Consider the following 55,689-nt stretch of genomic DNA (forward strand, 5'->3'; position numbering starts at 1 on the left):
CGAGCGCCTTGCGCATCGCCGCCGGCGCACGGCCGTCCCGCAAGGTCACCACGCCATAATGCAGCCGCAGCAGATCGAGCATCCGCCCCTCGTAGTCGTCCCAGTCGAGCGCGCGCAGCACGCCGTCATCATCGGTCACCAGCAGCGCAGTGCCGATCGGGGTCTTGAGGCGGTCGAGGTTGAAGGTCTGCGCGGTCTTGCGGTCGGCCATTGTAACGTCCAGGGACGAACGGATCGGTCGGGATACAATTCACTGCCCGCGTGGTAGCGTCCACCCGAATTCCGGTGGGAGCGTTTTCGAGCGAAGTGGACGCCGGTTCGCGTGAAGAAAACGCCTCAAACAAGATCTCTGGGGGGGGCCGAATATGCTTGTGCTTGCCAATTTTCTGATCGCGGTGGTGGCCGCGCTGCACCTCTATTTCCTCGTGCTCGAGATGTTCCTGTGGACCAGGCCGCTCGGCCTGAAGACCTTTCGCAACTCGCTCGAGAAGGCAACCGACTCGGCCGTGCTCGCCGCCAATCAGGGGCTCTATAACGGCTTCCTCGCCGCCGGGCTGATCTGGGGCCTGGTGCACGGCAATCCCGCCTTCGCATTCCAGATCAAGACATTCTTCCTGCTCTGCGTGATCGTCGCCGGCGCCTATGGCGCCGCCACCGTGAGCCGGCGCATCCTCTATGTGCAGGCGGCGCCCGCGGCGCTGGCGCTGATCCTGCTGTGGCTGGTCTGACGCGACACTGCGCGCCAGGGCATCGTCTTGCAATGGCCATAGCGTTCCTCCATCATCCCCGACAACGGTGACATCCGCCGGCTTGAGTCTCGCGGACAAGATCACCGGCAACATGGGAGGTCACGGACATGAGGAGCGTGCAATTGCTCGCTGCGACAGCGCTTGCCATCGCGTTGTCGGTTACATCGGCCGCCGCACAGAAGAAATACGACATCGGCGCCACCGACACCGAGATCAAGATCGGCCAGACCGTGCCGTTCTCGGGCCCCGCATCCGCCTATGCCGGCATCGGCAAGACCCAGGCGGCCTATATGAAGATGATCAACGATCAGGGCGGCATCAACGGCCGCAAGCTGAACCTGATCCAGTATGACGACGCCTATTCGCCGCCGAAGGCGGTGGAGCAGGTGCGCAAGCTCGTCGAGGGCGACGAGGTGCTGTTCACCTTCCAGATCATCGGCACGCCGTCGAACGCCGCCGTGCAGAAATATCTCAATGCCAGGAAGGTGCCGCAACTGCTCGCCTCGACCGGGGCGTCGCGCTTCTCCGATCCGCAGAACGCGCCGTGGACGATCGCGTTCAACCCGAACTACCAGTCCGAAGGGCGCATCTACGCCAAATACATCCTGGCCAACCACCCCAACGCCAAGATCGGCATCTTCTACCAGAACGACGATCTCGGCCGCGACTACATCGCCGGCCTGAAGAGCGGGCTCGGCGACAAGGCCGCCAGCATGATCGTTGCCGAAGTCTCCTATGAGCTGACCGATCCGACGGTGGATTCCCAGATCGTCAAGCTGAAGGCCGCCAGCGTCGACCTGCTCTACGACGCATCGACGCCGAAATTCGCCGCGCAGGCGATCCGCAAGGTCGCGGACCTCGACTGGCACCCGGTGCACATCCTCGACATCAATGCGAGCCCGGTGTCGGCGACGTTGAAGCCGGCCGGACTCGACATCTCCAAGGGCATCATCTCGACCAATTACGGCAAGGACCCCGCCGACCCGCAGTGGAAGGACGATCCCGGCGTGAAGGCCTATTTCGCCTTCATGGACAAATATTACCCGGAGGGCGACAAGCTCAACACCGTCAACACCTACGGCTACTCGACCGCCGAGCTCCTGATCCAGGTGCTCAAGCAGTGCGGCGACGACCTCACCCGCGAGAACCTGATGAAGCAGGTGACCAGCCTGAAGAAGTTCGTACCTTCTCTGGCGCTGCCGGGCATGTCGATCACGACCGGACCGAACGACTATCGCATCAACAAGCAGATGCAGATGATGAAGTTCAACGGCGAGCGCTGGGAGCTGTTCGGCCCGATCATCGAGGACACCGGACCGGCGGGCTAGGCAAAACGGCGCAAACATCCTTCCGGTTCAACCAGTCAAACACCTTGTCCGGTGTCATTACCCGCGCACGTGTCGTCCCGGCGAAAGCCGGGACCCATACTCCGCGGCGGTGTTGCGAACGGGACTCGTCGTTCAGCATCCCTCAACAATGACCATTCGTGGTTCTGGGTCCCGGCCTTCGCCGGGACGACACTGAGTGTGCTGGCACAGCTGCGGCGGCCCATTTTCGCACCGCCCCCTACTTTCGTTGACTGAAATCGCTCGCCTTTTCGGCATTGCTCGTCTTGCGTCGCAGCAAGCGTTCCGCCAGTATCCGGCGCAAGCGATGGCGACCGCGGGACCTTGAACCCGCGGGAAAGATCATCGGCCAAACCATCAGTCACGTGAGGGAAACAGCATTATGAGGAACGGGATTTTCCACCTGGTCACGGGAACGGCGCTCGCGATCGCGCTGTCTGCAACGTCGGCCTTCGCGCAGAAGAAATACGATCCCGGCGCGACCGATACCGAAATCAAGATCGGCCAGACCGTCCCCTTCTCCGGACCGGCCTCCGCCTATGCCTCGATCGGCAAGACCCAGGCGGCCTATTTCAAGATGATCAACGACCAGGGCGGCATCAACGGCCGCAAGGTCAATCTGATCCAGTATGACGACGCCTATTCGCCGCCCAAGGCCGTCGAGCAGGTGCGCAAGCTGGTCGAGAGCGACGAGGTGCTGCTGACCTTCCAGATCGTCGGCACGCCGTCGAACGCCGCGGTGCAGAAATATCTCAACGCCAAGAAGGTGCCGCAGCTGTTCGCCGCCACCGGCGCCTCGAAGTTCACCGACCCGAAGAACTTCCCCTGGACGATGGGCTTCAATCCGAACTACTTCGTCGAAGGCCGCATCTACGGCCAGTACATCCTCAAGGAGTATCCGAACGCCAAGGTCGGCGTGCTCTATCAGAACGACGACCTCGGCAAGGATTACCTGAACGGCCTCAAGGCCGGGCTCGGCGACAAGGCCGCGACCATGGTGGTTTCGGAGGCGTCCTACGAGGTGTCCGATCCGACCATCGATTCGCAGGTCCTCAAGATCAAGGATTCCGGCGCGGACCTGTTCTTCTCGGCGACGACGCCGAAGCAGGCGGCCCAGGCGATCAAGAAGATCTACGAGATGGGCTGGAAGCCGGTCCAGATCGTCGACATCAACGCCACCTCGGTCGGCGCGGTCATGAAGCCGGCGGGTCTCGACGCCGCCAAGGGCGTGATCAGCGTCAACTACGGCAAGGACCCGCTCGATCCGACCTGGAAGGACGATGCCGGCCTGAAGCGCTATTTCGACTTCATGGCCAAATACTATCCCGACGGCGATAAGGATTCGAACTTCAACACCTATGGCTACGCCACCGCGCAGATGCTCGTCACCGTGCTGAAGGCATGTGGCGACGACCTGACCCGCGAGAACGTGATGAAGCAGGCGGCATCGATGAAGGGTGTGACGACCGACATCGCGTTGCCGGGCATCAAGGCCAACACCTCGGCGACCGACTACCGCGTCAACAAGCAGCTGCAGATGATGAAGTTCAACGGCGAACGCTGGGAGCTATTCGGCCCGATCCTCGAGGACGCTGGCCCGACCGGCTAAAGCGCGATGAGATTGATTCGAATCGTCATCGCGCTTTAGCTCTTTGTTTGAGCATGATCTTTTCGGAAAACCGCTTCGCACTTTTCCGGATCATGCTCTAGCGGTTAGCGTTCGATGTCTGAAGAACAATCGGCGGCCTCCGGGCCGCCGATTTTTGTTTGCGGCCGTACCTTTTCACCGTCACCTTGAGGAGGCCGCGCAGCGGCCGTCTCGAAGGGTCGACGGCCCGACCGCGGCCGTGCATGCTTCGAGGCTGGCTCCGCTCGCACCTCAGCATGACGGGGATGGAGATCGTTGCGCTCAATCGCTGCTGCGCGCCTACTGCGGTATCTCCCCAAAGTTCTTGCCGACCGGCAGCACCGCATGCCGGATCAGCCGGGAATCCTCGACGCCAGCCTGGCGGTGCTTCACCGCCTCGCGATAGACGGGATCGCGGATCATCTCGACGAAGGCGGCGACGCTCGGATATTCGGCGATGAAGCAGTGATCCCAGCGCTCCTCTTGCGGGCCGATCAGCATCAGCTCGAAGCGGCCCTGCCAGACGATGCGGCCGCCGAGCCGCTCGAACACCGGGCCGCTCTCGCGGCCATACGCCGCATAGGCTTCCGCGCCGGTGGCCTTGCGGCCGTCGGGATAGGCAGCCCATTCGCGCAACCGCACCAGATTGAGCATGTGGATCGGGCCCGGCCGGTTGTTGTCCCGGAATTGCGCGAACACGTCTTTGGTCGGATCGATATGGCCCATGCGGTGCTCCTTTGTTTTTTGGTTCCCCAGAGCGCGATCGCTCGATCGCGCTCTACCATCCTCGTTTGAGCATGATCTTTTCGGAAAACCGGTGCCCACTTTTCCGGATCATGCTCCCTATTTAGCAACGCGCCGCCCCACCTCCTAATCCCGCGTTAAGCTTTGCGTAACCGCCCCTTAAACCGGGAACGTTAGCGTGCGGCCCTGTAAGGGTGAGCGTTGCGGATGGCGTGGGGACGTAAAAAAGGCGGTGGACGCAAGGAGCCGCTGTTCGGGCTTCCGGCCGCGCTTGCCGACCTCAGGTTGTCGCCGTCCGATCGCGTTCCCGGCGGCGGCGACGACGACAAGCCCGCCAGATCGAAGCCCAAGAACAGCGAAAAGAACCCCGATAAGGGCAGCGATTCCGGCAGCGAGAGACCGCGCCCGTCGCGCAGTGGCAGCAAGCGGCGCGGCAAGTCGCGCGGCTTCGGCATCGGCCGGCTGTTCTACTGGACCGCGGTGCTCTGCCTGTGGGCCGGCATTGCGGTGATCGGTGTCGTGGTGTGGGTCGGCGCGCATCTGCCACCGATCCAATCGCTGGAAATTCCCAAGCGCCCGCCGACCATCCAGATCGTCGGCATCGACGGCAGCGTGCTGGCACAGCGCGGCGAAATGGCCGGCGCCAACATCGCGCTGAAGGATCTGCCGCCTTATCTGCCGAAGGCCTTCATCGCGATCGAGGACCGCCGCTTCTATTCGCATTTCGGCGTCGACCCGGTCGGCATTTTACGAGCAGCCGTCACCAACGTCCTGCATCGAGGTGTCTCGCAGGGCGGCTCGACCTTGACGCAGCAGCTCGCCAAGAACCTGTTCCTGACCCAGGAACGCACCATGCAGCGCAAGCTGCAGGAGGCCGAGCTCGCGCTGTGGCTGGAGCGCAAGCATTCCAAGAGCGAGATCCTCGAGCTCTACCTCAACCGGGTCTATTTCGGCTCCGGCGCCTACGGCGTCGAAGCGGCAGCGCAGCGTTATTTCGGCAAGTCGGCGAAGAACGTCACGCTGCCGGAGGCCGCGATGCTGGCCGGTCTCGTCAAGTCGCCATCGCGGCTGGCGCCGAACCGCAACCCCGAAGGCGCCGAGCAGCGCGCGCAGGTCGTGCTCGCGGCGATGGCCGACGCCAAGTTCATCACCGACGCGCAGGCAAAAGCATCGATCGGCCAGCCCTCGATCGCAGTGAAGCCGGCCGGCGCCGGCACCGTCAACTATGTCGCCGACTGGATCGGTGAAGTGCTTGACGATCTGGTCGGCCAGATCGACCAGGACATCGTGGTGCAGACCACGATCGATCCGAAGCTGCAAGCCGTCGCGGAAGCCGCCGTGATCGACGAGCTCGCCGCCAAGAGCGTGAAGTTCAACGTCAGCCAGGGCGCGCTGGTCGCAATGACGCCGGACGGCGCGGTGCGCGCCATGGTCGGCGGCCGGAACTATTCCGAGAGCCAGTACAACCGCGCGGTCACCGCGAAGCGGCAACCGGGCTCGTCGTTCAAGCCGTTCGTCTATCTCACCGCAGTCGAAGCCGGGTTGACGCCGGACACGATCCGCACCGACGCGCCGCTCGACATCAAGGGCTGGAAGCCGGAGAACTACACCCACGAATATTTCGGCTCGGTGACGCTGACCCAGGCGCTGGCGATGTCGCTCAACACGGTTGCGGTGCGGCTCGGCGTCGAGGTCGGCGCCAAGAACGTGGTGCGCACCGCGCACCGGCTCGGCATCTCATCCAAGCTCGAGCCCAACGTCTCGATCGCGCTCGGCACCTCGGAAGTGTCCGTGCTCGAATTGGTCGGCGCCTATGCGCCGTTCGCCAATGGCGGCTACGCCGTATCGCCGCATGTGGTGACCAGGATCAAGACCAGCTCGGGCAAGCTGCTCTACGACCGCCCCACCGATCCGCCCAACCAGGTGATCGAGCCGCGCTATGACGCGATGATGAACAGCATGATGCGCGAGACGCTGATCTCGGGCACCGCGCGCAAGGCCGAGATCCCCGGCTGGACCGCCGCCGGCAAGACCGGCACCAGCCAGGATTATCGCGATGCCTGGTTCATCGGCTACACCGCCAAGCTCGTCACCGGCGTCTGGCTCGGAAATGACGACAATTCGCCGACCAAGAAGGCGACCGGCGGCGGCCTGCCGGTCGAAGTGTGGAGCCGCTTCATGAAGGCGGCGCATCAGGGCGTGCCGGTCGCGGCGATCCCGAACTCGCAAGGAAGCTGGGCGCCGGCGAACCTGATGCAGATCTCGTCGCAGATCACGGCGCCTTCAGGACCGGCGGCGCCGATGCAGATCCAGCCGCCGATACAGGCGCCGCAACCGGCGCCGGTCCCATCCGGCGGCTATTATCGCCAGCCACCGCCGACACCGGCCCGCGCATCACCGCCACCCAACCCGAACGCGCGGCCGGAAGCGGCGGCGGGGCTGGATGGCTGGCTGGCTGATCGGTTGTTTCGGTAGGGCGTTAGACGCACGGTCTCACCACAACGCCACTGTCATCCCCCGCGAAAGCGGGGGATCCAGTACGCCGCGGCCTCTCGATTGAAAACTGGCGCCTCTGGAATACTGGATCGCCCGCTTTCGCGGGCGATGACAGCAGAGGTGACGGGGATAGTGTGGGACGGGTAGAGCGACGCGAGCGCCGCCTATTCCTGGATCCCGTAGCGGTGCAGGTCGTTGCCGTGGGTGTCGAGCCAGTTCTTGGCGCGCGTGACCGACGCGCAGACCTTGTCGACCACCCGCCAGAACCGCGCCGAATGGTTCATCTCGACGAGATGCGCGACCTCGTGTGCTGCGAGGTAATCGAGCACGAAGGGCGGCGCCAGGATCAGCCGCCACGAGAACGACAGCGAACCGGCCGAGGTGCAGGAGCCCCAACGGCTCGACTGGTCGCGGATCGAGATCCGCCGCACCCGCACGCCGAGTTCCGCGGCGTGCAGGGCCGCCGCCTTCTGCAGATCCTTGCGCGCCTCGCGCTTGAGGAAATCATGCACCCGGCGATCCATGTGCTCGACGCCGCCGGCGACGCAAAGGATCTTCTCGCCGCTGTCGCGGGTCTCGGTCCACACCGTGCCGCGCTCACCCGAGCGATGCACCAGCCGATGCGGCACGCCGCGCAACGGCACCACGGTGCCGGGCTGGAACGGTGCGGCCTTCGGCAAACGGCCAAGACGCGCGGCGATCCAGCCGCCATGGATATTGGCGAACTCCTTCGCCTCGACGATGGTCCCGCGCGGCGGCATGGTCAGGATCGCTTCGCGGTCGGTCGGATGTATCCTGAGCGTATAGCGCCGCGCGCGCCGGTGCCGGCGCAACCTGACGGTGAAGAACTGGGAGCCGTGTCTGACCAGTACGGTCGCGGGTTCGGCAGGCCGCCGATAGAGGAGCGCGCGAGTAGCCATGTCTGAAAGTCCGGGGAGCAGGAGTTCGCCCGAACTTTGCCATATCCGCCGCCAGGGAAAGCGCTCGGCGCAAAAACAAATCATTTGCCCAATATACAGGGGTCAGCCGTTTATTGACCTCTACCGGCAGGGGTCGGAACCGGGATTTTTTCGATGAATCGGAGTCGCGAAAAAGGCCCAAGAGATGAAATTAAATTCATTACTTGAGCCTCGACTGATTTGAGATTCTTTTATTTAAATCAGTGACTTACCCGGACGCGATAATCGCGGCCGGGGTGATACCTATTCGGCCGCGGCGACCAGGGAAAGTCGCGTATTGGCCGCCGAAACCATGAAATCGGAGATCCGCGGCACGATTTCGGAGCGGAAACGCGAGCCGTTGAACACGCCATAGTGCCCGACGCCCTTCTGCACGTAGTGCACGCGACGATGGTTCGGAATGGCAGTGCAGAGCGCGTGCGTCGCCTCGGTCTGACCGAGACCGGAGATGTCGTCCTTCTCGCCCTCGACCGTCATCAGCGCGACGCGGCGAATCTTCGACGGATCGACCGGCTTGCCGCGATGGGTCATCTCGCCCTTCGGCAGCGCGTGCTTGACGAACACGAGGTCGACGGTCTGCAGGTAATACTCGGCGGTGAGGTCCATCACCGCGAGATATTCGTCATAGAATTCGCGGTGCTTGTCGACCAGATCGCCGTCGCCTTTGACCAGATTGGCGAACAGCGCCTTGTGCGCGTCCATGTGCCGATCCAGATTCATGCTGATGAAGCCGTTGAGCTGCAGGAAGCCCGGATAGACGTCGCGCATCACGCCCGGATGCGGGAACGGCACCTTGGTGATGACATTGTTGCGGAACCAATCGATGCCGCGCTCCGCCGCCAGATCATTGACAGCGGTCGGATTGCGCCTTGTATCGATCGGGCCGCCCATCAGCGTCATCGACAGCGGCACGAACGGGTCGTTGTTGGCTTCCATCACGGAAACGGCTGCCACAACAGGCACCGAAGGCTGGCACACCGCGATGATGTGCATGTTGCCGCCGAGCGCGTGCAGCATCTCGATCACGTAGTCGACGTAATCGTCGAGATCGAACCGCCCTTCGGCGAGCGGCACCATGCGCGCATCGGTCCAGTCGGTGATGTAGACCTCATGGGTCGGCAGGAACGCCTCGACCGTGCCGCGCAGCAGCGTCGCATAGTGGCCGGACATCGGCGCCACGATCAGCACACGCGGGTGCGGCGAGCGCAGCGGGCGCGTCAGCTTGCGGTCGAAATGCAGCAGGCGGCAGAACGGCTTTTCCCAGACCGTGCGAACCTCGACCGCCGTGCGGATGCCGTTGACCTCGGTCGTCGGCAGGTTCCAATCCGGCTTGCCGTAGCGGCGCGTGGTGCGCTCGAACAGTTCGCAGCCGGCGGCGATCGATTTGCCGAGTTCGGTGTGGGTCCACGGATTGAGCGGGTTCTGAAACAGGATCTTGGTGGCGTCGGTTACCGCGCGCACCGGATTGAGCGACGCATGCGCCATCTCGTACATCCAGTACAGCGGCGTCGTGAGTGCCGGACTGCCTTCCGCCGCCAGTGGCGGTGCACCAAATTCACCGATGGGCATAGTATTCTCAGACCCCTGTTTGCGCCGCAGCATACTGACCAATGCGTAACATTGCGTCAATGCGCCGCAAACCGAATCTGGGGTCGATGTCGGGCTAAAACACCGGGAATCCACGTGAAAGTGACATTTATTCACCACCCGCGAGCAGCGACCCGTTGCGCTTGGCGCTCTGTAAAAGGGCAAGGAAGATCGCAAAAGAGGCAGCGAACAGGATGGCGTTGATGACCAGCGCCCACGCCATCAGGTCGGCACGGAAGACGTGATCGATCAGGAGCGACCGCATGCCTTCGAACACGTAAGTCGGCGGCAGCGTCCAGGCGACCACTTGCAGCCAGGCCGGCAGCACCTCGACCGGATAGTAGATGCAGGCCAGCGGCATCACCGCGAACATCAGCGTCCAGACGATGCTCTCGGCCCCTAACCCGTTGCGCAGCACGAGACCCGAGGCGAATACGCCGACCGACCAGCTGGTGAAGATCAGGTTGCAGAAGAAGGCGATCAGCGGCAGCCCGATGGCGTAGAAATTGAAGCCGAAGAAGAACAGCGCCAGCAGCGTCATCGGGATCACGCCGATCGCGAGCCGGATCAGGCTCATGATCATCAGCGAGAGCAGGAATTCGATCGGCTTCAGCGGGCTCATCATCAGGTTGCCGAGATTGCGCGCCCACATCTCCTCCAGGAACGAGATCGAGAAGCCGAGCTGGCCGCGGAACAGGATATCCCACAGGATCACCGCGCCGATCAGCGTGCCGCCCGCTTTGGCGAAGAAGCCCGAGGTCTGCGAGATGTAGTTCTGCAGGAAGCCCCAGGTGATGATCTGCAATGCCGGCCAGTAGATCAGCTCCAGGAGCCGCGGCCATGACGACATCAGGAGATACCAATAGCGCAGCACCATCGCATTGATGCGCTGCAGTGAAATGCCGTGCCGGCGATAACTGAGGATTTCGCTCATGGTGCATCCTCCGGCGCGCCCTCCCGCACCCGGCCGCGCGCGACGTCGAGGAACACCTCTTCCAGCGTGTCGCGGTTGTAGCGCGCCATGATCCGCTCCGGACTGTCGTCGTCCTGGATCTTGCCGCGCTTCATGATGATGACGCGGTCACAGAGCCGTTCGACCTCCAGCATGTTGTGCGACGCCAGCAGGATGGTTGCGTTATGGGTCTTGCGATAGGTCTCGAGATGCTGCCGCACCCAATCGGCAGTGTCCGGGTCGAGCGAGGCGGTCGGCTCGTCGAGCAGCAGCAGGTCAGGCTCGTTGATCAAGGCCTTCGCCAGCGCGACGCGGGTCTTCTGCCCGGCCGAGAGCTTGCCGTTGGAGCGGTCCAAAAATTCTTTGAGATCGAGATCAACGGCGAGCTGGTCGATCCGCTCGCGCAGCTGCTCCACGGCGTAGAGGCGGCCGAAGATGGTCAGGTTCTGCCGCACCGTGAGCCGCATCGGCATGTCGACATAGGGGCTTTCGAAATTCATCCGGCCGAGCACGTCATAGCGCTGCTCGGGGATCTTGGCGCCCAGCACGCTGACGCTGCCCGAAGTCGGCAGCACAAGGCCCATGATCATCGCGATCGTCGTGGTCTTGCCGGCGCCGTTGCCGCCGAGCAGGCCGGTGATGCTGCCGCGCGCGATGCGGAAGGAGATATCGTCGACCGCGCGGGTGGTCTTGTAGACCTTGACCAGCTGCGCAACGTCGATCGCGGCCGATCCGTCCCGACCGGCCAGCGGCGGCTGATTGGGCGCGTGTCCCTGACCCGTTCCGCTCTGCTGCATATGGCCGTCATTGGGCCATTGCGACAATAAGCGCAAGGCTTGCCCGCCATCCTTGCGCTAAGTCGCGAATTTGTGCGCCGCCCACGGCACAGCTAAAGTCCCGAGATGATGACCGACGTCGCTTCCGATTTCCGCCAACCCCGCCGCTATGTCCGCCTCGATACGATCCTGCGGCTGCGCTGGCTCGCCGCGCTCGGCCAGCTCGTGGCGATCTTCATCGTGGCGCAGGGACTGGAATTCGACGTTCCGATCGTGCCCTGCGTCATCATCGTGACGTTCTCGGCGCTGCTCAATCTGGCGCTGCAGATCGCATTCAACCCGATGCAACGGCTGGAGCCGGCCTATGCCGCGGCCCTGCTCGCCTTCAACATCGTCGAACTTGGGGGCCTGTTGTACTTCACCGGCGGGTTGCAGAACCCGTTCTCGTTCCTGTTCCTGGCGCCGGTGCTGATCTCGGCCACGGTGCTGCCGATCCGCCTGACGATCGCGCTTGGCTGCCTTGCGGTCGCCTGCGCCTCGGCGCTGTTCTTCTATCATCTGCCGTTGCCCTGGGACGGCGACGATCCCTTGGTGCTGCCGCCGATCTATCTGATCGGCGTCTGGCTTTCGATCCTGCTCGCGATCGGTGTCACCAGCCTTTACGCATTCCAGGTGACCGAGGAGGCGCGCCAGCTCTCCGATGCGCTCGCCGCGACCGAGCTGGTGCTGACGCGTGAACAGCATCTGACCCAGCTCGACGGCCTTGCCGCTGCCGCCGCGCACGAACTCGGCACGCCGCTGTCGACGATCTTCCTGATCTCGCGCGAGCTCGAGAAGACGGTGCACGACCCGGCCATCGCCGGCGACCTCAAGACCGTGCGCGAGCAGGCGCAGCGCTGCCGCGACATCCTGGGCAAGATTGCGCAATTGTCATCCAGCGGCGCGCCGTTCGACAACATGAAGCTGTCGACCCTGATCGAGGAGGCAGTGGCGCCGCATCGCGATTTCGGCATCAACATCAAGGTGCGGCTTGCTGTCGCAGCAACGCGCGAACCGGTCGCCGCGCGCAATCCCGCGATCCTCTACGGCGTCGGAAACATTCTCGAAAATGCGGTCGATTTCGCGCACCAGACCGTCGAGGTGAACGCGTGGTGGAACGCCGAAACCATCGAAATCGTCGTCTCCGACGACGGCCCGGGCATCGCGCCCGACATGCTGAAGCGGATCGGCGAGCCGTATCTGTCGCGCCGCCGGGGCGCGGACGAGGCCCAAAATGCGCGCGGCGGCCTGGGCTTGGGGGTTTTCATCGCAAGGACGCTGCTGGAACGCACCGGGGCCAAGGTGTCGTTTACCAATCGCCCGTTCCCTGATCACGGCGCCGTGGTGCAGATCGTCTGGCCGCGCGAGCGGTTCGAGGAAGCGGCGGGAGACACGGAGACGTCATCTTAAGAACGGTTCTCAATCTCGCCTCTGGCATACCGGATGCATTGCTCTTTCTAGACTTGCACGCGACTTTCGGCTGCCTTGGCAGCGCCCCAGTGCAACCCCATATTTAGCGGGTCTATCACAGGGAAAAATGGATCGTGAACGCAATCGCTGAACTGAATGACCATGCTGACAAATCGCTCCTCATCGTCGAGGACGACAAGCCGTTCCTGGAACGTTTGTCGCGCGCGATGGAGACGCGAGGCTTCTCAGTGAAGTCGTGCGATACAGTGTCCGACGGCATCGCCGAGATCGGCCGCGCCGCCCCCGCTTTCGCGGTCGTCGACCTCCGCCTCGGCGACGGCAACGGCCTCGACGTCGTCTCGGCGTTGAAGCGCAAGCGCCCCGAGGCGCGCGCGATCGTGCTGACCGGCTACGGCAACATCGCGACCGCCGTCACCGCGGTGAAGATGGGCGCCGTCGACTATCTCTCGAAGCCCGCCGATGCCGACGACGTCGTTGCCGCGCTGCTGGCGACCGGCACCGAGAAGTCCGAGCTGCCGGCCAATCCGATGTCGGCGGACCGCGTGCGCTGGGAACACATCCAGCGCATCTACGAGATGTGCAACCGCAACGTCTCGGAGACCGCGCGCCGCCTCAACATGCACCGCCGCACCCTGCAGCGCATCCTCGCCAAGCGCGCGCCGCGCTAAGCGAAGTGACAGATTGTTTTGCGATGGCCGGGCTCGTCCCGGCCATTTGCTTTTGTAGGACGCTTCGTAGCGCTGCGTGGGATGGGTGGAGCGAAGCGATACCCGTGGCTCAAGCACCGTCACCCTCAGGGAGCGCGCCCTTGCGCGCGTCTCGAAGGGTCGACGGCCACCGGCCGGGCCGTTCATCCTTCGAGACGCCGCTTCGCGGCTCCTCCAGCGACAAAGGCGAAGCCTTTGCGCGGGGATGACGGATTACTGAGTCTAAAACTCATGCCCCTGTGGGTCGACCAGCCGGTTGATCCGCTGTGCCGCGGCCATCGCAAAGCGCACCGTCATTGCCTTGCGGGTTGCCGCCGGCAGGCGATGCTCCGGCGCCTCGCAATGCAGATGTGCGCCATACGCATCGGCGATGATCAGGCCGGTCCCGGCCGGGAAAATCTCGCACGGCAGATCCTGCGTGAAGGCGAAGAACAGCCGGTCGCAATGCATCCGGTAGTCCTGCCATTTCTGGTCGGCGCGCAGATCCTCGACCGATGACTTGATCTCCACGATCCAGATCTCGCCGCGCTCATTCAGCGCAACCAGATCGGCCCTTCGGCCCGACGGCAGCGGTAATTCGCTGATGCAGGAAAATCCCAGCGATCGCAGAAGTCGCGCCGTGCCGCGCGCGATCGCAAGCGCGGTCTCCGACTGGCGGAGGTCGGGCGCGGGCACGAGCGCGATCTGGCGGGCGGGCGATTCCATCCGCAGAGAGTAGCCGATTCCTCGATCGGCGGCAGCGCCGGAATCGGCCGCAAATTCGCAGCGAAGCCGCCTTGGTTTCGGCCTCAAGCTACCGCGAAGCCGATGGAACCTCGGCTCCGAGGGACGAAAACACTGAAGGAGAGACCCATGCGGTCACGCATCACACTTCGCTCGTTCGTCTTCGCTCTCGTAACCCTTCCGCTGTCAGCTGGGCTGTCCTCGGCCATCGCCAAGCCCGTGGTCGAGGTCGCCTTCGTGCTCGACACCACAGGCTCGATGGGCGGGTTGATCGAGGGCGCCAAGCGCAAGATCTGGTCGATCGCGACCGCGATCGTCGATTCCAACCCCGACGCCGACATCAGGATGGGCCTGGTCGCCTATCGCGATATCGGCGACGACTATGTGACGAGGAAGGTCGAGCTGACCCGCGACATCCAGGATCTCTACGCCAACCTGCTGGAGTTGAAGGCGCGCGGCGGCGGCGACTGGCCGGAGAGCGTCAACGAGGCGCTCGATGTTGCCGTCAACAAGATGCAGTGGACGCAAGGCGCCGACGGCACGCGCATCGTGTTCCTGGTCGGCGACGCCCCGCCGCATATGGACTATGCCCAGGACACCAAATATCCGGTCACGCTCGCGGTCGCCAAGCAGCGCGGCATCATCGTCAACGCCGTGCTCGCCGGCAACGCACAGGATACCGAGCGGGTGTGGCGCGATATCGCGCAGAACGGCAACGGCGAGTTCATCCCGATCCCGCAGGACGGCGGCCAGATCGTCACCATCGAGACGCCGTTCGACGAGGACATCATCATCCTGCAACGCGAGATCAACGGCACCGTCATCCCCTACGGGCCGCGCGCGCAGCAGAAGCGCACGGAATCCAAGACGCAGCAGCTCGCGAGCGTCGCCGCGGCCTCTCCGGCGCGCGCCTCCGAGATGGCGAGCTTCATCAACAAGCGCGCCAAGGTGACGTCGGAGGCGGTCACCGGCGACGGCGACCTCGTCGCCGACGTCGCTGCCGGCCGCAACGACATTGCCAAGGTCAAGGACGAGGATTTACCCGACAACCTCCGCGCCATGAAGCCTGAGGCGCGCACCGCCGAAATCGACAAGCAGATCGCCCAGCGCAAGACGCTGAACGAAAAGCTCGCTGCGCTGGTCGCCAAGCGCGACAAATACGTCGCCGAACACCGCAAGAATACGCCGAAGGCGTCGTCGTTCGATCGCGTGGTCGAGGATACGCTGAAGGCGCAGATCAAGCGCTAGGGAGGACTGGCCGCGCTCTATCGCTTCCCTTCCCCGCAAGCGGGAGAGGGAGCCCGGGCGATGTGCTCACATCACTCGGTCACGCCATCCACCGGTGGTCCCAGGATCACGCCTTCATTGGCCCGCAGGTCGAGCACGCCTTCGACCTTCTCGCCTTGCCGGTCCATGAAAGTCGACAGCAGCACCTCGTTGCTGAAGCCGATCGCGCTGGAGGAGACCGACGCGGGGGCTGCGCCGAAGTTCAGCGCGATCACGGCGACGCCTTCGGCGGCGCGGCGCCGGAACAGCAGGACATCGCCATGCGCGGCCACCGGCTCATAGCTGCCATGGACGAGCTGCGGCAGCTTTCGCCGCAACGCGATCAACGCCTTGTAGAGGTCGAGGATCGAGCCCCGCGCCGCCTCCAGGCGCGCGACATTGTCGCTTGCATAATCCTGCGCGAGCGGCAGCCACGGCGTCGCGGTCGAGAACCCGGCATGGCGTTCGGCGCTCCATTGCATCGGCGTGCGGCAGCCGTCGCGACCGACGCCGAGACCAGGCACGTTCTTCTCGAAGGGATCGCGCACCTGATCCGGCGCGATCGCGACCTGATGCATGCCGATCTCGTCGCCATAATAGAGCGTCGGCGTGCCGCGCAGCGTCAGCAGCAGCATCGCCGCCACCGGCACCTGCGCCGGCCCCACCCGGCTCGCCACCCGCGGCCGGTCGTGATTGCCGAGCACCCAGTTCGGCCATGCCCCGGGCGGCAACGCCTTTTCGTAATCGGCGACGATCTGCTCGACCGCGCGCGCGCTCCACAAGGTCGACAGCAGCGCGAAATTGAACGGCATCTGCGCGCCGCGCAGATCGTTGCCGTAATAGGCGACCAGCCGGTGCAGCGGCAGGTAGATCTCGCCGATCAGCACGCGGTTGTCGAACTCCTCGGTGACGCGGCGCATTTCGGTGATGACGGCATGGACTTCGAGCTGATCGGTCGAGTATTGCGTCAGCACCTTCTCATGCGGCGGCCGGCCCTCGCGGTAATGCGGGTTCGGCGGGTTGTCGCGGAATTCGGCATCCTTGATCAAGTGCCAGATCACGTCGACACGGAAGCCATCGACGCCCTTGCGCAGCCAGAAGCGCATCACGTCGTAGATTGCGTCCCTGACCTCGCGGTTGCGCCAGTTGAGATCAGGCTGCTGCGCCAGGAAGGCGTGATAGTAATACTGGCCCGAGGCCTCGTCATAGGCCCAGGCGCTGCCGCCGAATTCCGACAGCCAGTTGTTGGGTGGACCGCCATCCGGCGCTCCATCGCGCCAGATGTACCAGTCGCGTTTCGGGTTATCGCGCGAGCTCTTCGCCTCGATGAACCAGGGATGCTGGTCGGAAGTGTGGTTCGGCACCAGATCGAGGATCAGCTTGAGGCCGCTGTCGTGCGCGGCCGCGACCAGCGCGTCGAAATCCTCCATCGAGCCGAACAGCGGATCGATGCCGGTGTAATCGGAGATGTCGTAGCCGAAATCGGCCATCGGCGAGGTAAAGATCGGCGACAGCCAGACCGCGTCGACGCCAAGCCGAGTCAGATGAGGCAACCGCGCGATGATCCCCCGGAGATCACCGACGCCATCGCCATTGCTGTCCTGAAACGAGCGTGGATAGACCTGATAGAAGATGCCGCGCCGCCACCAGTCGCGCTCGTCCTGATCCATCCGATTCCCCCTCGCTCGTCGCCCCGTGTCCCCGGGGTCGTCCGCGTTCAGGGATGACGCACAATTCGGGACAGAAAGATGGCGCTGGCGCGTCAGTGGCGGGCCATCGCCAGCTGATAGATGGTAATCAGCACCTCGAACAGGATCAGGAAGACGATGATCAACTCCAGCCGCAGCGAGCGGCTGGTGTCGATGATATCGGTCAGCACCTGCGCGGTCTCGGCCACGACCGCGAGCTTGCGGTTGAGCGATTCCGCGCGCTCCTTCAATTCATACTCGTCCTCGAGCCTCGCATAGAGCCGCTCGAGCTGCGGCTTGTCCCAGAGGATGTCGGGCTTCTCCGACACCTCGACCGGCCCGGCCACGCGATGCCGCACCGACAGCGCGTTGCCGATGTGCTTGAGGATCGCAACACGGCCACCAAGCACCCGGCCGCCCTTGGCGAGCTCGCGCGCGAACGGTTCGGTGGAGTCGAAGACGGCCCGGACCTCGCGTTCATGCCGCGCCAGCACCACGCTCTTGGCCAGCGCCTCGCCGACCAGGATCAGCCGTTCCGGCGACAGGCTTTGCAGATAGATCGGACCGCCGGGCGGAATCTGATCTTCCTTCTCGGCGGCAACCTCGATAATCGCGATCTCCTCCTCGCGGCGCGTGAACAGGCCGGTCATGCGCGACTGCAGGCTGCGCAGGAATTCATCCTCCTCCAGCGCATTGAGGCCGATCAGGACGACGACGCCGTAGCGGAACAGGATCGCCACACCATTTTCATTGACGCGAAACGCCAGCGGCGTCGTGGCCAGCACGTCGCCGCGCTCGAGGCCGGACGTGTTGATGCGGTCCGCGACGAAGAAGGCGCGGGCGGTGGTCCGGGGTCCGCCGAGCGGTGAGTTGGGAGCCTGGGTCATGAAATTCCGGACTACGAGGACTTGACGCATGATCGAGAGCACCCGCCGACCGGCCTGCTCACGAACTTGTTCTGCTGCGGGCGACCTTATCACGGTCCGTTTTGGGATCACACGCCATGGCGGGCGCATTTGGCGTGCGTGTTGACGTCATTTCCCGGAAGCCTATGGTGCCGCCATGACCGAGACAACCGACACCAAACCGAAGGCCGGCGCGATCATCGTGCCGGTGACGCTGTTCGAACAGAACTGCACCATCATCTGGCACGAGCCGACCAAGAAGGCCGTGGTGATCGACCCCGGCGGCGACGTGCCGAAGATTCAGGCGGCGATCAAGCAGACCGGCGTGACGGTCGAGAAGATCTGGCTGACCCACGGCCATATCGACCATGTCGGCGGTGCCGCCGACCTGCGCGATGCGCTGCAGGTCAAGATCGAGGGCCCGCATATCGCGGACAAATATCTGCTCGACAACGTCGTCTCGAGCGGCGAGCGCTTCGGCATGACCGGGGTGCGCAATTTCGGCCCCGACCGCTGGCTCGACGAGGGCGATCAGGTCTCGATCGGCGACCTCACCTTCGACATCCTGCACTGTCCCGGCCATTCGCCGGGCAGCGTGGTGTTCTTCAACAAGGAGCTGCGCTTCGCCCATGTCGGCGACGTCTTGTTCGCCGGCTCGGTCGGGCGTACCGACCTGCCCGGCGGCAGTCACCCGACGCTGATCCAGTCGATCAAGCAGAAGCTGCTGCCGCTCGGCGACGATGTCGGCTTCATCTGCGGCCACGGCGCGGGATCGAGCATCGGCCAGGAACGGATGACGAATCCGTTCCTGACCGGCGAGATGTAGGCGCGCGCTTAGCTTCCTGTTTGAGCATGACCTCCGCGCAAACGCGTTTCGCGTTTGTCGCGAGGGAAAAGCCGCTTCGCACTTTTCCGGATCATGCTTTGACCTCAGGGCTGCTTCATCAGCCCTGCGGCGGTCAACGCCCGCGTGATGACGCCGCCGACATCGACACCCTTGCTTCGCGGCTTGCCCTGCTGCCTGGCTTGCTTCTTTCCCGGACGGCCGCTGCTGCGGACGGCCACAGGCTCGGGCTTGCCCGCAGGCACGGGGATGGTCATCGAGATCGTGTCGGCGTTCTCGCGCGGCACCCCGGTCGGCGCGATCTGCGGCTGCCGGACCTGGTCGGTCAGGCCGAAGAAGCTCGCGATGTGATAGGACGAGGAGATCCCGGCTTCGATCAGGAACGCGCCCTCGACGCCGTAACGCTCGTCATTGCCGGCCAGCCCGAGCGGCGTGCCGTGCGCCATGTCGGTGATCGAGTAGGATTCGACCAACGTCTCGCCGTCGGCATTCCACCACACCTCGCGCGGATGGCCGTCGACATCGGCTCTCGACATCGCCGCAAGCGGCAGGCCGTGCAGGTCGAGCCACTGCCGAACGATCGCATCGGCATTGCCCGGATGCACGGTGCGGTCGGCGCTGCCGTGCCACACCGATATCCTCGGCCAATCGCCCTTGTGCTTGGACGCTGCGCGCACGCGGTCGCCGAGCTCCGGCGCCGACAACGCGCTTCCCTGCATCATGCCGCCGAGCGCCTCGCGCAGATTGCCGGCAACGCCGAACGGCAGCCCGGCGATGACGGCGCCGGCCGCAAACACATCCGGATAGGTCGCGAGCATGACGGTCGTCATCGCGCCACCGGCGGACAGGCCCGTCACGAAGATCCGGCGCGGATCGATCTTGTGCGCACCGGCGAGGTGCCCGACCATCTCCCTGATCGATGCGGCTTCGCCCTGGCCGCGCGCGATGTCTTCCGGATCGAACCAGTTGAAGCAGGTGTTGCCGTTGTTGGCGGACTGCTGCTCGGGCATCAACAGTGCGAAGCCATAGTGCCTCGCCAATGTCGACCAGCCGGCGCCGAGATCGTATGACGCGGCGGTCTGGCCGCAGCCATGCAGCACGACGACGAGCGCGGGCGATCGCGCCAGCTGCTCCGGCACGTATGAGAACATCTTCAGCGCACCGGGATTGGCGCCGAATTCGGTCGTCTCGACGAGCGGCGTCGGCACGGCCGGCGCGAGCGCGCCGAGGCCATTGAACGCGTTCATCTTGGGCAGATGACGCAGAAATTCGATGTTGTTGACCAGCGACAACAGCAACTCCTGAGGTGATTTATTCTTGTGTGTCACCCGATCAGATAATTGCTGCACTGCGAAATAAAAAGCCCGTGTGCTGTCTTTCCCCGCGGAATAGTGAGATTCGGCGTTAAAGCGTGACCGGAACCGGGCCGCGTGCGGATCGCTCGAAATAGTTGCCGTAGCACCTTGTTCGAGCATGAACTTTTCGGAAACAGCGCACCATCGCCTCCGGATTCATGCGCTGGCCCGGCGCATCCATGACAGAAATGCGGCTGAAATGGATATCGACAGCACAAACAATGCGCATGCCGCAAACAACGCCAGATGCGCTGATGTCGCGCCCTCGATAGCGAAGAAGACCGCGCCGATCGCGGCGACGCCGGCCGCATTGCCGATCTGCGTCGTGGTGCCGTACATGCCCGAGCCGGCTCCGGCACTTGCCGGCTTCACGCTCGACAGCACCGCGCTCGACAGCGGCGCCATTACCAGGCCCTGGCCGTAGCCGAAGATGACAAGCACCAGCGCGAGCAGCAGCGCCGATGGCGCTGCGATCGCCTGAACCGTCGCGACCAGCACGCCGAGACCGACGATCTGCAGCGCGCAGCCCTCGATCAGCACCAGGGTGCCGCGATGCCTGGCGCGCATGCCGCTGTGCCGCGAGGCAATCACGAAGGTCAGCGCCAGCGGCACGAATACCAGCCCTGCCTGCAACGGTGGAATCTGCAAGCCCTTCTGCATGAACATGGTCATGACCAGATAGAAGGACAGATTCGCGAAGAAGAAGAAGAACACCGCGACCATGCCGCGCGTAAAAGTGCGGTCCGACAGCAGCGAAAGATCGATCAGCGGCATGCCGCCGCGGCGCGCGACGCTCCGCTCGATCCGCACGAACGCCGCGATCACGGCAATACCCGCGGCCATCACCAGCCAGACCCACGCCGTCCAGCCGAGATCGTGACCGAACAGCAGCGGGCCGATCAGACACAATAGGCCCACGAACAGCACGATCGCGCCGGGAATATCCAGCCGCGTGCCGGCGCGGCGCGGCACCGTCGGCATGATCTTCAGCGCGGCGGCGATGATGACGACGCCAAACGGCACGTTGACGAAGAACACCGCGCGCCAGCCGAGGCCGGCGAGATCGAGCGTTACCAGCGCGCCGCCGAGCATGAAGCCGGCGGCGCCGGCAAGCCCCAGCACGATGCCGTAGATTGCGAAGGCCCGCGCACGGGCGGCGTCGGGGAACAACAGGTGCAGCGTCGCCAGCACCTGTGGCACCATCAGCGCCGCCGTAGCACCCTGAGCGAGCCGCGCAACGATGAGCTCGGGCCCGGATTGCGCCAGCCCGCACCATAGGGAAGTCACCGAGAAGCCCGCGACGCCGGCGACAAACACGTTCCTGGTGCCGTGGATATCGCCGAGCCGGCCGCCGGTGACCACCAGCGTGCCATAGGCGATCAGATAGATCGCGATCACAGCCTCGATCTGCGCCGGCGTTGCCTGCAGCTCCGTTGCGATCGTCGGGATCGCGACGTTGACGATGAAGGCATCGACGCCGAACATGAACTGCGCCGACACCACGATCGCCAGCACCCACCAGCGCCGGGATGTCTCCGCGCGCGTCGCAACGATCTGGTGCATGCTCTGTCCTGCCCGAAATGACGTAACGGCCGACATCAGCAGATTCCAGTCATCTCTTCGATTACCTCGGACGTAAGCGTTGGTTCACGGGCGTGTCATCCATGGCCACCCCCACCTGCCCGTGCTCCGCCGCGCAATTTGCGTTGACGCGCTGGGAAACATTCCGGAGCGCGGCAATCGCCGCCGATTTGCGCAACAACCATGCGGGCGCCGCAGCCTCGGAGCATTGCCTTGCCCCGGGCCATTCCGTAGGTTGGCGGAAAGCCCCGATAACAATAAGTTGGAGAGAACGACCTATGGCGCGCCTCAAGTTCGGAGCCTTCCTCGCCCCGCATCACCCGATCGGCGAGCATCCGATGCTGCAATTCCGCCGCGACCTCGATTTCGTCGAGCAGCTCGACGCGCTCGGTTACGACGAATTCTGGTGCGGCGAGCACCATTCCTCGGGCTGGGAGACCATCGCCTCGCCGGAAATGTTTTTGGCCGCCGCCGGCGAGCGTACCAAGCGGATCAAGCTCGGCACCGGCGTGATCTCGCTGCCTTATCATCACCCCTTCAACGTCGCGCAGCGCATGGTGCAACTCGACCACATGACCGGCGGCCGCGCCATCTTCGGCTCCGGCCCCGGTGCGCTCGCCTCCGACGCGCATACGCTCGGCATCGACCCGATGACCCAGCGCGACCGCCAGGACGAGGCGATCGCGGTGATCCGCCGCCTGTTCAACGGCGAGCGCGTCACCGCCAAGACCGACTGGTTCGAGATGCACGACGCTGCACTGCAGATCCTGCCGCTGCAGGAGGACATGCCGTTCGTGGTGGCCTCGCAGATCTCGCCGTCGGGCATGACGCTGGCCGGCAAATACGGCATCGGCATCATTTCGCTGGGCTCGATGTCGACCCAGGGCCTGATGGCGCTGCCGCAGCAATGGCAGTTCGCCGAGGATGCCGCCGCGAAGGCCGGCACCACGGTAAGCCGCGCCAACTGGCGCGTGCTGCTGTCCTGGCACATCGCCGAGACCCGCGAGCAGGCGCGGCGCGAGGCCGGCGCCGGGCTGATGCGCTGGCACAACGAATATAATGTCGGCACCCTGATGCGGCCGGGCCTCACCGCGTTCGCCTCGCCGGATGAAGCGGTCGACAAGACCGCGTTCATCGAGGGCGCCGCGTCCACCATCGGCACGCCCGATGACCTGATCAAGATGATCAAGAATCTGGTCGACGTCTCCGGCGGCGTTGGTTCGATCATCGGCTTCGCGCATGACTGGGCCAATCCGGAAAACACCCGCCGCAGCTGGGACATGGTGGCGCGCTATGTCGTGCCCGAGATCAACGGCTATATCGACGGCCTGCGCAAGTCGCGCCAGTTCCTGATCGACAACCGCGCCGTGTTCGAGCGCGCCGGCCAGGCCGTGATGGCCAAGATCATGCAGAACGACAAGGCCGCCGCAGCGCTCCAGCACACCGGCACAGGCCGCGTCGCGATCCCGGCCGTGAATGCGCCCGATCTCGCCAAGGAAGCGGCGAAGCAGAAGGCGTGATTTGTGTCCCGGCGCGGGACGAGAATCGCAAGATCGTGCCACATCCACCGCTGTCGTCCCGGCGAAGGCCGGGACCGATACGCCGCGGCGGGTGTTGTCAGAGGGACTCGTCATTCCGGCGTCGTTCAACAACGACCATTGGGGTTATGGGTCCCGGCCTTCGCCGGGACGACGCTGAGTGTTTGGCGCGGCTTGTGAATCACATGCCCGCCTTCTCGTGGCATGATTTGCCCGAGCCTTGCTCTTCGTTTCGCCCTCTCTCTTAACAGAGAGCCACTAGCGAAGCGCTCTCCTCGAACATCATCCGCCCTCGGGCCTCAAGGCCTGAAACTTGATCTCGTCAACACGCGAAAGAACAAACTCCAGCAACGGCGAACGGTTACCTTCATTGTAGCCTAGCACCAGATCGACCAGCGGCGGCGCACCCTGAATCGGACGGCAGACGATGGTTTTCGGGAGCAAGTTCTGCGCGTAGAGCGGAAGAAGGCAGATGCCCCCAGTGGAGGCGATCAGCGAAATAGCCATGGCTAGATTCTCAGCTTGGTGCGCCACTTCCATCGCCAACCCATGTCGCGTGAAAAAGTCATTGATCGCCGATCGCAGCGTTGGGGCTCTCGCCGCAGACACGCCGATGTAGCTCTGTCCTGCCAAATCCTTAGGACGGACCGCGGAGCGCGCCGCAAGCGGATGGTCTCGTGGCATCATGGCCAGGATCGGATCATGGCGGAGCAATTTGAACTGAAGGCCCGCCGCGCTCTTCTCCGGACGCATGAACGCAAGATCGATCTTACCCCGCGTCAATGCCGCAGCGAGGTCGGGCGAGTCCTCGCTACGGATCGTGATTTCCGTACTGGGCAGCTTGCCGCGCAGGATATTCATGACCGCCGGAAGCCAGTCCATCTCGTAGCCGGTGAGAAACCCGATCGAGAAGGCCGATTTCGCGGGCTGGGCGGCGCGCCTCGCGGCTTCCGCGGCGGCCTCGACCTGCAGCAGGGCGACCCGCGCGTGGTCTAGAAAGACGCGCCCCGACGGCGTCAATTCGATGCCGCGCGGTCCGCGCACGAACAACTGCACCCCAAGCTCCAGCTCAAGATCGTGGATCTGACGGCTCAATGATGGCTGCGCGGTGTGCAGACGCTTTTCCGCCGCAACCGAGAAGCTGCCCTCTTCGGCCACGGCGACGAAATAACGAAGGTGCCGGAGCTCCATAGCTATCCCTCAAAAGTATAGCTCGAATCCTACGAAGTCTTTCTCAAAGAAGCCAGCCCCAACTAAATCTCCAGTCCATCGAGCCACACCGACGCAAGAGCCTTCAGACCTTCATTGCGGACGAGTTGAGCTAACCAGGCCGATTAAGCATATCGGCCATACCATTTGGAGAGTGACATGACCAAACCCGTTGTCCTGATTACAGGCGCCCTTACCGGTATCGGCCGCGCCGCGGCGCTCGCCTTCGCCCGCGAGGGCGCCAGCCTGATTGTTTCAGGGCGCCACGACGATGCAGGCCGCGAGTTGACCGCTGAACTGCGTTCGCACGGCGTCGAAGCCGAATTCGTCCGCGCCGACGTCCGGCGCGAGAGCGACGTTGCGGCATTGCTCGAGCGGACGATCAAGCGGTTCGGCCGGCTCGACGTGGCGGTCAACAACGCAGGTACGGAAGGCGCGCCGGGCCCGCTGACTGAGCAGACGCCGGAGAGCTACGCAGCAACATTCGACACCAACGTCCTCGGAGTTCTGCTGTCGATGAAGCACGAACTCCGGGTCATGCAGCCACAAGGCTTCGGCAGCATCGTGAACATCTCATCGACCATGGGCAGCCGCGGCGCACCGAACGCTTCGCTCTACGTTGCCAGTAAGCATGCCGTCGAAGGCTTGACGAAATCTGCGGCGTTGGAAGCGGCGGCCTTCGGCGTTCGCGTCAACGCGATCGCACCTGGTCCGATCGAGACCGCCATGCTCGACCGGTTCACAGGCTCCGCCGATCGGAAGGCCGGATTGATCGCGGGAATTCCGCTGAAGCGCGCGGGGCGCCCCGAGGAGCTTGCGGACGCCATCCTGTTCGCGGCCTCGAGCAAGGCATCGTTCATCACCGGCCAGATCATCAGCGTCAATGGCGGCAAGACGGCCGCGTGAAATACCCCCGATAACAATCCAAACAGGAGAACAATCATGACCGACCTCATCAGCCGAACTGCTCTCGTCACCGGTGCCTCCCGGGGTATCGGCCGCGCCACCGCCCGCGCACTCGCTCTCGCCGGCGCCCGCGTCATCGTTCACTACGGCAATTCCGCCGAGGATGCGCATTCCTTGGTCGCGGAGATTCGCGAAGCCGGTGGGCAGGCCGACGCCGTCGGCGCCGATTTGTCAGCATCCGATGGCGCGCAGAGGCTCGCCGCCGAGGTCCGCAAGCTCGTCGGCCAACTCGACATTCTCGTCGCCAACGCCGGAATTGCGGTGCCCGCCACCATCGAAGCGCAGACCATCGAGGATTTCGATCGCATGTTCGCGGTCAATGTCCGCGCGCCGTTCTTCCTGGTGCAGCAGTTGCTCCCGATGCTGGGCGACGGCTCCAGCATCGTGATGACGTCGTCACTGGCGGCGCGGGCCGCCGTCGGGCAGTTGTCGGCGTATTCCGCCACCAAGGGCGCGATCGACACGATGGTGAAGCACTTTGCCTCGCTGCTCGGACCGCGCGGCATCCGCGTCAATGCCGTGGCACCGGGCATCATCGACACCGACATGTCGGAATTCGCCAAGACGGATGGGGGCCGCGATTATGCGCTCAAGATGCAAGCCCTGCAGCGGATCGGCCATGCCGACGACGTCGCCGACGCGGTGACTTTTCTCGCTTCGAATTCCGCCCGCTGGGTGACCGGCGACACCATCCAGGTCGGCGGCGGCTCAAAGCTTTGACTTCGGGAGATCAGCCATGAAGCTCTATCAGTCCTCTGCCTCGCCCAACTCGCGCCGCGTCCGAATCTATCTCGCCGAGAAGGGCATCACGATGCCCTTTGTCCCCGTCGATCTCGCTTCGAGCGAACAGTTCTCCGACGCTTATGCGGCAATCAACCCGCGACGCGTCGTGCCGGCTCTCATGCTCGACGATGGGACAACCATAGCGGAAGTACCGGTGATCATCCGCTATCTCGAAGAACTGCATCCGATCCCGCCGTTACTCGGAGGTTCGCCCAAGGAGAAAGCGACCATCGCCATGTGGGAGCGCCGAATGGAACTGGAGGGCTTCGCTTCGGTCATGGAGACCGTGCGCAACGGAGCCCCCGGCCTCAAGGGGCGGGCGATCGCAGGTCTTCACGGCTACGATCAGATCCCCGAACTGGTCGTCCGTGGCCGGCGCCGGATCGCCGATTTCTACGGCGACCTCGACGTACGGTTGTCTGAGACGCCGTTCGTTGCGGGTGACACGTTCAGTGTCGCCGACATCACGGCGATCGTCGCAATCGACTTCGCCAGCAAGGCGCTGGGACTATCCACGCCAGACGAACACGGCGCTACGCGCCGATGGTACAATTCCATCGCTTCGCGCCCCAGCATGATTGCCTAAAGCGCGATGAGATTGGATTGAATCGTCTTTGCTCCCCGCTTGCAGCAAAGCCGAAAGCTTACGCCACCGCGCCGATCCCGACGACATCGATGCCGTCGACGCGGCCGCGGATCGGCAGTCGGCCGAGATCGCTCACCGGAAATGGCGGCGGCGCGGTGAAGCGGGCCATCGCCGCGCGTGAGGCGAGGAAGCCGCCATCGACCTTGCGGCTCAGTTCCTCCAGCCGCGCAGCGGTGTTCATGACGTCGCCATTGAACACAATGGCCGGCTTGACGTCGCCGATCTCACCGACGATCACGGGCCCGAAATGCAGGCTGCCGCGGATCTGCGGCACGGCGCCGAATTCGCGTTCGAACTGCGGCGCCGCCTTCTGCAGTGCGTTGCGCATCGCCACGAAGCAGCGCAGCGGCCGGCAATCGACCGCGCCGAGCCGCTCCGGCCAGGTCACGATCACCTCGTCGCCGACATAATTCAGCACCTCGCCGCGATAGTCGACGACTGATTCCGTGAGCAAGCGAAACGTGCGGTCGAGAAAGCGGTGAATACCTACACCGCCAAGCCGCTCGGCCAGTCCGGTTGATCCCGCGATATCGACGAACAGCACAAAGCGGTCCTCCTCGACCGGAGAATGATAGCGGCCAGTGACGAAGTTCATGAAGACACGCGGGCCGATCAGGGTCGCGATGCTGAAGCCGAAGTTCAGCACCAGCGAGATCGCGGCGGAATAGGCGATGCTGAACCAAAAATCCGTGATCGAGGTTTGATACGGCAACCCGGCCACGCGCTCGCCGACCTGGAGCAGCTGGATGGCAATGATAATGACCGCATATACGGCGCTGCGAACCGCCAGAAGGGCAGTGAAAGACAGACGATTGAGCCGCTCCGACAGCGGGCCCTGAAAGACGAATAATTCGATCCCGCCAAGCACCACGCAGGTTACAAAGGCGTAGGCAAATCCCGCAATCATCGCCGCCATGGAGTGATGGCCTTGCGAGAGATTATTCACGACGCTCGCCACCGCGCCGGCGACGATAATAGCACCGAGAGTGCGCAGCTTCCGCTCGAGCTTCGCGTTCATGCCTCGCCTCGACGAATGCGTCTAACCCGTCCCCTGATCGAACGCCTTGCGCAGCGTGACGTAGCCGGCCTGCTGCTGGCTCCAGTTGCGGCCGCCGGTGATGGCGCCGTCGACGACGAGGTCGTGGCCGTTGATGAAGCTCGATTCGTCACTCGCCAGGAACACCGCGGCATGTGCGATATCGTCGGGCAGACCGGCGCGCGGGATCGGCTGCGCCGCCTTGTAGACCTCGCGCATCACGGCGGCGGTCTTCTCGGCGGCGTCGGTCGGCAGCCCGAGCGCCTTGCCGAAAATGCCGGTGGCGATCGCGCCGGGCGAGATCGAGTTGACGCGGATGCCGGACTCGCCAAGCTCCATCGCCACGCATTTGGTGAAATGAATTACCGCGGCCTTGGCGGCGCCATAGACCATCGATGAGGAGAAACCCGCGAGGCGCCCGGCGATGCTGCCATTGTTGATGATGCTGCCAAAGCCCTGTTTGCGCATGGTGGGCGCGGCATGCTTCATGCCGAGCATCACGCTGCGCACCAGGGTTGCCATCGCGGCGTCGAAGCGTTCGACGTCGAGGCCCTCGATGCCGCCGGTCTGCGCCGGGCCGCCGGCATTGTTGAACAGACAGTCGATCCGGCCGAACTTCTCGACCGCAAGCGCGATCAGCGCCTGCATCTGTTCCTCGACCGTGACGTCGGTCTGCCGAAACACACAATTGCTGCCGAGCTGCTGTGCCAGCGCCTCGCCTTCCGGCGCACGACGCCCGGCGATCACGATCCGCGCGCCCTCGGCAACAAACACTTCAGCCGTTCGCAACCCGATGCCGCTGGTCGCCCCCGTGATCACCGCGACCTTGCCGTCTAGCCGTCCCATGCCGGTCTCCAAACCCACGTTTGATGTTGCGGATATTCCTCAGCCTCTTCCTGCAACGCAAGCGCGGGCACGGTTAACGGCTGGCGAGGTCCGCCTGTGGCCAGAAGGCCACAACTGCGGTTTTTCGGTCGCAGCGGCCTTATTTTGGTTCGCCTGTTCACGTGAACTGGAACGACGGATGGCGAAATGGATCGACGAATTCAGGGCGGGTTGGCGGGGCGATTCCCAGCCTTCGATGCCGCTTGCGGCCGGTTTCGCCGTGCTCTGTCTCGTTTTGGCCACGGCCGCCCGCTTCGGACTCGCCCAGATCAGACCGGACGTGTTCTTCACGCCGTATTTCCCGGCGGTATTCTTCGCGACCGCGCTTGGCGGCTTCCGGATCGGGATCGCATCCGCACTGGCGAGCGGCCTGCTCGGCGTCATCATCAATTTCAGCAGCGGGCATGCCGATCCGGCGCGCTTTGCGCTGCTGATGATTTTTTGGGCGGTGTGCGGCATCGCGATCTGGGGCGTGGAGCACTACCGCTCCCTGGTCGCGCAGCAGCGCGAGGTGTCCAAGCGGCTGCTCGAAGAGGAGCAGTACCGCAAGATCGTGGTCGACGAATTGCAGCACCGGCTGAAGAACAAGTCATCGACCATTCACGCCGTGCTGCATCAGGCGCTGCAGGACCGGCCCGATGTCTGGCAGCGCATCGACCATCGCATCCGCGCGCTTTCGGCGACCGACGATCTGATCGCACGGGTCGACGGCTATGGCTGCGATATCAGGGATTTGCTGCGCTCGGAGCTCGGACCTTACGGCCACGTACGGTTCAATCTCAACGGCGAGCAATTGTTCCTGCCGGCCAAGCTCGCGGTCTCGCTGGCGCTGATCTTCCATGAGCTCGCAACCAACGCAGGAAAATACGGCGCCTTCTCCTCGCCGCGGGGGTTTCTGCAGGTGTCGTGGACGGTGGACGATGGGCGTCTCAACGTGATCTGGGACGAAACCGAGGGGCCGGTGGTCGAGGTGCTCGGCGAACCCGGCTTCGGCAGCAAGCTCCTGAAGTCGGCGCTGCGGCCGTTCGACGGCAAGACCGAGATCAGTTACCTGAAGACCGGCGTTCACTGCACCATGCAGTGCAAGCTTCCCAACTGTTGATAAGTCGGCTTTCCGGCACAGCCGCATTTTCCGGTGCAACCGCGCGCGCCGCAATCGCTTTCACCGACGACTGAGCCCGCCATTGATACTCTGTTAATGACGATTGCCGCGACGGCTTGCGAAAGCAGCCCGGGTCTCTTTCTGTCACGGCATTTCTCAGGTCCGCTTAACCAAAACTACAACGGACTTTGCCAAGGTCGGCACATGCATAGTTTCACGAAAGACGATTTTCAGGCGGGCGCGGCAGCGACCGGACAGGACGACATTTCCGGAAATGAACTGCGCATCTTGCGCGATCTACTCCAGCTGCTGCCGGCGGGCGTGACGGTCCAGGACGAGCAGGGCCAGTTCATCCTGGTGAACGAAGCGGCAGCGAGCCAGCTGCAGCTGGCGGCGAGCGCGAGCCAGCCGGCGCCGGTCGACGACCGCCACGCCGCCAATCTGGACATGCTGCGCAGCGGCCGTCCGGTGGTGCTCGAGGAAGTGCTGTCCTGCGGCGCGGCCAAATACGTGTTTCTCACCTCGCACCGGCCGGTCCAGATCGCCGGCCGCAATCTCCTGATCTCGACCTCGACCGACATCAGCGAGCAGAAGGCGTTCGAGGACCAGTTGTTTCGCTCGGCCTATTACGATGAACTGACCGGCCTGCCGACCCGGCGCGTGATCGAGCATCGCGTCAACGACCTGATCCGCGACTCCGCGCAGAGCCATTTCGCGCTCGCCTTCCTCGACGTCGACAATTTCAAGCACATCAACGACTATTACGGCCACGCGATCGGCGATGCGCTGCTGGTCGAACTGTCCAAGCGGCTCGGCCACGCGTTGCGCGAGACCGATATCCTGTCGCGAATTTCCGGCGACGAATTCCTGCTGCTGCTGAACCCGATCAGCAGCAATGACGAGGTGGCCGAATTCATCCATGTGATGCAGGAGCGTCTGAAGGCGCCGTTCTTCATCGAGGAATCCGAGATCTTCGCCTCGACCTCGATCGGCGTCAGCCTCTATCCCGTCCATGGCAGGAGCTACGAGGCGTTGCGCCAGAACGCCGACATCGCGATGTATCGCGTCAAGAACAACGGCAAGGGCTCGACCGCGTTCTTCGACAACAGCATGGAGCGTGAGGCGCTGGCGCGGATGAAGATCGAGCAGTCGCTGCGGCTGGCGATCCTGGAGAAGCGGTTCTGCTGCGCGTTCCAGGCCAAGGTCGACATCCGCACCCAGGAGGTCAAGGGCATCGAGGCGCTGGTGCGACTGCGCGACGACGAGGGCGTGATCCAGGCGCCGGGCACCTTCATCAATCTCGCCGTGGAGCTCGGCCTGATCGACGAGCTGACCTTCCTGGTGCTGGCGGAGATCGTCAAGTCGATCGACCTGATCAACGACACGTTCGGCCCCACGGCAACGATCAGCATCAATGTCGCCGCCAAGCAGGCCGGCAATCTCGAATTCATGCGCCGCTTCGCGCGTGCGCTCGAGGAGACCGGCTTCCCGAAGCGCTTCATGATCGAGGTCACCGAAGACGCGTTCGTGACCCGGACGCATTTCCAGGACCAGATCCTGCCGATCCTGCGCGGCATCGGCGTCGGCATCTCGATCGACGATTTCGGTATCGGCTATTCGTCGCTGTCGGCGCTCGCCGACATCACCGCCGACGAGATCAAGATCGATCGCTCCTTCATCACCGACATCCATCAGCGGCCGCGCAGCCAGGGCATCCTGCGTGCGATCGAATCGCTGAGCGAAGCGCTCGGCATGACCGTGATCGCCGAGGGCATCGAGTCCTACGAAGAGCTCACCTACCTGCAGGCGGCAACCAAGATCCGCTATGCGCAGGGCTATTACTTCGCCAGGCCGATTTTCCTCGAAGACCTGAAGCCCGCGACGCCGGTCGCCAGCGAGAGCCGCGCCAGCATGGCGGCACGCGCGTCCCAGGACAGCCGCCAGAGCTATTCGCGCGCCAACGGCTTTCGGCGGTAAGCGCTTGTGGCAGGGCTGTCGCATACAGCCCGCCTGCGCAGCGACGCGCAGCCAAAACATCGAAAACAACCCCATGCAAAGGAGCCGGCGGTGCGCCGGTACTCGACATGAAAGCTTGACATGTCAGCTTGACATGTCGGGCAATCAACGGTATTATTCTATTATTCAGAAATATCACAGACCTCACCCCTCTCTGTGGCGGTCACCTTGTGCGATTGCCTTGTCGCGTGCAGGAGGAGGCATGGGCCCGGCTCCCGCGGCCGTCCCCTAGGAACGCCGACGCGAAACGCACGGCGTCATCGGCGCGCGCGGCCTGCATCGAAAATGCCAGCAGCACCGAACTCCCAGCCGAGAAAATCCTTGCCCCAAATCTTTTTCTCATTGTCGTTCTCCCTTTGAGGCGCGACGCGCCTCGCCCGCACCCTACCGCGGTGGCGCGCACCGGCCTATATTGAGGCCGGTCTTACGCGAAGGTGTCAGCCATGCAGCCTGTCTCTATCCTCCTGAATGTCCTCTGGATCCTGATCGGCGGCGCGTGGATGGCGTTCGGCTGGCTGATCGCTGCGGTCATCATGGCGATCACCATTATCGGGCTGCCCTGGGCGCGCGCCGCCTTCAACATCGCGGTCTACACGCTGCTGCCGTTCGGCTCACGCGCGGTCCGCCGCGACGAGGTCACCGGCATGTCCGACCTCGGAACCGGGCCGCTCGGGGTGATCGGCAATCTGATCTGGTTCATCCTGGCCGGCTGGTGGCTCGCGATCGGCCACGTGATCACGGCCATCCTGCTGGCGGTAACCATCATCGGCATTCCCTTCGCCTGGGCGCATCTCAAACTTGCCGGCATCGCGCTGTGGCCGATCGGCAAGGTGATCGTGCCGGCGTGAAGCCGAGGCATCACGTCGTGGGCGGCCAGAACTTCGGTCTGATCGAAGCAGAACCGAAGCTCCGGATTCTTATTTGACGCGTTTTCTTCAGGCGCTCCCGCGGTCCACTTCGCTTGAAGACGCTCTAGAGCCAATCCTTCGTCGTCTGCGAACAGGCCTGGAAATCGCGGCGCCAAATGTACCCTTGACCACCGCAGGGCGGCCGTGGGCGCGTGGTGGCGGGACATTCGTTCCTGAGCCGCGCGCTGGTGCCCCAGCCATCAACCACGCAGGCGCCGTTGACGGTGCTGTGGCAGCCTGTGCCACAGCCGTCCGCGGCGTTAGCCGGGGTCAGGCCGAGCAACGCACCTGCCGTTAGAACCGCGAGCAAGCTTGCTCTCATGATGCTCTCCATCAAGCTGTCGGTCGTGATGCCCCAGTCGCGAAGAGAGCGTAGGCGATCTCGATGCCGCTGGCCACCGCGCCGCCGCACACATTCCGGTGTGCGTGATCAGCGCGCCGCTTCGCAGCCGGGGATGTCGAACACCGCGGTCAGGCCGCAGGGTGAGTTGAGCATCTTGCCGCCCTCGTGGCCGACGCCGGGCACGTCCCACACGCTGTGGTTCGGCGTGCCGCCGTCGCGGGCGGCCATCGCCGCGACATAGGAATGGCCGCGTGCGTAACGATACGGGCCTTCGGCTTCCGCCATGCAGGATTTGTCGAGCGCGGGATGATCGGGGTTGGTGTCGAGCGTTCCCAGGAGATAGATCACGCGGCGCCCGACATAGGCCTGCTCCAGCGCGGCCGGGGTCGGCTCGGCGAGATAGGGCGGACGGTCGTCCATGCCGAATTTCCAGCTGTTATAGCCTTCACACTTCGCCGCGATCGCGGGCTCCGGACGCTCCTTGGTGAAATACGCATAAGAGGACGGATTGGCGACGACGTAGCGCACGCCGATGCCTTCGCGCAGCAGCACCTGATCGCCCTTCACCGCGATCGCATAGCGCTGCACCACCTGGCCGCCGCCGGAATGACCGAACACCACGACCTCTTTCAGGTTCGGAAACAGCTTGCGGTCGCCGAGCCTGGCCAAAATCGCATCGAGTGCGTCGAACGAGCTCGCCGGGCCGGGTGCGATCGCGGGCTCGCCGCCCTGCCAGCCATAGATGCTCCAGCGCAGCGTCGCCGCTGGCAGCTTGAACGCCTCGACATCGGGTTCGATCAAAAACTGCGGCGCGATCATCAGCGTGCGCTTGCCGACATCGCCGGCCGCCGCCTGCGCGCTCAGCGCCGCGCGGAAATAGTCGTCGGCATTGCGCAGCACGCCGTGCAGCACCAGCACCGCGCGGGTGACGTCGGGCAGCGGATTGGACCAGTCGGCCGAAAGATAAAGCGGAAACGTCGCGTTGCCGACGGCGATGCGCCCGCTCGCGATCTCCTTGACCGGCTTCATGTCGCGCTCGGTCTGCGCCGGCGTGGCCAACGCGACCGGTGCGTGTGCTGCCGTCAAGGCGAGCAGCGCCAATGCCGCAAGCCAGCCCCGATGATGCATGTTCAACTCCGTTGTGCTGCAAGCCCGGCGGGATCATGCCGCGTCAGGCGCCGTTTCACCCGTGAATTTTCGGAAAGTTTTCGGATCGCGCCTCACGCCGCGAGGCGCCCGCGATTGTTCGCAGCGAGGATCGGGCGGATCAGGCGGCCGAACCGCTCGGCCTCCTCGTCATGCAGATAGCCGGACAGGCAGAACGAGTGGCAGCCGGCATCGATGAACTGCTGCAAGGTCGCGGCGCATTGCTCGGGATTGCCGACCACGGCGATGCCGGCGCCGGGCCGCACCTTGGTGATTCCGGTCCACAGATGCGGCATCAGCAGGTCGCCGTAGTCGCGCGCGAGCTGCTGCACGCGCTGGTTGGCCTCCGAGCGGTTGTAAAGCGTCTTCATCTCCTGCTTCTGCCGCTCGGTGGCGTGGCGCACCAGTTGGTCGGCCACCTCCCAGGCATCCGCCTCGTTCTCGCGGCAGATCACCTGCAGCCGCATGCCGAAGCCGATCCCGTCCTCGCGGTCGTGGTCGCGCGCCATCCGCCGGATCTCGGCGATATTCTCCGCGATGCGCTCCGGCAGATCGCCCCAGAACAGATGGACGTCGGAATGCCTGGCCGAGACCTCCCAGGCCTGCCGCGAGCCGCCACCGAGATAGAATTTCGGAAACGGCTGCTGCAGCGGACGTGGCCGGATATGCGCGCCCGAGATGGTGTGAAACTTGCCCCGGAAGGTCACCGGCCCGCGCGTCGTCCACAGCGCCTTCAGGATCGAGACCTCCTCCTCCATCAGCGCGTAGCGCTCCTCCTTGGGCTGACGTACGCCTTCGGCCTCGACCTCGCTCTCGTTCTGCCCGGCGATCAGGTTGATGCAGATCCGCCCGCCCGACATCTGGTCGAAGGTCGAGATCATCTTCGCCATCAAGACCGGGTTGATGTAGCCCGGCCTTGCCGCGATCAGCGGCTTGATCCGGCTGGAGCGCGCCGCCATGAAAGCGCCTGATATCCAGGCCTCCCAGCACACGGAGCCGACCGGGATCAGCAGATATTCAAACCCGGCATCCTCGGCCGCCTTGACCACGCGCTCGCAGAGTTCCGGCGACCCGGCGACCTGCGCCTCCATCAGCCCATAGGCCGTGGTGTCGCCATGCGTGGGCAGATACCAGCCGAATTCCAGCGGGCGCATGGGCAAACTCCCTCGAAAGACGGCCCTTTTTGCTTGGACCTGTCATATTGGCGCAGACAGTTTACAGCCTGGTCCCGGCCAGCCAAGGCCGTTGCCGACGGAGGACCAATCAGCTAAATGAAGCCCTGCACGCACCCGTAGCTCAGCTGGATAGAGCGTTGCCCTCCGAAGGCTGATGTCAAGGGTGTTCTACTAGTGAGTAACTGAAGAAAGGGTCGTGAAAACAGTAGCTTGAGTGGTCCTGCAAACGCCGCCAAACCCCGAAGAATTTTCGCGTAAGCACCGCGTAAGCAGTTTTCGGAGAACGGGGGCGGAACAGCGGGTAGCGGGGCGTAGTCGCCCAGCGACCGCGATGCAGGATTGGTTTGTGACGGCCGAATCCGTTGACCCTCATAGGTCGGTCGGGCTAGGCGAAATTGAGATGCACCCGTAGCTCAGCTGGATAGAGCGCCACCCTCCGAAGGTGGAGGCCACACGTTCGAATCGTGTCGGGTGCGCCATTTCTAAAAATTGCCGTCGACCGTGAGGTCAGCTTGGGCCGCGTTCCTATTTTGAATGGCGACGACTCGGCCCGCCAAATCGTAGGTTGATTATGGCGGCCAGCTTTCGAGCACTACATCGCAGGTAGCGAGCGAGAGAACGGCGTTAGCCGTCTCGACCGCCAAGGTCGGCGGGTTGGTGAAAGCGGTAGCGACTTGGCTCCCTAGTAGCCATTTCCGATCTCAATGGGTGGATGCCGCGAGAAAAATCTGGCGCGATGAGCTTGAGACAATTTGGGCTGTTGGTCGCCTTGGCGATCGTGGCGATCGGAAGTCCCGCAATGGCTGTCGAAGAACCCTCTTTCCAAACCGTCATGCATGATGGCGCGTTCGAGGTCAGGGATTATCCCCGGCTGATCGTGGCCGAAGTCACTGTATCGGGAGAGCAGAAAGAAGCAGCCAGCAAAGGATTTAGGTTGCTAGCTGGCTACATATTCGGTGGAAATAAGGGCCGTCAAACGATCGCCATGACTGCTCCTGTGGCTCAACAGCCAGTCAGCGAGAAGATCGCGATGACGGCTCCCGTCACCCAAACGAAGGTCGCCGACAATTGGGTCGTCAGGTTCACCATGCCGAGCGCCTTCACGACAATCGAGATGCTTCCCGAGCCCAACGATCCGCGAGTGACACTGCGTTCGCTGCCGGCGACTCGTGTCGCGGTACTGCGTTTCTCAGGCTTAGCGCGCAGAAGTGAAGTCGAAGCCAAAGACGCAGAACTTCTTGACGCAGTCAGATCTCGTCATTTGCAGCCAATCGGACCGGTTACGCTGGCCCAATACAATCCGCCTTGGACGCCTTGGTTCATGCGCCGGAACGAGGTCATGGTCGCTCTTTCGTCCGGATAACGAGCGGTCTACCCGGGCAAACCGGCCTGCTCCGCCTTATCTCACGTAACGCCAGGTTCAGAACTCAGCGATCAGCATGGGGTTTGGCCTGGCTCCTGGGGTGTCCTGTTGGTCCTGATCGGCACCTACTTAGGCAAACATCCCGGCAATCAAGGCCTCTGACCGTTTCCGCAAAACGAGATTGAGGATTTCGAGGTCGTTGAGCACGGCTGTGGGGTCGCGCGGCAATGCCTCCTGCAAAGCCGTCTTCAACCAATCACTCATGCCGGGATGTTTGAGGATGAAAGCAATATGCGCGTCAGCATCGAACTGAGGGTCATCCCCAGAAGTACCTTCTGCAACACTTTCAACCATTGGACTCACTCCGATGATAAATTGGCGCAACGACGCCTAGGGATTGCATCCATCGCATTGTCCGGGATCTGCCGTCGTCTGATCGGAGGCCGGTCGCTCAAGCCTGTGACCACATGGTCGGCACGTGAGAACGTTGGTCATGACAACGCGCGTCGGCTCGCCGCACCAAGCGCACGGCAGGCCGGGAACACGTTCGGTTACGTCGAAACCCGGGTAGTCGCACTCCGGGCATCGGCTGTGAAAGCGGCGCACGAGGTCATTTGTGGCGCGTGCGATCGCGGCCATTCGGGTTGGGTTCCGATGGGCGCGCATGTCGGTTTCGACAAAGGCGGCGCCGCACCGGCTACACGCCTCCCGCACCGCAGACCCGAACATGTCACGGTCCGTGACATCCTTCCGCAGAAGGATCTCCGGCGCCGGCTGATCGTCGTGGCATCCCATGACGATCAGACCATGCTCGGGGAACCTGACGCGTTCAGCGAATGCAATTGCTTCATCGAAATCGCGCGCAATCGCATGCGCGAAATTGGTTTCCGGGCTAGCGTCGTAGCCGATGAGTTCAAGACCATTGTCGCGGTCGACCATCAGAACGAGTTCGCGCCCGAGCGCCAGGAAGGGGATGTGGGGATGGGGTCCGAAGCTTCCCTCGCTCGCCAATCCCACGCGCGCGCCGGGAGCCCGTTCAAAACCCGCGGCTATCTTCGCCTTCGCTGCGTCCAGTTGCGAGCCGAGCCGTTCGACCTCGCGACTGAACGTACCAAATCGATCCGTATCGACAGACCGGACCAATTCAACGCGCAGACCCAGCCCTTCTCGCAGGATTGGAGCAATGACACGCTCCTTGGCGTGCATCGTGGTCAGCACCGCCTGGATGTCGAGATAGTTCCACGGACTTGAGCCAGCCATCAGAAATAGCCTTCGCGCTTTTTCTGTTCGAGCGAGCCGCCATCCTCGCCGTCGCTGATGCGTCCTTGCCGCTCGGATGAGGATGCTCTGAGGGTTTCGTCCACGACGGACCGCAGGTCGGAGGCATCGGATTCGATGGCTCCCGTCACTGGCCAGCAGCCGAGCGTGCGAAAACGCACCTTGCGGATGGACGTCTGCTCGCCGGGGAGGAACCGCATCCGGCTTTCGTCATCGACCACGATGAAGGCGCCGCCGCGTTCGACCACAGGGCGTGGAGCGGCATAGTAGAGCGGCGCGAGCTCGATATCGTTGAGCAGGGCGTAAGCCCAAATATCCGTCTCGGTCCAATTGGACAGGGGGAAGACCCGCGCGCTTTGGCCCTTGGCGAGGCGGGCGTTGTAGAGTTTCCAGAGCTCGGGGCGCTGCTGGCGCGGCTCCCAAGCGTGCGCCGCGTTCCGGATCGAGACGATACGCTCCTTGGCGCGTGACTTCTCTTCGTCGCGGCGAGCCCCGCCGAAGATGATGTCGTACCCGCCGGCATCGAGCGCCGCCTTCAACGGCTCCGTGCGCATGACCGTCGTGTATCGCTCCCCGTGGTCGAACGGGTTGATGCCCGCGGCTCGTCCCTCCTCATTGGCATGCGCGATGAGACGCAAGCCGTGCTTGCTGGCGAAAGCGTCCCGAAATTCGATCAGTGATCGGAATTCCCAGGTCGAGTCGACATGGAGCAAGGGAAACGGCGGCGTACCCGGATAGAAGGCTCGGATGGCGAGATGCGCCATCACCGTCGAGTCCTTGCCGGCCGAGAACAGCATCACCGGGTTTCGCGCTTCGGCGACCACTTCACGGATGATGTGGATCGCCTCGGACTCCAGCGCGGCGAGATGGTTTGCGGCTCGGGTCATGACCTTGGCTCCTGACCGGAATTCGCACTGCGGGGCTGGCGGGGCATGGTGTCAGACCGCCACTGTGAGTTGCGGCGACGCATGAGAGGCCTCGCGGTCTCCCATCGCCGACCATTTGAGATCGCCTGCGTAACGCCAGGCCATGCGCCCGGCCTCGTCCAGGGCGAACAGATGCAGCCAGCCATTGTCGAACAGGGCGCGCACGCCCGCGTGCCGGCCAAGGATCTCCGACATCGCTTCACGCGGGGCCTCGACGCAGACCGACAGCCGCAGCGGATCGTGCGCATAGCGCTCGCCGTCGTGGACCGACTGCCATGGCAAGCCGACGCGCAGGAGCCCGCCATTGCCCTCGACCACACCGATCCCGCCGGTGACATTGTGTAGGAGCTTGTTGCCGCCCCCGAAGACATCGGGCGCGACGGTCGATCCATAATATTGCAGGCTGATCCAGCTCGCCACGACGACCGGAGCGGTCAGGATCAGCTCGAGAACGCTGAAGCTCTTGTCCTGCTTCCAATCGTAGTCATGCAGGAAGGCCCGGCCTTCCAGGCTCTTGCCGACCGTGCGCCTGCGCGGGGCGGCGATGAAGGCCTGGCATCCGGCGAGGGCCCATTCGGGCCGGGTCTCGGACCAGTCGCGGCTTCTGCGATGAAGGGCGGCCTCGCTTGCGGCCCGGGGCAAGCGAAGGGCGCGTTCGGTCCGCGCCATCTTGCCCGCCGAAGCCAGCCAGGTTCTCGCCTGATCGAGGTCGCCCTTGTGGGCGGCGGAGGGATGATCCTCGTCATAGAGGGTCAGGTCGTCCGTGGTGGTGTCGTGGAGCGCCGCCACAAACAGCGTGTCGTCTGGAATTTCGATCTCACTCTGCGAGAGCCCATCTCTCACCTCGGCATCGTTCAGAAGTGAGGCGAGCAGTCGGGCGTTGACCTCTCCGGAATAGCCGCCGCAGGCGCCGCAATGCAGGGCGCTGGCATGAGGATTGTTGACGACGTTGGCGCCATGACCGGCCAGAAGCACCAGCGGTGCAAAGTCGCGGGTCAGGGACATCGCGCGCAGCACGGTCTCGGCGGCCTTCGCCCGGGCGGTCGCGTCGAGCGCGGGATCGAGCCGAGGCGCCGGATCGCCGGGCGGCCGAGCGCCGTCCAATCTCAACGCATCAGTCAGCAGCTTGCCGACATAGACGGGACCGGTCGCCTCGACGAAGGCGAAAGATGAGACGGCGGCGAGCTTGAACCGGCCCCAGGCGCGCTTTGCGCGCGCCTTGAACCGCGTCGACTGATCCTCCGCGTGGAGAGCCGGGCCGCCGGAGCACGACCTGAGCGCGGGATTGAGCAGAACTGGCAGCCGCCGTTCCTCGACGTCCGAGGCGAAGCGCCGGTGCGTGGTGGTAAGACCGAAAAAGCCGGCAAAGCCTATGGTCTGGATCCTGGGATCGATACTTTCGAGCGCTCGGCGAAAAACCTCGGAGCGAACATCGATGCAAAAGGCGGCCTGGAGCGCGGGTCTATCATCAAGCGCTGGAGGAGACTGCGCGGCTAGAGTCTGCCCCAACGCTCGCTGCGCAGAGCGCTCGGCAGCCTCCTGCAGGATGGCGTCGATGGCGCAATCGAGCGTCGGCGCGAGGGGCGTGGCGTGCGCTTTCCGCACGCTTGCCCAAGCCTCGGCGATCTCGACGCCGAAATGCAGAAAGAGTGCTTCTTCCCAGATCAGCCGGATCGCCAGGAAATCGGTGATCGTCTCATCCGCGCCGTCGGCGAGCTCGGCCTGCCAAAGCCTGTAGCGGGCATATTGCGCCCAGCCGCCAAGGGTCATGAGCATCTGATGGAAGTATGTTTCGGCGGCGCCCGCCTCCAATCCCAGCCGAGTGACGACGCGTTCAACCACAGCTGAGGCGGTCTCCGGCGCCTCCGATACGTGCAGGGCGAAGTTAGGGAGCCCGGCGATTTCGGGCGTGAGGTCGTGGGTGGCGATCGCCCGCCAGGCGGCGTAGGCGCCCTTGCCTTTCGGTGCGGCCCACAGCGCCTGCCCTTGGTCGAAATAGCCGGCGGCCCAGGCTCCGAAGCGTTCGGCGATCATCCCCGGCCAGTCGACGCCGGACGCGCGCGCCGCCAGGTCGGCGACGGTCGGAAGCGATTTTGGGGGCGGCGCTTCGACGCCGGCAGCGGCCTTCAAAGCCGTTACATCCGCAGGTCTCGGCCCCGTCGAGACGCTCGCCAGAGCGTCCGAAAGGTCAGCGTCACTGATCACGCCTGCGGCGATCTTCTGGCCATACCAGCTCCGGGGCATCGTGACGGCGGCGCCGGCGACCCTTGCGAGCCGCGCGCCGACCTTGGCGAGGGGCTCGTCGGTTTGCCCAAGAAACGGATTGACCGCGACGCTGGACGCCAAGGGCCAAGCGGGCGGGACCGCGCGGGCGGCGCGATCCATGGCCAGCGTCAACGCTTGCGGGGCGGGCCAGGTCGAGAGGATTTCGTTGTTCATGATCGGTCTTCCTGGTCGGTTAGGATGGGTTGCGGACGGACCAGCCGCCGATCAGCCGGTCGAAAACGGCGTTGGCGTAAAATCCGTTCGAAAGATGCACGCGCAGGCCGGCGGCGGCGGGATGGTTGGCCCAGAGGGGAAACATGGCCTGCACGATGGCGACGATGCCGAAGCTCGCGGCCGTCAGTGCGATCAGCGCCCATTCGAGCGGACCAGGCGCCGGCGGCGGCGGCAGGACATTCGCGGTGATCGCGGTCGCCGCCCACTGAAGGGCGAAGTAGCCGACCGAGGTCGCCACGGCATAGACGGCCGTGCGCCGTGTCAGCGCTCTGGGCGCTGCGTCGGCGAACCCTTGCGCCAGCATGTAGGCGACGCCGAAGATCAATATGGCGCCGAGCGCGATCGCCTGAGGCGATTTGTGCTCGAAGCCGAAGCAAGCCCCGACAAGGACATAGATGGCGAGCGCCGAGAGAAAGGCGCGCGCGACGGCGCCGGCCTTTGGCACGGCGACTGGGCCGGGCCTGCGGATCGCAGCCACGCGCTCAACGGCGCCGCCGGAGGCGAGAAAGGAGTGCGCCTTGTAGAGCGAGTGGGCGACGATGTGCAGAAGCGCCAGAGGGAAGAGCGCCAGGCCGCACTCGAAGATCATGAACCCCATCTGGGCTACCGTCGACCAGGCGAGCGAGGTCTTGACCGAGGGCTGGGTCAGCATGACCAGGCTGCCGAACAGCGCGGTGAACCCGCCAATCATGACCAGCGCGGCAAGCACGCCGGGCGCTAGCAGCATGACGTCAGCAAAGCGGATCAGCAGAAAGCCGCCGGCATTGATCACGCCGGCGTGGAGGAGAGCCGATACCGGCGTTGGCGTCTCCATCACCTCGGTGAGCCAGCCATGGGCTGGAAACTGAGCCGACTTGAGCACCGCAGCGATCGCCAGCAAGCCGGCGGCGGCGATGGCGAGCCCTCCACCCGCACCCAACTTCGCGGCGGCAAGGATAGTGCCGATGTCCGACGTCCCGTAAGCGGCGGCCAGCAAAAACGCGCCACCAAGGAGCGCGGCATCGCCAAGCCGCGCGGTGATGAACTTCTTCCGCGCCGCCCGCTGCGCGGCAATGCGCTGCGGATAGAACAGCAGGAGCCGGTGCAGAAACAGGCTGGTGGCGATCCAGGCGATCACCAGCTGGAACAGATTGCCGGCGGTCACGAGTAGCGCCACCGACGCCAGTGTCAGGCAAAGCCACCCGGTGAAGGCGCCTTGGCGGGCCTCGCCGTCCAGGTAGGTCCGCGCATAGCGGACGACGATCCAGCCGACGAACGTCACCGGCAGCAACATGGTCGCGCTGACGGCGTCGAGCCTGACCGAAGTACCGAGTCCCCTGAACCCGAGGACGGGACTTTCGACAGCGCCGAAGAGGATCAGGCCCCCGGCTGATAGGATCGCCGCAAGCAACGCGATGAGCGAAGCGGTTTCGGCCAGCAAGGGGCTGAGTTTCGGCCGCCGACCACGATGGAGGAAGCCGATTGCTCCGGCGAGAAGCAGCGGAACGGGCGCCGACAGCGGCGCGAGGAAGTGCTGCACGAGAGCCCCCTTTTAAGACAATGACTGTTCGGGGACGTTGGTACCTGATCACGAAATCCGAAAAAAATTCATTGTTTTGGCAAAGTCGTTCGTTTTAATAGAACGACATGAGAGACCTGAACTACAATCACCTGCGCTACTTCTGGGTGGTGGCTCACGAGGGCAGCCTCACGCGGGCGGCCGAGCGCATGAACCTGTCCCAGTCGGCTCTTTCTGTTCAAATTCAGAAGCTTGAACACCAGATGAGCCATCCGCTTTTCGAGCGAGTCGGCAGGAAGCTCCTTTTGACAGAAGCTGGCCAGATCGCGCTCGATTACGCCGATACGGTGTTCAAGGCCGGCGATGAACTCATGAGCACCCTGCGGGGGCAGCCGCTGGCTACCCGTCAGGTTCTCCGCGTCGGCGCGCTAACGACGCTTTCGCGAAATTTCCAGCTCGAATTCCTCCGGCCCTTGATCGGCCGATCGGATGTCGAATTGATCGTCCGCTCAGGCAATATTCGCGATCTGCTCGCGCAATTGGAGGCGCACGCCATCGACGTGGTCCTGGCGAACAGCGCCGCGCCGCGCGACGCCCGCTCGTCATTGCGCAATCATTTGCTGAACGAGCAGCCCGTGAGCTTGGTCGGTCATCCGCGTCCCGATGGCCGCAAGTTCAAATTTCCCGATGATCTCCGGTCGGAGCCAATTCTTTTGCCGAGCCTAGACAGCGATATTCGCGTCGCCTTCGATCGGGTGCTCGAGCTAGCCGGGATAAGACCCATCATCCTGGCCGAAGTCGACGACATGGCGATGCTGCGTCTGCTCGCCCGTGAACGGGAGGGCGTGACCCTCGTGCCTCCGATTGTCGTCCGCGACGAACTTGAGGCGGGCGTTCTTGTCGAGCACTGCCGGATACCCGAGGTCACGGAGACGTTTTACGCCATCGTGCAGAAGCGGCGGTTCCCCAATCGGCTGCTGAACGAGCTTCTCCCGGTCGGGAAGCTCTAGACGAGGGAGCGACCGCTGCGGAGCCTTGAATTAGTCCCGCCCACTATTAATATATATGGGATTATACTTTAATAACGGCGAAGCTAATTAAAGGATCGCGCGTGGCGGACGGAGAGAACCAACGGCTCGGCGCCTATGTCGAAACGAGCGCGGGAGGCGAGCGCGTGCGGGCCTATGTGCCTGCCCCACTGCCGCCGAATCCGCCGCTTGAACTCGGACGGTTCATGCAGGTCTATGAACGCGCCATCACCGCGGTCGGGCGCCTCGACGGCGTGACGACGATCCTGCCTTCGACGCCTTTGTTCCTCTACATGTACGTCCGCAAGGAAGCCCTCCTGTCCTCGCAGATCGAGGGGACGCAATCCTCGTTGTCGGATCTGCTGCTGTTCGAAAATCATGAGGCGCCGGCAGCCCTACTCGACGACGTGACCGAGGTTTCGAACTACGTCGCGGCGATCGAGCATGGCGTCTCCCGGATGCGCGGCGGATTTCCGTTGTCGCTGCGGCTGATCCGCGAAATGCACGCCATCCTGCTCAAGTCGGGACGGGGCGCCGCAAAGCAGCCGGGCGAGTTCCGCCGCTCGCAGAACTGGATCGGCGGAACCCGGCCCGGCAACGCCCTGTTCGTGCCCCCGCCGCCGAACCGGCTGGACGAATGTCTCGATTCGCTCGAGCGCTTCCTGCACAGCGAGGATGCGGCGCTGCCCCCGCTCATCCGGGCGGGCCTGGCCCACGTCCAGTTCGAGACGATCCACCCCTTCCTCGACGGCAACGGGCGCCTCGGCCGGCTGCTCATCACGCTGATCCTGTGTGAGGCTGGGGTGCTGCGCGAGCCGATCCTCTATCTCAGCCTGTTCCTGAAATCCCGACGCGACGACTATTACCGGCTCCTGCAGGAGGTCCGCCAGGCTGGGACCTGGGAAACCTGGATGGAATTCTTCCTGACCGGCGTCGCAGAGACCGCTGATCAGGCTACCGCGACCGCGCGCGATCTGATCGCCATGTTCGACGTCCATAGGCAGCAGATCGCTGGCCTCGGCCGTGCGGCCCCGTCGGCGCTCCGGGTCCACGAATTGATTCAAGCCAGCCCGATCGTCACCATCCAGACTGTCTCCGAGAGACTTGCGGTCTCCTTCCCGACCGCCAGCACGGCGCTGGAAAATCTCGCCAAGATCGGTGTCGTGCGCGAGACCACGGGACGGCAGCGCGGCCGGATTTACGCCTATTCGGACTACCTGGCCCTGCTCGATCGCGGCACCGATCCATTGCCGGCCTGAGACATTGGATCGAACCAAGCTCTCGACACATTCGTTTGGGTAGAGTCGATCACGAAAGGGGGACGCAGGAGGGGGCGAAGTTGTGAAAGGCGGCCCGTCCAGGCCGATGAAGTGAGTCGTGTGGATGTAGAGCTTAGTGATCTGCGTTTGGCTGTCGTGACGTCACAGCACCGCAGCCTGCGGCAGGCGGCGGAAGCTCTGAACATACGCCAATCGACCTTGAGCCGCCGGCTGCACGAGATCGAGCGCCAGCTTGGCGTGGTATTGTTCGAAAGGACGAATGGCGGCACTCACCTCACCACGGTGGGATTGGAGTTCGTCGCGAGCGCCAAACGGATCCTCGATGACGTGGACACGGAGCTCCGACGGATCAAAAGCAGAAGCCGTGGCGAACTCGGCCTCCTGACGATCGGCGTGCATGCCTCTCCCTCGGCGGGACACATGCACGCGACTTTGGTCGAATACCATCGGCGTTTTCCGGATGTGGATGTGCGCACCGTCGACGGCAGCCAGGATCGGCTGCTATGCGCTCTGGCGGGGAACGCTGTCGATATTGCGATCATGACCGGCCATGCGACCACCTGGGACGGCCGGATGCTCCCGCTCTGGAGCGAACGGGTGATCGTGTCTTTCCCGCAGCATCATCCGCTTGGTCAGAATTCGAGGATTCGCTGGGCGGATCTCGCAAACGAAAAATTTCTCGTCCCACAGCAAGGCCCTGGGCCGGAGTTGGAGGGGCTGCTCATGGCGAAGCTTCGTCATGCCGTCGGCTCTCAGCGGATCGTCCATCAGGACTCGTCACTGGACAGGCTGCTGAGCCTGGTCAGTGCGAATTATGGAACGCTCCTGATGTTCGAGGGCGCGACGGGGGGCCGCTACGAAGGCGTCGTCTACCGGGAAGTCTGGGACGACGACGGTCCGACCCAAGTCAAATTCATGGCCTGTTGGCGAGATGCGAACAGCAATCCCGCGCTGGGATCGTTCCTGGCGATGTTGCGCGAAAACTATCCCGATTTCTCGGCCGAACCGCCAGCGACCTGAGCGGCCCGATCGCGACGCGCCTTGGCGAAGGCGCGATCGGTCGCCATGAATCGCTCGATCATCGGCACGATGAGCTTCGAAGGATCGGGCGCCGTTTGGCCGCTCGTCCGGCCGAGCACCTGAGCATAGGCGACGAGATCGCGATGCACGGCGGCGGGCAGTTCGACGCTCATCTTGACCGGCTTGTCGTCGGTCAGCGGCCCGAGTTTGAGCTTCGTCATGGAGTGCCTCCGTGGCCGTAGGGCGCCAGCACCAGGTCGCGCGTGACGATAACGCGGACCGGGAAGCCCGGCCGGATGGTCAGCGTCGGCTGAATGTTGAGTTGGCGCTGAACGATCTGCGAGCCGGTCTGGCTGATCGAGTTCGAAGCGCCCGAGCGGATCGCCTGGACGAGATTGTTCTCGTTCTGGCTCGTACCGGCTTCGGCGCCGACGCTGAGGAGGGTCGAGAGGACGGCGGCCTTGAACAGCATGCCCCAATGGTTATCGACCTCGTCTTCGAGCCCCGCATAGCCTTGGGTATCGGCGCCCGGTTGCCGCTCCAGCACGATGGAATTGCCGTCCGGCATGATGATGCGCGTCCAGACGAGAAGGATGCGGCTCTGACCGAAGGCGACTGAGCTGTCGTATTGGCCAATCAGCTTCGCGCCCTGCGGGATCAACAGGTATTGCCCGGTCGGGCTGTCGTAGACGGCCTCCGTCACCTGGGCAGTGATCTGGCCCGGAAGATCGGAGCGGATGCCTGTGATGAGCGCCGCAGGGATCACGGTTCCCGCCTGCACGACATAGGGCGAAGCCTTGGCTTCGAGACGGTCGGGGCTGACCGTTCGCTTGTCCGTCGCGGCGTTGAGAAACGCAGTCTTGCGATCCTGCATGTTCTGCGCGGACCCAGCATCGACGGGTGGCGTGGGTGTCGGACCGCCCTGCGTCGCCGTCGCCGGCGGAGCAACGAGGCCGACCGGCTGCGGCTGCTGGTTGGTCTGGGCGAACAGGCGGCTTACACGCGCTGCCTCGGTCTCCTGAGCCAGCCGTTGCGCCGCAGGATCGGGCGTGGTTGCCGAAACGCTGGTATTTGGCGCGGCGCCGGCATTGAGGATGGGCTTGCCGAGGTCGCCCGGGAGTGGCGGCCCTAGCTGCGGCGCCTGGCGTGGAAGGCCGGTATAGTCTTTCGGCAGCCCGGCCAGCCCCTCGGCCGAGGGCCGGCTTTGGGTGCTGAGCAACTCCTGCCCCGTCTGCGACTTGTTCCGGGTCTGAAGGGCGTAGCCGAGAGCGCCCGCGACCGCGAGGGCCGACACCGCGCCGAGCGTGATCAGCACCTTGCGCGAGAGGCGCGTGACGCGCGGTCGCTCGCCCCGGAGCCGCAAATCGGGCGGCACGACAGGCGCTGGCGCCGGCGCTTGCTCTTCCGGTTCGTCCGTCATGACCGCGGCCTTCCATCGGTGCGCACGATGCGGACGCGACGCTCGCTATCCTTGTCGCCGAGACGAAGTTCGGCCGCGGCGAACAGGCGGTCGACGATGTAGTAGTTGGCGCGAACGCGATAGTTCACCAGCTCGGAGCCGCCGGCCGGACCGATGACGAAGAGCGGCGGCATTTCGCCCTGGCGGATGCCGGACGGGAATTCGATGTAGACCTTCTGGCCGTCGTCGAAGGCGCGCAGCGGCCGCCAAGCGGGATTGTCACCCTCGATCGCATAGCGGAAGTTGATCGCGGCGAGATCGACGCCGGTGGCGATCGGCGCGGCTGTTTCGGCCGCCGCATTCTGCTGACGCAGCGCGATGAGCTGGTCTTCGGGATATTGCCAGGAGACCGACGCCATATAGGTCTTCTCGGTCGAGCGCAGCTCCAGGAGATAGGTCCGCCGATCGGTGTTGATGACGAGATTGGTCATGAGGTCCGGCCGGGTCGGCTTGACCAGGATGTGGACCTTCTTGGTCGGACCCGCGCCGCTTTCCGTGTCGCCGATGATCCAGCGCACGGTGTCGCCGGCGGCGACCGGCCCCGTGCCGACGAGCTGTTCGCCTTCCTGCAGCGCGATGTCGGTGATCTCGCCGGGCGCCGTGTAGGCCTGATAGAGCGCGCCCGCCGAATAGGGATAGACCTGCACGGCGTTGATGAAGCCGTTGCGAACCGGCTGGATGCGGGCGGCCGCATTGGCCTGGTTGACGCGCACGGTGGGATCCGTTGCTTCCGGCGCGGGCTTGCCGGTATCGAGCGGCTTCAACTGGCCCGGCAGCGGCAGAGGCTTCGGAAGCTCGACGATCTTCACCGGCGGCGGTGGATCGACGGAGAGCTTCGCCGGCACGGCGTTGTCGTAGTTGATGTCGGGTGGGATGAACGGGTGCGCGCAGCCCGCGAGGGCAGTAACCGACAGGAGCAGAGCGGCGAGCCCGGCTTTACGGAAAGGCGTATGTCCGCCCTCTCGGCCATGTGCAAAACCCGAAAGGCGTGAAGCCGGACCGCCGGCTTCCATGGAAATCGGCGGGGTCATTGTCCCAGCTCCTTCGACCAGTTGATGGCAGTGACGTAGATGCCGAGCGGATTCTTGCGGAGCACGTCGGCAGAGGTTGGCGGCTGGATCGCGACGGTGAGGATCGCGGTCCAGCGTGAGGTCTCGGCGAGCGCGCCGTCCTGATAGCGGTGCTCGACCCATTCCACGCGGAAGCTCGACGGGGAGGCGCGGATCACGCTCGAGACGTCGATGGCGATCTGCTGGTGGCCGAGCTTGCCGAAGGGGTCGTTGGCGCGGGCGTAGTCGTTGAGCGCCTGCGAGCCCGAGGTCGTGGTGAAGTCGTAGGCCTGCAGCCAGTTCTGCCGCACGATGATCGGATCGGCCGGCAGCGAGCGGACCATCTCGATGAAGTGGGCGAGATACCAGGCGATCTCCGGATCGCTCGGGGCATAGTCGGCCGTGGCCGGCGCGACAGCCTGCGCTTGGCCGAGCTTGTCGACCTGCACCACCCAGGGGACGATGCTGCCGTGGGTGGACTGCCAGACCAGGCCACCGGCCAAACCCATCGAAAGCGCGAGTGAGCCGAAGGCCATCAGCCGCCAGTTCTTCGCCTGCACCCGGGCCGAACCAATTCGCTCATCCCAAGCTTGGGCGGCGCGCTGGTAGGGGGTCTCGGGTTCGGGGGTACGGCCGTAGCGGACCGTGGATCGGCGAAAGAGCGCCATTGTCTATTCTCCCGAAAGATCGACGGAATGGCCGCCGCCGTGGCTGTCACCGGACCTGAGGACGTGCGCCGCGGTGGTCGCGCCCTGGTGGATCGATTGATTGCGTCGCATCCGCTGCGCCCAAGCGGGAGGACTGGATCCGCTCGAACTCGGCGCAGGGGCGGCCGGCTCGCCGCCGCCGACCGTTCCTTTCGTCGAGGAGCCGCCCGTGGCCGCGAAACTGGACCTCGCGCCGGCGGCGAAGCTGTCGCGCATCGAGCCCGCGGCCTGAGCTGCCGCGCGCCGCATTGGCGCTGAGGCCGCGGCCGCCGCGGCCCGACCGACACCGCCAAGACCAGCGGCCATGCCCGAAGCGCCGGACCGGCCGGCGGAGGCCAGGCTGTAGGCGGACGAAGCGCCACCGGCCATCGCAGCACCACCGCGGGCCGCGGCCGCCGTCCCCGACGCAGCCGCCATCGCTCCCCTTCCGGCCAGGCCAAGCGCGCCAGCCCCGGCCATGGCGGTGCCGGCGACGGCAAGGCCAGTGCCGACGGCAGCGCCCGCGCCGAGTTGGGGCGCGCCAGAGACGAGGCCCGTAGCGATGCCGGGTCCGAAGATGCCGAGACCGAGCATGGCCAGCGCCGCGAGCACGACGGACAGCGCCTGCTCGATGGTCGGCTGGCCGCCGGCATAGGTCTGGGTGAACTGCGAGAAGAGCCCGGTGCCGATGCCGACGATGACGGCGAGCACCATGACCTTCACGCCGGAAGCGACGATGTTGCCGAGCACCTTTTCGGCGAGGAAGGCGGTCTTGTTGAAGAGGGCGAAGGGAATGAGGATGAAGCCGGCGAGCGTCGTCAGTTTGAACTCGATGAGCGTGACGAAGAGTTGCACCGCCAGGATGAAGAAGGCGATCAGCACCAAGAGCCACGACACCATCAGGACCGCGATCTGGACGAAGTTCGCGAAGAAGCTGGTGAAGCCCATCATCTGGCTCGCCGCGTCGAGCAGCGGCTGGCCGGCGTCGAGACCGACCTGCGCGAGATGGCCGGGCTGAAGAAAGGTGGCGGTCGAGATCGTCGAGCCGCCGGCCTTCAGGCCGAGGCCCGCGAAGCTGTTGAAGACGATGGCCGACAGGTTGTTGAAGTTGGTGATGATAAAGGCGAAGAAGCCGATGTAGAGCGTCTTCTTCACCAGGCGCTGGAGGATGTCTTCGTCGGCGCCCCAGGCCCAGAACAGCCCCGCCAGCGTGATGTCGATGACGATCAGCGTCGATGACAGATAGGCGACCTCGCCCTTGATCAGGCCGAAGCCGGAATCGATGTAGGTCGTGAACGTGTTGAGGAAGGTGTCGATGACGCCGACGTTGTTCATGGCGCATCTCCTGAAGCGGGGGTGGCCGGCGCGACGGCGCCCGGGGGCGATGGCGGCAGCGGCCGCGCCGGCCTACCGAAGAAGCGCCGGCGGGTTTCCTCCCAAACCGCCTCGCAACGCGCATCCACGGCATCCTTGGGACCGAGCGCGCCGCATCGGCGCAGCTCGGCCGTGAGGTCATCGGTTGCTGGAGCGGTGACGGTCGGAAGGGGCTCGACAACGGGCACCGAGGGATGCCGGTTGATCGCGAAGAGGGTCGCGGCGAAACACGCGATCAAGGCCAAGATCGCAGCGGCGCGGAAGATGTCCGACCGGCCCAGCATCAGCGCGCCTCAGTTGCCGCTGAACATGGTGACGTTGCCGGGCTGGTAGCCGCTGCGTGTCGAGAAGGTCTTGTAGTTCTGCTGGCCTTGCGCCTCGGCGGCGGCGACGCGCGCCTGCTCCAGCGCGTCGGCACGGCCTTTCGCCGACAACACGGCGACGACGTCGGAGAGCTGCTGGGATTGGAGGGCCAGAAGCTGGTTCCCGGCCTGCGCCGCTTGCAGCGCACCCGTCGCGCTCTGGCTGGCTGTGACCAGGGAGGTCATGGCGCTGGAATTGGTCGGAATGTTGCCGACCACGCCCGCCTGAACCTTGAGGCTGTCCTCGAAAGCCGCGACCGAATTTTGCCAGCGCTGCTGAGCATTGGCGACCATAGTCGTGGTCGAGCCCGTGCCCGCTGCGCTGCCATAGCTGGTCGAATAAGCCTGCTCGATCCGCTGGACGTTGAAGGCGATGTTTTGCGCTTGGCCGAGGAGCGACTGGGTCTGTGCGATCGATGACTGAAGCTGGGTCAGCGTCGACATCGGCAGGTTGGCGAGATTGCGCGCCTGGTTGACCAGGCTCGTCGCCTGATTGGTCAACATCTGGATCTGATTGTTGATCTGCTGCAGCTCGCGCGCCGCCGTCAGCACGTTCTGGCTGAAGTTGGTCGGGTCGTAGACGATCCATTGCGCCGAAGCCGGCGGCACGGCGACGGCCAGGGACAGCACGACGGCGCTTGCCGCCGCCAGATGGCGCAGCTTGATCATGATGACGTCTCCAGGTTGGTCAGCTCGGGAATGAGATCGGCGGCCCAGAGAAGCTCGCGATCGGCGAGCCAGGTGGGCGTAAAGGCCTCACGGCCGCTCTCGGCGATGACGCGCTCGATTGCGGCGTGGTCTTGCTTGGAGGACGCGGCGCAGAAGGTCAGCGCGACCGGCCCGAGCCCCAGCTCGAACAGCCGGTTGCCGCGGCGGGATTGGCAGTAGTAGTCGCGCTTCGGCGTCGCCCGCGCGAGGATCTCAATTTGGCGATCGTTGAGGCCGAAGCGCCGGTAGATCGCCGTGATCTGCGGCTCGATCGCGCGTTCGTTCGGCAGGAAGATGCGGGTCGGGCAGCTCTCGACGATGGCGGGCGCGATGTTGCTGCCGTCGATGTCCGAGAGCGATTGCGTGGCGAAGACGACGGAGGCGTTCTTCTTACGCAACGTCTTCAGCCATTCGCGAAGCTGTTGCGCGAAGGCCGGATCGTCGAGGACCAGCCAGCCCTCGTCGATGATCAGCAAGGTCGGCCGGCCGTCGAGGCGGCCCTCGATGCGGTGAAACAGATAGGTCAGCACGGCGGGCGCCGCGCCGGCGCCGATCAGTCCCTCGGTCTCGAAGGCCTGAACCGAACTGGAACCGAGGTGCTCGGACTCGGCATCGAGCAGCCGGCCGGAGGGACCGCCGACGCAATAAGGTTGCAATGCCTGCTTCAGCGCGGTGGATTGCAGCAGAACCGCGAGGCCGGTGATGGTTCGCTCGCCCACCGGTGACGAGGCCAGCGACGTCAGCGCCGACCAAACATGCTCCTTCGCGATCGGATCGATCGTGACGCCTTCCTTCGCAAGGATGGCTGTCACCCATTCCGCCGCCCAGGCGCGCTCGGCCTGGTCATCGATCCGCGCCAGCGGTTGCAGCGAGACGGAGTGCTCCGACCCGGCGGACAAGCTGCCGCCGAGGTCGTGCCAGTCGCCGCCCATGGCGAGCGCGGCGGTGCGGATCGACCCGCCGAAGTCGAAGGCGAAGATCTGATTGTTGCGGTAGCGCCGGAACTGCATCGCCATCAGTGCCAGCAGCACGGACTTGCCCGCGCCGGTCGGGCCGACGATCAGCGTGTGACCGACGTCGCCGACATGCAGGCTCAGGCGGAATGGCGTCGACCCCTCCGTCTTGCCGAACAGCAGCGGCGGAGCTTGGAAATGCTCGTCGCGTGCCGGCCCGGCCCAGACCGCTGAAAGCGGGATCATGTGGGCGAGATTCAGTGTCGAGACCGGCGGCTGGCGGACGTTGGCGTAGGCATGGCCGGGGACGGAGCCGAGCCAGGCCTCGAGCGCGTTCACGCCTTCCGGCATGCAGGTGAAGTCGCGGCCCTGGATCACCTTCTCGATGAGGCGCAGCTTCTCGGCCGCTAGGCCGGCGTCTTCGTCCCAGACGGTGACAGTGGCGGTGACATAGGCTTGGCCCACGTCGTCGGAGCCCAATTCCTGAAGTGCCAAGTCCGCGTCGGCCGCCTTGTTGGCCGCATCGCTATCGACCAGCGTCGAGGCCTCGTTGGTCATCACCTCTTTGACGATCGCGGTGATCGACTTGCGCTTCGCGAACCATTGCCGCCGGATCTTGGTCAGCAGCTTCACCGCCTCGGTCTTGTCGAGGAGGATCGCACGGGTCGACCAGCGATAGGGGAAGGCGAGCCGGTTCAGCTCGTCGAGGATGCCGGGATGAGTCGTGGTCGGAAATCCGACCACGGTGAGTGTCCGCAGATGATGGGCGCCGAGCCGCGGCTCAAGTCCGCCGGCGAGCGGCTCGTCAGCGAGCAGCGCATCGAGGTGCATCGGCGTCTCGGGGACGCGCACGCGTTGCTGCCGCGTCGAGATGGTCGAGTGAAGGTAGGTCAGCGTGTCGCCGTCATCGAGCCAGACGACCTCGGGCATGAAGCCCTCGACCAGTTGCAGGACGCGGTTGGTTCGATCGACGAAGCCGTGCAGCAGCTCCCACGGATCGACACCTGTCTGCGACCGGCCTTCATAGAGCCAGCCTTCCACCCGTGAGGCGTCCTCGGCCGGCGGGAGCCAGACGAAGGTCAGGAAATAGCGGCTCTCGAAGTGGGCGCCTGCCTCCTCGAAGGCGTCCTGCCGTTCGAGATCGACCAGGGCCGATGCCGGATCAGGAAACGTCGAATGCGGATAGGTCTGGGCGGCGATCCGCTGCGCCTCGACGAAGATCGCCCAGCCGGAGCCGAGCCGGCGCAGCGCGTTGTTCAGCCGTGCGGTGACGCCTACCAGCTCGGCCGGCGTCGCGCTGTCGAGGTCCGGTCCGCGAAAACGGGCGGTGCGCTGGAACGAGCCGTCCTTGTTGAGGACGACACCCTCACCGACGAGAGCGGCCCAGGGCAGGAAGTCGGCGAGGCCTGCGGGGCGATGGCGGTATTCGGCAAGGTTCAGCATGGTGGCCTCACACCCCCAGATGTGCGGGGTAGCGAAGATGCCGGCGCACCACGTCGACGAATTGCGGGTCCCGTTTCGCCGCCCAGACGGCGGCGGAATGGCCAACTGCCCAGATGAGCGCGCCGGGGATCCAGAGCCGGAGGCCGAGCGCGATCGCCGCCGCCAAGGTGCCGTTGGCGATCGCGACGGTCCGCGGCGCCCCGCCCATCAGGATCGGGTCGGTGAGCGCGCGATGGACCGGAGCGAAGAAGCCGGGCACGTCGGGATCGACGATCGTGGCCATCAGACCAGCGCCCCGCCGGAGAAGCTGAAGAAGGACAGAAAGAAGCTCGACGCCGCGAAGGCGATCGACAGACCGAACACGATCTGGATCAGCCGGCGGAAACCGCCCGAGGTGTCGCCGAAGGCGAGCGTCAGCCCGGTCACGGTGATGATGATGACCGAGATGATCTTGGCGACCGGGCCCTGCACCGACTCCAGGATCGAGTTGAGCGGCGTCTCCCACGGCATGGAGGAGCCGGAGGCGTAGGCGGCCGGGGCGAAGGCCAGGGTGAGCGTCGTCAGGGCTACGAATTCGGCCAGGCGGCGGCGCGCACGACTGGCGACGGCGAGAGCACGGATCATGAGGGGTCTCCTGGGTGCAAGGAATCGCCGCCCACCTCGGCGGACTGGATGCGGTAGTCGCCGGTGGCGGGATCGAGGCCGGCGATGAGGGCGAGTTCGGAGAGGCGGCGTTCGCTGCCGCGGCCGCGCAGCACCGCGACGAGTTCGATGGTCTCGGCGATCAGCGCCTTGGGGACGGTGACGACGGCTTCCTGGATGAGCTGTTCGAGGCGGCGAATCGCGCCGAGCGCAGTGCCGGCGTGGATCGTGCCGATCCCACCCGGGTGGCCAGTGCCCCAGGCCTTCAGGAGATCGAGCGCCTCGGCGCCGCGGACCTCGCCGATCGGGATGCGGTCGGGCCGAAGGCGCAGCGAGGACCGGACAAGGTCCGACAGCGAGGCGACGCCGTCCTTGGTGCGCATCGCGACCAGGTTCGGCGCGCGGCATTGCAGTTCGCGGGTGTCCTCGATTAGCACCACGCGGTCGCTCGTGCCTGCGATCTCGGCCAGGAGCGCGTTTGTGAGCGTCGTCTTGCCCGTGCCGGTGCCGCCAGCGACGAGGATGTTCTTGCGCGACGCGACTGCCCCACGCAGCAACGCCGCTTGACCAGCGGTCATCGTGCCAGCGTCGAC

Annotated in this window: 52 protein-coding genes and 1 tRNA gene (2 of these 53 cut by a window edge); 20 read left to right on the top strand and 33 right to left on the bottom strand. The window is 64.5% G+C overall.

Annotated elements, in window-relative coordinates; genetic code table 11:
• Positions 1–211, bottom strand: partial view of a methylated-DNA--[protein]-cysteine S-methyltransferase gene (locus ACTUWL_RS14495; protein ID WP_021077576.1) — the 5' end (the start) only. It extends 317 nt beyond the left edge of the window; only the first 211 of its 528 coding nucleotides appear in the window; it begins with the start codon at positions 209–211; its stop codon lies beyond the left edge, outside the window.
• A 154-nt stretch (positions 212–365) separates the two neighbouring features.
• Here ACTUWL_RS14495 and ACTUWL_RS14500 point away from each other — a divergent pair, with 154 nt between their 5' ends.
• The 3 genes from ACTUWL_RS14500 to ACTUWL_RS14510 all read left to right on the top strand — a co-directional run bounded on the left by ACTUWL_RS14500 (position 366) and on the right by ACTUWL_RS14510 (position 3,704).
• Positions 366–728: a DUF1304 domain-containing protein gene (locus tag ACTUWL_RS14500; RefSeq protein WP_021077577.1), complete on the top strand. Its 363-nt coding sequence runs from the start codon at positions 366–368 to the stop codon at positions 726–728.
• Positions 729–856: 128 nt separating this feature from the next.
• A complete protein-coding gene (locus tag ACTUWL_RS14505; RefSeq protein WP_021077578.1) occupies positions 857–2,077 on the top strand; it encodes an ABC transporter substrate-binding protein in 1,221 nt (406 codons plus the stop codon).
• Between the two features lie 400 nt (positions 2,078–2,477).
• A complete protein-coding gene (locus tag ACTUWL_RS14510) occupies positions 2,478–3,704 on the top strand; it encodes an ABC transporter substrate-binding protein (RefSeq protein ID WP_021077579.1) in 1,227 nt (408 codons plus the stop codon).
• A gap of 318 nt (positions 3,705–4,022) precedes the next feature.
• On the opposite strand, the gene ACTUWL_RS14515 is transcribed toward ACTUWL_RS14510, so the two are convergent.
• Positions 4,023–4,448 (bottom strand): DUF1330 domain-containing protein, encoded by a 426-nt coding sequence (locus ACTUWL_RS14515; RefSeq protein ID WP_021077580.1) that lies wholly within the window; start codon positions 4,446–4,448, stop codon positions 4,023–4,025.
• A gap of 225 nt (positions 4,449–4,673) precedes the next feature.
• Between ACTUWL_RS14515 and ACTUWL_RS14520 the strand changes: the two genes are divergently transcribed.
• On the top strand, positions 4,674–6,941 hold the full coding sequence (locus tag ACTUWL_RS14520; protein ID WP_021077581.1) for a transglycosylase domain-containing protein: 2,268 nt from the start codon (positions 4,674–4,676) through the stop codon (positions 6,939–6,941).
• 185 nt (positions 6,942–7,126) lie between these two features.
• Here the strand turns inward: ACTUWL_RS14520 and ACTUWL_RS14525 are convergent, their stop codons facing one another.
• The 4 genes from ACTUWL_RS14525 to ACTUWL_RS14540 form a co-directional block, all read right to left on the bottom strand.
• Positions 7,127–7,966: a M48 family metallopeptidase gene (locus tag ACTUWL_RS14525; protein WP_035650511.1), complete on the bottom strand. Its 840-nt coding sequence runs from the start codon at positions 7,964–7,966 to the stop codon at positions 7,127–7,129.
• A 198-nt stretch (positions 7,967–8,164) separates the two neighbouring features.
• Entirely contained in the window at positions 8,165–9,490 is a 1,326-nt protein-coding gene (locus tag ACTUWL_RS14530) for a polyhydroxyalkanoate depolymerase (RefSeq protein WP_021077583.1), read from the bottom strand.
• 127 nt (positions 9,491–9,617) lie between these two features.
• The gene (locus ACTUWL_RS14535; protein ID WP_021077584.1) at positions 9,618–10,442 is read right to left on the bottom strand and encodes an ABC transporter permease; all 825 of its coding nucleotides are present in this window, start codon (positions 10,440–10,442) and stop codon (positions 9,618–9,620) included.
• On the bottom strand, positions 10,439–11,257 hold the full coding sequence (locus tag ACTUWL_RS14540) for an ABC transporter ATP-binding protein (protein WP_035650513.1): 819 nt from the start codon (positions 11,255–11,257) through the stop codon (positions 10,439–10,441). Before ACTUWL_RS14540 ends, ACTUWL_RS14535 begins: the two co-directional genes overlap by 4 nt.
• 108 nt (positions 11,258–11,365) lie before the next feature.
• Here ACTUWL_RS14540 and ACTUWL_RS14545 point away from each other — a divergent pair, with 108 nt between their 5' ends.
• The gene (locus ACTUWL_RS14545; RefSeq protein WP_035650549.1) at positions 11,366–12,685 is read left to right on the top strand and encodes an ActS/PrrB/RegB family redox-sensitive histidine kinase; all 1,320 of its coding nucleotides are present in this window, start codon (positions 11,366–11,368) and stop codon (positions 12,683–12,685) included.
• A gap of 134 nt (positions 12,686–12,819) precedes the next feature.
• A complete protein-coding gene (locus ACTUWL_RS14550) occupies positions 12,820–13,374 on the top strand; it encodes an ActR/PrrA/RegA family redox response regulator transcription factor (RefSeq protein ID WP_021077587.1) in 555 nt (184 codons plus the stop codon).
• Positions 13,375–13,635: 261 nt separating this feature from the next.
• On the opposite strand, the gene ACTUWL_RS14555 is transcribed toward ACTUWL_RS14550, so the two are convergent.
• The gene (locus ACTUWL_RS14555; RefSeq protein ID WP_021077588.1) at positions 13,636–14,118 is read right to left on the bottom strand and encodes an MmcB family DNA repair protein; all 483 of its coding nucleotides are present in this window, start codon (positions 14,116–14,118) and stop codon (positions 13,636–13,638) included.
• Positions 14,119–14,265: 147 nt separating this feature from the next.
• Between ACTUWL_RS14555 and ACTUWL_RS14560 the strand changes: the two genes are divergently transcribed.
• Positions 14,266–15,384, top strand: coding sequence for a vWA domain-containing protein (locus ACTUWL_RS14560; RefSeq protein WP_021077589.1), 1,119 nt, complete (start codon positions 14,266–14,268; stop codon positions 15,382–15,384).
• Positions 15,385–15,455: 71 nt separating this feature from the next.
• Here ACTUWL_RS14560 and ACTUWL_RS14565 read toward each other — a convergent pair whose 3' ends face one another.
• Both ACTUWL_RS14565 and ACTUWL_RS14570 read right to left on the bottom strand, forming a co-directional pair.
• On the bottom strand, positions 15,456–17,072 hold the full coding sequence (locus tag ACTUWL_RS14565; protein ID WP_021077590.1) for an alpha-amylase family glycosyl hydrolase: 1,617 nt from the start codon (positions 17,070–17,072) through the stop codon (positions 15,456–15,458).
• Between the two features lie 92 nt (positions 17,073–17,164).
• Positions 17,165–17,977, bottom strand: coding sequence for an RMD1 family protein (locus ACTUWL_RS14570; protein ID WP_021077591.1), 813 nt, complete (start codon positions 17,975–17,977; stop codon positions 17,165–17,167).
• Between the two features lie 175 nt (positions 17,978–18,152).
• On the opposite strand from ACTUWL_RS14570, the gene ACTUWL_RS14575 reads away from it, so the two are divergent.
• Entirely contained in the window at positions 18,153–18,821 is a 669-nt protein-coding gene (locus ACTUWL_RS14575) for an MBL fold metallo-hydrolase (RefSeq protein ID WP_021077592.1), read from the top strand.
• Between the two features lie 104 nt (positions 18,822–18,925).
• Here the strand turns inward: ACTUWL_RS14575 and ACTUWL_RS14580 are convergent, their stop codons facing one another.
• Positions 18,926–20,131 carry an extracellular catalytic domain type 1 short-chain-length polyhydroxyalkanoate depolymerase gene (locus ACTUWL_RS14580; protein WP_021077593.1) on the bottom strand — a complete coding sequence of 402 codons (1,206 nt, stop codon included), beginning with the start codon at positions 20,129–20,131 and terminating at the stop codon, positions 18,926–18,928.
• Positions 20,132–20,350: 219 nt separating this feature from the next.
• Positions 20,351–21,757, bottom strand: coding sequence for an MFS transporter (locus ACTUWL_RS14585; RefSeq protein WP_021077594.1), 1,407 nt, complete (start codon positions 21,755–21,757; stop codon positions 20,351–20,353).
• 296 nt (positions 21,758–22,053) lie between these two features.
• On the opposite strand from ACTUWL_RS14585, the gene ACTUWL_RS14590 reads away from it, so the two are divergent.
• Positions 22,054–23,295 carry an LLM class flavin-dependent oxidoreductase gene (locus ACTUWL_RS14590; RefSeq protein ID WP_021077595.1) on the top strand — a complete coding sequence of 414 codons (1,242 nt, stop codon included), beginning with the start codon at positions 22,054–22,056 and terminating at the stop codon, positions 23,293–23,295.
• 300 nt (positions 23,296–23,595) lie between these two features.
• Here the strand turns inward: ACTUWL_RS14590 and ACTUWL_RS14595 are convergent, their stop codons facing one another.
• Positions 23,596–24,504 (bottom strand): LysR family transcriptional regulator, encoded by a 909-nt coding sequence (locus ACTUWL_RS14595; protein ID WP_021077596.1) that lies wholly within the window; start codon positions 24,502–24,504, stop codon positions 23,596–23,598.
• 177 nt (positions 24,505–24,681) lie between these two features.
• Between ACTUWL_RS14595 and ACTUWL_RS14600 the strand changes: the two genes are divergently transcribed.
• Genes ACTUWL_RS14600 through ACTUWL_RS14610 form a run of 3 tightly spaced genes read left to right on the top strand, consistent with a single transcriptional unit; the run spans position 24,682 to position 26,857 of the window.
• Entirely contained in the window at positions 24,682–25,428 is a 747-nt protein-coding gene (locus ACTUWL_RS14600; RefSeq protein ID WP_021077597.1) for an SDR family NAD(P)-dependent oxidoreductase, read from the top strand.
• Between the two features lie 36 nt (positions 25,429–25,464).
• A complete protein-coding gene (locus ACTUWL_RS14605) occupies positions 25,465–26,208 on the top strand; it encodes an SDR family oxidoreductase (protein WP_021077598.1) in 744 nt (247 codons plus the stop codon).
• A 16-nt stretch (positions 26,209–26,224) separates the two neighbouring features.
• Positions 26,225–26,857, top strand: coding sequence for a glutathione S-transferase family protein (locus ACTUWL_RS14610; RefSeq protein WP_021077599.1), 633 nt, complete (start codon positions 26,225–26,227; stop codon positions 26,855–26,857).
• A 58-nt stretch (positions 26,858–26,915) separates the two neighbouring features.
• Here ACTUWL_RS14610 and ACTUWL_RS14615 read toward each other — a convergent pair whose 3' ends face one another.
• Positions 26,916–27,935 (bottom strand): adenylate/guanylate cyclase domain-containing protein, encoded by a 1,020-nt coding sequence (locus ACTUWL_RS14615; protein ID WP_021077600.1) that lies wholly within the window; start codon positions 27,933–27,935, stop codon positions 26,916–26,918.
• 21 nt (positions 27,936–27,956) lie between these two features.
• A complete protein-coding gene (locus ACTUWL_RS14620; RefSeq protein ID WP_021077601.1) occupies positions 27,957–28,799 on the bottom strand; it encodes an SDR family NAD(P)-dependent oxidoreductase in 843 nt (280 codons plus the stop codon).
• 178 nt (positions 28,800–28,977) lie between these two features.
• Here ACTUWL_RS14620 and ACTUWL_RS14625 point away from each other — a divergent pair, with 178 nt between their 5' ends.
• The 3 genes from ACTUWL_RS14625 to ACTUWL_RS14635 all read left to right on the top strand — a co-directional run bounded on the left by ACTUWL_RS14625 (position 28,978) and on the right by ACTUWL_RS14635 (position 32,804).
• Positions 28,978–29,940, top strand: a complete 963-nt coding sequence (locus ACTUWL_RS14625; RefSeq protein WP_021077602.1) for a sensor histidine kinase — start codon at positions 28,978–28,980, stop codon at positions 29,938–29,940.
• Positions 29,941–30,144: 204 nt separating this feature from the next.
• A complete protein-coding gene (locus ACTUWL_RS14630) occupies positions 30,145–31,917 on the top strand; it encodes a putative bifunctional diguanylate cyclase/phosphodiesterase (protein ID WP_021077603.1) in 1,773 nt (590 codons plus the stop codon).
• A gap of 482 nt (positions 31,918–32,399) precedes the next feature.
• The gene (locus ACTUWL_RS14635) at positions 32,400–32,804 is read left to right on the top strand and encodes a YccF domain-containing protein (protein ID WP_021077604.1); all 405 of its coding nucleotides are present in this window, start codon (positions 32,400–32,402) and stop codon (positions 32,802–32,804) included.
• A gap of 124 nt (positions 32,805–32,928) precedes the next feature.
• Here ACTUWL_RS14635 and ACTUWL_RS14640 read toward each other — a convergent pair whose 3' ends face one another.
• From ACTUWL_RS14640 to ACTUWL_RS14650, 3 genes are all read right to left on the bottom strand, one after another.
• Positions 32,929–33,186, bottom strand: coding sequence for a GCG_CRPN prefix-to-repeats domain-containing protein (locus tag ACTUWL_RS14640; protein ID WP_021077605.1), 258 nt, complete (start codon positions 33,184–33,186; stop codon positions 32,929–32,931).
• 108 nt (positions 33,187–33,294) lie between these two features.
• The gene (locus ACTUWL_RS14645) at positions 33,295–34,335 is read right to left on the bottom strand and encodes a hypothetical protein (RefSeq protein ID WP_021077606.1); all 1,041 of its coding nucleotides are present in this window, start codon (positions 34,333–34,335) and stop codon (positions 33,295–33,297) included.
• Positions 34,336–34,427: 92 nt separating this feature from the next.
• The gene (locus ACTUWL_RS14650) at positions 34,428–35,507 is read right to left on the bottom strand and encodes an LLM class flavin-dependent oxidoreductase (RefSeq protein WP_021077607.1); all 1,080 of its coding nucleotides are present in this window, start codon (positions 35,505–35,507) and stop codon (positions 34,428–34,430) included.
• A gap of 423 nt (positions 35,508–35,930) precedes the next feature.
• Between ACTUWL_RS14650 and ACTUWL_RS14655 the strand changes: the two genes are divergently transcribed.
• Together ACTUWL_RS14655 and ACTUWL_RS14660 are read left to right on the top strand one after the other, a co-directional pair.
• A tRNA-Arg gene (locus ACTUWL_RS14655) sits at positions 35,931–36,007 on the top strand.
• A gap of 320 nt (positions 36,008–36,327) precedes the next feature.
• Positions 36,328–36,891 (top strand): SOUL family heme-binding protein, encoded by a 564-nt coding sequence (locus ACTUWL_RS14660; protein ID WP_203369002.1) that lies wholly within the window; start codon positions 36,328–36,330, stop codon positions 36,889–36,891.
• A 129-nt stretch (positions 36,892–37,020) separates the two neighbouring features.
• On the opposite strand, the gene ACTUWL_RS14665 is transcribed toward ACTUWL_RS14660, so the two are convergent.
• From ACTUWL_RS14665 to ACTUWL_RS14685, 5 genes are read right to left on the bottom strand one after another with little or no spacing between them, the layout of a single operon-like run.
• Entirely contained in the window at positions 37,021–37,245 is a 225-nt protein-coding gene (locus ACTUWL_RS14665) for a hypothetical protein (protein ID WP_203369001.1), read from the bottom strand.
• Between the two features lie 36 nt (positions 37,246–37,281).
• Positions 37,282–38,151 carry a DUF6671 family protein gene (locus ACTUWL_RS14670; protein ID WP_203369000.1) on the bottom strand — a complete coding sequence of 290 codons (870 nt, stop codon included), beginning with the start codon at positions 38,149–38,151 and terminating at the stop codon, positions 37,282–37,284.
• Positions 38,151–39,056, bottom strand: a complete 906-nt coding sequence (cysD, locus tag ACTUWL_RS14675) for a sulfate adenylyltransferase subunit CysD (protein ID WP_203368999.1) — start codon at positions 39,054–39,056, stop codon at positions 38,151–38,153. The genes ACTUWL_RS14670 and cysD overlap by 1 nt, the downstream gene beginning before the upstream one ends.
• Before the next feature lie 51 nt (positions 39,057–39,107).
• Positions 39,108–41,534 (bottom strand): YbcC family protein, encoded by a 2,427-nt coding sequence (locus ACTUWL_RS14680; protein WP_203368998.1) that lies wholly within the window; start codon positions 41,532–41,534, stop codon positions 39,108–39,110.
• A 19-nt stretch (positions 41,535–41,553) separates the two neighbouring features.
• Complete coding sequence (locus ACTUWL_RS14685; protein ID WP_203368997.1) at positions 41,554–43,113, bottom strand: proton-conducting transporter transmembrane domain-containing protein; 1,560 nt, start codon at positions 43,111–43,113, stop codon at positions 41,554–41,556.
• Between the two features lie 107 nt (positions 43,114–43,220).
• Here ACTUWL_RS14685 and ACTUWL_RS14690 point away from each other — a divergent pair, with 107 nt between their 5' ends.
• The 3 genes from ACTUWL_RS14690 (at position 43,221) to ACTUWL_RS14700 (ending at position 46,420) form a co-directional block, all read left to right on the top strand.
• On the top strand, positions 43,221–44,102 hold the full coding sequence (locus ACTUWL_RS14690; RefSeq protein WP_203368996.1) for a LysR family transcriptional regulator: 882 nt from the start codon (positions 43,221–43,223) through the stop codon (positions 44,100–44,102).
• A 101-nt stretch (positions 44,103–44,203) separates the two neighbouring features.
• Complete coding sequence (locus ACTUWL_RS14695; RefSeq protein ID WP_203368995.1) at positions 44,204–45,379, top strand: Fic family protein; 1,176 nt, start codon at positions 44,204–44,206, stop codon at positions 45,377–45,379.
• Positions 45,380–45,535: 156 nt separating this feature from the next.
• Positions 45,536–46,420: a LysR substrate-binding domain-containing protein gene (locus ACTUWL_RS14700; protein WP_448214161.1), complete on the top strand. Its 885-nt coding sequence runs from the start codon at positions 45,536–45,538 to the stop codon at positions 46,418–46,420.
• Here ACTUWL_RS14700 and ACTUWL_RS14705 read toward each other — a convergent pair.
• The 11 genes in view from ACTUWL_RS14705 to trbB are tightly spaced (at most 9 nt apart) and all read right to left on the bottom strand, a layout consistent with a single transcriptional unit that may run on beyond the window.
• Positions 46,384–46,641: a DUF2274 domain-containing protein gene (locus ACTUWL_RS14705; RefSeq protein ID WP_203368993.1), complete on the bottom strand. Its 258-nt coding sequence runs from the start codon at positions 46,639–46,641 to the stop codon at positions 46,384–46,386. The two genes, ACTUWL_RS14700 and ACTUWL_RS14705, sit on opposite strands and share 37 nt — an antisense overlap.
• Positions 46,638–47,840 (bottom strand): TrbI/VirB10 family protein, encoded by a 1,203-nt coding sequence (locus tag ACTUWL_RS14710; RefSeq protein ID WP_203368992.1) that lies wholly within the window; start codon positions 47,838–47,840, stop codon positions 46,638–46,640. The genes ACTUWL_RS14705 and ACTUWL_RS14710 overlap by 4 nt, the downstream gene beginning before the upstream one ends.
• Positions 47,837–48,910, bottom strand: coding sequence for a P-type conjugative transfer protein TrbG (gene trbG, locus ACTUWL_RS14715; RefSeq protein ID WP_203368991.1), 1,074 nt, complete (start codon positions 48,908–48,910; stop codon positions 47,837–47,839). The genes ACTUWL_RS14710 and trbG overlap by 4 nt, the downstream gene beginning before the upstream one ends.
• Positions 48,907–49,596: a conjugal transfer protein TrbF gene (trbF, locus tag ACTUWL_RS14720; RefSeq protein ID WP_203368990.1), complete on the bottom strand. Its 690-nt coding sequence runs from the start codon at positions 49,594–49,596 to the stop codon at positions 48,907–48,909. Before trbF ends, trbG begins: the two co-directional genes overlap by 4 nt.
• A 3-nt stretch (positions 49,597–49,599) precedes the next feature.
• Positions 49,600–50,949, bottom strand: coding sequence for a P-type conjugative transfer protein TrbL (trbL, locus tag ACTUWL_RS14725; protein ID WP_203368989.1), 1,350 nt, complete (start codon positions 50,947–50,949; stop codon positions 49,600–49,602).
• A complete protein-coding gene (gene trbK-alt / locus ACTUWL_RS14730; RefSeq protein WP_203368988.1) occupies positions 50,946–51,272 on the bottom strand; it encodes a putative entry exclusion protein TrbK-alt in 327 nt (108 codons plus the stop codon). Before trbK-alt ends, trbL begins: the two co-directional genes overlap by 4 nt.
• Positions 51,273–51,281: 9 nt before the next feature.
• The gene (gene trbJ / locus ACTUWL_RS14735) at positions 51,282–52,019 is read right to left on the bottom strand and encodes a P-type conjugative transfer protein TrbJ (protein WP_203368987.1); all 738 of its coding nucleotides are present in this window, start codon (positions 52,017–52,019) and stop codon (positions 51,282–51,284) included.
• Positions 52,016–54,454 carry a conjugal transfer protein TrbE gene (gene trbE, locus ACTUWL_RS14740; RefSeq protein ID WP_203368986.1) on the bottom strand — a complete coding sequence of 813 codons (2,439 nt, stop codon included), beginning with the start codon at positions 54,452–54,454 and terminating at the stop codon, positions 52,016–52,018. The genes trbJ and trbE overlap by 4 nt, the downstream gene beginning before the upstream one ends.
• Before the next feature lie 7 nt (positions 54,455–54,461).
• Positions 54,462–54,737: a VirB3 family type IV secretion system protein gene (locus tag ACTUWL_RS14745; protein WP_203368985.1), complete on the bottom strand. Its 276-nt coding sequence runs from the start codon at positions 54,735–54,737 to the stop codon at positions 54,462–54,464.
• Positions 54,737–55,078 carry a TrbC/VirB2 family protein gene (locus ACTUWL_RS14750; protein ID WP_203368984.1) on the bottom strand — a complete coding sequence of 114 codons (342 nt, stop codon included), beginning with the start codon at positions 55,076–55,078 and terminating at the stop codon, positions 54,737–54,739. Before ACTUWL_RS14750 ends, ACTUWL_RS14745 begins: the two co-directional genes overlap by 1 nt.
• Positions 55,075–55,689: the 3' portion of a P-type conjugative transfer ATPase TrbB gene (trbB, locus tag ACTUWL_RS14755; RefSeq protein WP_307756212.1), read on the bottom strand. Its footprint extends 336 nt past the window's final position; 615 of the gene's 951 nt are visible here — the last part of the coding sequence; its start codon lies beyond the right edge, outside the window; it ends in the stop codon at positions 55,075–55,077. Before trbB ends, ACTUWL_RS14750 begins: the two co-directional genes overlap by 4 nt.

The sequence above is a fragment of the Bradyrhizobium sp. WCU1 genome (genome assembly GCF_053474805.1).

Bases quoted from the DNA above. Each gene is read 5' to 3' on its own strand.
- ACTUWL_RS14500 (WP_021077577.1), top strand. From the start codon at position 366: ATGCTTGTGCTTGCCAATTTTCTGATCGCGGTGGTGGCCGCGCTGCAC.
- ACTUWL_RS14505 (WP_021077578.1), top strand. From the start codon at position 857: ATGAGGAGCGTGCAATTGCTCGCTGCGACAGCGCTTGCCATCGCGTTG.
- ACTUWL_RS14510 (WP_021077579.1), top strand. From the start codon at position 2,478: ATGAGGAACGGGATTTTCCACCTGGTCACGGGAACGGCGCTCGCGATC.
- ACTUWL_RS14515 (WP_021077580.1), bottom strand. From the start codon at position 4,448: ATGGGCCATATCGATCCGACCAAAGACGTGTTCGCGCAATTCCGGGAC.
- ACTUWL_RS14520 (WP_021077581.1), top strand. From the start codon at position 4,674: ATGGCGTGGGGACGTAAAAAAGGCGGTGGACGCAAGGAGCCGCTGTTC.
- ACTUWL_RS14525 (WP_035650511.1), bottom strand. From the start codon at position 7,966: ATGATTTGTTTTTGCGCCGAGCGCTTTCCCTGGCGGCGGATATGGCAA.
- ACTUWL_RS14530 (WP_021077583.1), bottom strand. From the start codon at position 9,490: ATGCCCATCGGTGAATTTGGTGCACCGCCACTGGCGGCGGAAGGCAGT.
- ACTUWL_RS14535 (WP_021077584.1), bottom strand. From the start codon at position 10,442: ATGAGCGAAATCCTCAGTTATCGCCGGCACGGCATTTCACTGCAGCGC.
- ACTUWL_RS14540 (WP_035650513.1), bottom strand. From the start codon at position 11,257: ATGCAGCAGAGCGGAACGGGTCAGGGACACGCGCCCAATCAGCCGCCG.
- ACTUWL_RS14545 (WP_035650549.1), top strand. From the start codon at position 11,366: ATGACCGACGTCGCTTCCGATTTCCGCCAACCCCGCCGCTATGTCCGC.
- ACTUWL_RS14555 (WP_021077588.1), bottom strand. From the start codon at position 14,118: ATGGAATCGCCCGCCCGCCAGATCGCGCTCGTGCCCGCGCCCGACCTC.
- ACTUWL_RS14560 (WP_021077589.1), top strand. From the start codon at position 14,266: ATGCGGTCACGCATCACACTTCGCTCGTTCGTCTTCGCTCTCGTAACC.
- ACTUWL_RS14565 (WP_021077590.1), bottom strand. From the start codon at position 17,072: ATGGATCAGGACGAGCGCGACTGGTGGCGGCGCGGCATCTTCTATCAG.
- ACTUWL_RS14570 (WP_021077591.1), bottom strand. From the start codon at position 17,977: ATGACCCAGGCTCCCAACTCACCGCTCGGCGGACCCCGGACCACCGCC.
- ACTUWL_RS14575 (WP_021077592.1), top strand. From the start codon at position 18,153: ATGACCGAGACAACCGACACCAAACCGAAGGCCGGCGCGATCATCGTG.
- ACTUWL_RS14585 (WP_021077594.1), bottom strand. From the start codon at position 21,757: ATGCACCAGATCGTTGCGACGCGCGCGGAGACATCCCGGCGCTGGTGG.
- ACTUWL_RS14590 (WP_021077595.1), top strand. From the start codon at position 22,054: ATGGCGCGCCTCAAGTTCGGAGCCTTCCTCGCCCCGCATCACCCGATC.
- ACTUWL_RS14595 (WP_021077596.1), bottom strand. From the start codon at position 24,504: ATGGAGCTCCGGCACCTTCGTTATTTCGTCGCCGTGGCCGAAGAGGGC.
- ACTUWL_RS14600 (WP_021077597.1), top strand. From the start codon at position 24,682: ATGACCAAACCCGTTGTCCTGATTACAGGCGCCCTTACCGGTATCGGC.
- ACTUWL_RS14605 (WP_021077598.1), top strand. From the start codon at position 25,465: ATGACCGACCTCATCAGCCGAACTGCTCTCGTCACCGGTGCCTCCCGG.
- ACTUWL_RS14610 (WP_021077599.1), top strand. From the start codon at position 26,225: ATGAAGCTCTATCAGTCCTCTGCCTCGCCCAACTCGCGCCGCGTCCGA.
- ACTUWL_RS14615 (WP_021077600.1), bottom strand. From the start codon at position 27,935: ATGAACGCGAAGCTCGAGCGGAAGCTGCGCACTCTCGGTGCTATTATC.
- ACTUWL_RS14620 (WP_021077601.1), bottom strand. From the start codon at position 28,799: ATGGGACGGCTAGACGGCAAGGTCGCGGTGATCACGGGGGCGACCAGC.
- ACTUWL_RS14625 (WP_021077602.1), top strand. From the start codon at position 28,978: ATGGCGAAATGGATCGACGAATTCAGGGCGGGTTGGCGGGGCGATTCC.
- ACTUWL_RS14630 (WP_021077603.1), top strand. From the start codon at position 30,145: ATGCATAGTTTCACGAAAGACGATTTTCAGGCGGGCGCGGCAGCGACC.
- ACTUWL_RS14635 (WP_021077604.1), top strand. From the start codon at position 32,400: ATGCAGCCTGTCTCTATCCTCCTGAATGTCCTCTGGATCCTGATCGGC.
- ACTUWL_RS14640 (WP_021077605.1), bottom strand. From the start codon at position 33,186: ATGAGAGCAAGCTTGCTCGCGGTTCTAACGGCAGGTGCGTTGCTCGGC.
- ACTUWL_RS14645 (WP_021077606.1), bottom strand. From the start codon at position 34,335: ATGCATCATCGGGGCTGGCTTGCGGCATTGGCGCTGCTCGCCTTGACG.
- ACTUWL_RS14650 (WP_021077607.1), bottom strand. From the start codon at position 35,507: ATGCGCCCGCTGGAATTCGGCTGGTATCTGCCCACGCATGGCGACACC.
- ACTUWL_RS14660 (WP_203369002.1), top strand. From the start codon at position 36,328: ATGGCTGTCGAAGAACCCTCTTTCCAAACCGTCATGCATGATGGCGCG.
- ACTUWL_RS14665 (WP_203369001.1), bottom strand. From the start codon at position 37,245: ATGGTTGAAAGTGTTGCAGAAGGTACTTCTGGGGATGACCCTCAGTTC.
- ACTUWL_RS14670 (WP_203369000.1), bottom strand. From the start codon at position 38,151: ATGGCTGGCTCAAGTCCGTGGAACTATCTCGACATCCAGGCGGTGCTG.
- cysD (WP_203368999.1), bottom strand. From the start codon at position 39,056: ATGACCCGAGCCGCAAACCATCTCGCCGCGCTGGAGTCCGAGGCGATC.
- ACTUWL_RS14680 (WP_203368998.1), bottom strand. From the start codon at position 41,534: ATGAACAACGAAATCCTCTCGACCTGGCCCGCCCCGCAAGCGTTGACG.
- ACTUWL_RS14690 (WP_203368996.1), top strand. From the start codon at position 43,221: ATGAGAGACCTGAACTACAATCACCTGCGCTACTTCTGGGTGGTGGCT.
- ACTUWL_RS14705 (WP_203368993.1), bottom strand. From the start codon at position 46,641: ATGACGAAGCTCAAACTCGGGCCGCTGACCGACGACAAGCCGGTCAAG.
- ACTUWL_RS14710 (WP_203368992.1), bottom strand. From the start codon at position 47,840: ATGACGGACGAACCGGAAGAGCAAGCGCCGGCGCCAGCGCCTGTCGTG.
- trbG (WP_203368991.1), bottom strand. From the start codon at position 48,910: ATGACCCCGCCGATTTCCATGGAAGCCGGCGGTCCGGCTTCACGCCTT.
- trbF (WP_203368990.1), bottom strand. From the start codon at position 49,596: ATGGCGCTCTTTCGCCGATCCACGGTCCGCTACGGCCGTACCCCCGAA.
- trbL (WP_203368989.1), bottom strand. From the start codon at position 50,949: ATGAACAACGTCGGCGTCATCGACACCTTCCTCAACACGTTCACGACC.
- trbK-alt (WP_203368988.1), bottom strand. From the start codon at position 51,272: ATGCTGGGCCGGTCGGACATCTTCCGCGCCGCTGCGATCTTGGCCTTG.
- trbJ (WP_203368987.1), bottom strand. From the start codon at position 52,019: ATGATCAAGCTGCGCCATCTGGCGGCGGCAAGCGCCGTCGTGCTGTCC.
- trbE (WP_203368986.1), bottom strand. From the start codon at position 54,454: ATGCTGAACCTTGCCGAATACCGCCATCGCCCCGCAGGCCTCGCCGAC.
- ACTUWL_RS14745 (WP_203368985.1), bottom strand. From the start codon at position 54,737: ATGGCCACGATCGTCGATCCCGACGTGCCCGGCTTCTTCGCTCCGGTC.
- ACTUWL_RS14750 (WP_203368984.1), bottom strand. From the start codon at position 55,078: ATGATCCGTGCTCTCGCCGTCGCCAGTCGTGCGCGCCGCCGCCTGGCC.